The sequence below is a fragment of the Streptomyces sp. NPDC043738 genome (assembly GCF_056436545.1).
Genome location: NZ_JBWKCJ010000040.1, coordinates 1 through 54894 on the forward strand (window position 1 = coordinate 1; position 54894 = coordinate 54894).

At 72.1% G+C, this 54894-nt stretch carries 53 protein-coding genes, 2 tRNA genes and 1 riboswitch (1 of these 56 only partly in view); of the genes, 25 read left to right on the top strand and 30 right to left on the bottom strand.

Annotated elements, in window-relative coordinates; all coding sequences use genetic code 11:
* Positions 1–144 precede the first annotated feature (144 nt).
* The 3 genes from AC0680_RS34215 (at position 145) to AC0680_RS34225 (ending at position 2493) form a co-directional block, all read left to right on the top strand.
* Positions 145–218: transfer RNA gene (locus AC0680_RS34215), tRNA-Met, on the top strand.
* A 207-nt stretch (positions 219–425) separates the two neighbouring features.
* Entirely contained in the window at positions 426–2267 is a 1842-nt protein-coding gene (locus tag AC0680_RS34220; protein WP_478636730.1) for a sel1 repeat family protein, read from the top strand.
* 152 nt (positions 2268–2419) lie between these two features.
* Positions 2420–2493: transfer RNA gene (locus tag AC0680_RS34225), tRNA-Met, on the top strand.
* Positions 2494–2713: 220 nt separating this feature from the next.
* On the opposite strand, the gene AC0680_RS34230 is transcribed toward AC0680_RS34225, so the two are convergent.
* The gene (locus tag AC0680_RS34230; RefSeq protein ID WP_384442920.1) at positions 2714–3133 is read right to left on the bottom strand and encodes a Fur family transcriptional regulator; all 420 of its coding nucleotides are present in this window, start codon (positions 3131–3133) and stop codon (positions 2714–2716) included.
* Positions 3134–3292: 159 nt separating this feature from the next.
* Here AC0680_RS34230 and AC0680_RS34235 point away from each other — a divergent pair, with 159 nt between their 5' ends.
* Positions 3293–4756 carry a catalase gene (locus AC0680_RS34235; protein WP_478636733.1) on the top strand — a complete coding sequence of 488 codons (1464 nt, stop codon included), beginning with the start codon at positions 3293–3295 and terminating at the stop codon, positions 4754–4756.
* 143 nt (positions 4757–4899) lie between these two features.
* Here AC0680_RS34235 and AC0680_RS34240 read toward each other — a convergent pair whose 3' ends face one another.
* On the bottom strand, positions 4900–5301 hold the full coding sequence (locus AC0680_RS34240) for a CBS domain-containing protein (RefSeq protein WP_478636833.1): 402 nt from the start codon (positions 5299–5301) through the stop codon (positions 4900–4902).
* A 162-nt stretch (positions 5302–5463) separates the two neighbouring features.
* Positions 5464–6267 carry a histidinol-phosphatase gene (gene hisN, locus AC0680_RS34245; RefSeq protein ID WP_478636735.1) on the bottom strand — a complete coding sequence of 268 codons (804 nt, stop codon included), beginning with the start codon at positions 6265–6267 and terminating at the stop codon, positions 5464–5466.
* A 208-nt stretch (positions 6268–6475) separates the two neighbouring features.
* On the opposite strand from hisN, the gene AC0680_RS34250 reads away from it, so the two are divergent.
* Positions 6476–7195: a TetR/AcrR family transcriptional regulator gene (locus AC0680_RS34250; RefSeq protein WP_478636737.1), complete on the top strand. Its 720-nt coding sequence runs from the start codon at positions 6476–6478 to the stop codon at positions 7193–7195.
* Between the two features lie 78 nt (positions 7196–7273).
* On the opposite strand, the gene AC0680_RS34255 is transcribed toward AC0680_RS34250, so the two are convergent.
* From AC0680_RS34255 to AC0680_RS34270, 4 genes are all read right to left on the bottom strand, one after another.
* On the bottom strand, positions 7274–7597 hold the full coding sequence (locus tag AC0680_RS34255) for a DMT family transporter (protein WP_478636738.1): 324 nt from the start codon (positions 7595–7597) through the stop codon (positions 7274–7276).
* Between the two features lie 154 nt (positions 7598–7751).
* Positions 7752–8759 (bottom strand): ribosome small subunit-dependent GTPase A, encoded by a 1008-nt coding sequence (gene rsgA, locus AC0680_RS34260; RefSeq protein ID WP_478636739.1) that lies wholly within the window; start codon positions 8757–8759, stop codon positions 7752–7754.
* Between the two features lie 14 nt (positions 8760–8773).
* Complete coding sequence (gene aroA, locus AC0680_RS34265; protein WP_478636740.1) at positions 8774–10138, bottom strand: 3-phosphoshikimate 1-carboxyvinyltransferase; 1365 nt, start codon at positions 10136–10138, stop codon at positions 8774–8776.
* A gap of 155 nt (positions 10139–10293) precedes the next feature.
* Complete coding sequence (locus AC0680_RS34270) at positions 10294–11007, bottom strand: M50 family metallopeptidase (RefSeq protein WP_478636742.1); 714 nt, start codon at positions 11005–11007, stop codon at positions 10294–10296.
* A 35-nt stretch (positions 11008–11042) separates the two neighbouring features.
* Here AC0680_RS34270 and AC0680_RS34275 point away from each other — a divergent pair, with 35 nt between their 5' ends.
* Entirely contained in the window at positions 11043–11873 is an 831-nt protein-coding gene (locus AC0680_RS34275) for an SOS response-associated peptidase (protein WP_478636744.1), read from the top strand.
* Between the two features lie 85 nt (positions 11874–11958).
* Positions 11959–12591: an alpha/beta hydrolase family protein gene (locus AC0680_RS34280; protein ID WP_478636834.1), complete on the top strand. Its 633-nt coding sequence runs from the start codon at positions 11959–11961 to the stop codon at positions 12589–12591.
* 24 nt (positions 12592–12615) lie between these two features.
* Here the strand turns inward: AC0680_RS34280 and AC0680_RS34285 are convergent, their stop codons facing one another.
* The gene (locus tag AC0680_RS34285; RefSeq protein WP_478636746.1) at positions 12616–13230 is read right to left on the bottom strand and encodes a helix-turn-helix domain-containing protein; all 615 of its coding nucleotides are present in this window, start codon (positions 13228–13230) and stop codon (positions 12616–12618) included.
* A 307-nt stretch (positions 13231–13537) separates the two neighbouring features.
* On the opposite strand from AC0680_RS34285, the gene AC0680_RS34290 reads away from it, so the two are divergent.
* From AC0680_RS34290 to def, 6 genes are all read left to right on the top strand, one after another.
* Positions 13538–14242: a sigma-70 family RNA polymerase sigma factor gene (locus AC0680_RS34290; RefSeq protein WP_384442926.1), complete on the top strand. Its 705-nt coding sequence runs from the start codon at positions 13538–13540 to the stop codon at positions 14240–14242.
* Positions 14239–14649, top strand: coding sequence for a mycothiol system anti-sigma-R factor (rsrA, locus tag AC0680_RS34295; RefSeq protein ID WP_478636748.1), 411 nt, complete (start codon positions 14239–14241; stop codon positions 14647–14649). Before AC0680_RS34290 ends, rsrA begins: the two co-directional genes overlap by 4 nt.
* A gap of 201 nt (positions 14650–14850) precedes the next feature.
* Positions 14851–16341 (top strand): HD-GYP domain-containing protein, encoded by a 1491-nt coding sequence (locus tag AC0680_RS34300; RefSeq protein WP_478636750.1) that lies wholly within the window; start codon positions 14851–14853, stop codon positions 16339–16341.
* Entirely contained in the window at positions 16338–17690 is a 1353-nt protein-coding gene (locus tag AC0680_RS34305; RefSeq protein WP_478636752.1) for an HD-GYP domain-containing protein, read from the top strand. Before AC0680_RS34300 ends, AC0680_RS34305 begins: the two co-directional genes overlap by 4 nt.
* Before the next feature lie 448 nt (positions 17691–18138).
* Positions 18139–19137: a tetratricopeptide repeat protein gene (locus tag AC0680_RS34310; RefSeq protein WP_384433858.1), complete on the top strand. Its 999-nt coding sequence runs from the start codon at positions 18139–18141 to the stop codon at positions 19135–19137.
* A gap of 67 nt (positions 19138–19204) precedes the next feature.
* Entirely contained in the window at positions 19205–19849 is a 645-nt protein-coding gene (gene def / locus AC0680_RS34315) for a peptide deformylase (protein ID WP_478636754.1), read from the top strand.
* Between the two features lie 150 nt (positions 19850–19999).
* Here def and AC0680_RS34320 read toward each other — a convergent pair whose 3' ends face one another.
* From AC0680_RS34320 to AC0680_RS34335, 4 genes are all read right to left on the bottom strand, one after another.
* The gene (locus tag AC0680_RS34320) at positions 20000–21982 is read right to left on the bottom strand and encodes a transglycosylase domain-containing protein (RefSeq protein ID WP_478636756.1); all 1983 of its coding nucleotides are present in this window, start codon (positions 21980–21982) and stop codon (positions 20000–20002) included.
* Between the two features lie 109 nt (positions 21983–22091).
* Complete coding sequence (locus tag AC0680_RS34325; protein WP_478636757.1) at positions 22092–23141, bottom strand: ribonucleotide-diphosphate reductase subunit beta; 1050 nt, start codon at positions 23139–23141, stop codon at positions 22092–22094.
* Positions 23141–25597: a ribonucleoside-diphosphate reductase subunit alpha gene (locus tag AC0680_RS34330; RefSeq protein WP_478636759.1), complete on the bottom strand. Its 2457-nt coding sequence runs from the start codon at positions 25595–25597 to the stop codon at positions 23141–23143. Before AC0680_RS34330 ends, AC0680_RS34325 begins: the two co-directional genes overlap by 1 nt.
* A 162-nt stretch (positions 25598–25759) precedes the next feature.
* Positions 25760–25910, bottom strand: a riboswitch (cobalamin riboswitch).
* Positions 25911–26036: 126 nt separating this feature from the next.
* Positions 26037–26540: a GNAT family N-acetyltransferase gene (locus AC0680_RS34335; protein ID WP_478636761.1), complete on the bottom strand. Its 504-nt coding sequence runs from the start codon at positions 26538–26540 to the stop codon at positions 26037–26039.
* Between the two features lie 109 nt (positions 26541–26649).
* On the opposite strand from AC0680_RS34335, the gene AC0680_RS34340 reads away from it, so the two are divergent.
* Positions 26650–27237 (top strand): Uma2 family endonuclease, encoded by a 588-nt coding sequence (locus AC0680_RS34340; protein ID WP_478636763.1) that lies wholly within the window; start codon positions 26650–26652, stop codon positions 27235–27237.
* Between the two features lie 81 nt (positions 27238–27318).
* Here AC0680_RS34340 and mctP read toward each other — a convergent pair whose 3' ends face one another.
* The 3 genes from mctP to AC0680_RS34355 form a co-directional block, all read right to left on the bottom strand.
* A complete protein-coding gene (mctP, locus tag AC0680_RS34345; protein WP_478636837.1) occupies positions 27319–28998 on the bottom strand; it encodes a monocarboxylate uptake permease MctP in 1680 nt (559 codons plus the stop codon).
* A gap of 5 nt (positions 28999–29003) precedes the next feature.
* On the bottom strand, positions 29004–29264 hold the full coding sequence (locus AC0680_RS34350; RefSeq protein ID WP_384433880.1) for a DUF3311 domain-containing protein: 261 nt from the start codon (positions 29262–29264) through the stop codon (positions 29004–29006).
* 135 nt (positions 29265–29399) lie between these two features.
* The gene (locus AC0680_RS34355; protein ID WP_468974897.1) at positions 29400–30158 is read right to left on the bottom strand and encodes a GntR family transcriptional regulator; all 759 of its coding nucleotides are present in this window, start codon (positions 30156–30158) and stop codon (positions 29400–29402) included.
* A gap of 241 nt (positions 30159–30399) precedes the next feature.
* Here AC0680_RS34355 and AC0680_RS34360 point away from each other — a divergent pair, with 241 nt between their 5' ends.
* From AC0680_RS34360 to AC0680_RS34375, 4 genes are all read left to right on the top strand, one after another.
* Entirely contained in the window at positions 30400–31668 is a 1269-nt protein-coding gene (locus AC0680_RS34360) for an extracellular solute-binding protein (RefSeq protein WP_478636765.1), read from the top strand.
* A gap of 93 nt (positions 31669–31761) precedes the next feature.
* The gene (locus AC0680_RS34365) at positions 31762–32778 is read left to right on the top strand and encodes a carbohydrate ABC transporter permease (protein WP_478636767.1); all 1017 of its coding nucleotides are present in this window, start codon (positions 31762–31764) and stop codon (positions 32776–32778) included.
* Positions 32775–33605: a carbohydrate ABC transporter permease gene (locus tag AC0680_RS34370; RefSeq protein WP_478636769.1), complete on the top strand. Its 831-nt coding sequence runs from the start codon at positions 32775–32777 to the stop codon at positions 33603–33605. Before AC0680_RS34365 ends, AC0680_RS34370 begins: the two co-directional genes overlap by 4 nt.
* Positions 33606–33613: 8 nt before the next feature.
* Complete coding sequence (locus AC0680_RS34375) at positions 33614–35173, top strand: glycoside hydrolase family 3 protein (RefSeq protein ID WP_478636771.1); 1560 nt, start codon at positions 33614–33616, stop codon at positions 35171–35173.
* A gap of 143 nt (positions 35174–35316) precedes the next feature.
* On the opposite strand, the gene AC0680_RS34380 is transcribed toward AC0680_RS34375, so the two are convergent.
* From AC0680_RS34380 to AC0680_RS34390, 3 genes are all read right to left on the bottom strand, one after another.
* A complete protein-coding gene (locus AC0680_RS34380; RefSeq protein WP_478636773.1) occupies positions 35317–36522 on the bottom strand; it encodes a sensor histidine kinase in 1206 nt (401 codons plus the stop codon).
* 466 nt (positions 36523–36988) lie between these two features.
* The gene (nagB, locus tag AC0680_RS34385) at positions 36989–37771 is read right to left on the bottom strand and encodes a glucosamine-6-phosphate deaminase (protein WP_478636775.1); all 783 of its coding nucleotides are present in this window, start codon (positions 37769–37771) and stop codon (positions 36989–36991) included.
* A 350-nt stretch (positions 37772–38121) separates the two neighbouring features.
* Entirely contained in the window at positions 38122–38895 is a 774-nt protein-coding gene (locus AC0680_RS34390) for an SDR family oxidoreductase (protein ID WP_478636777.1), read from the bottom strand.
* Between the two features lie 146 nt (positions 38896–39041).
* On the opposite strand from AC0680_RS34390, the gene AC0680_RS34395 reads away from it, so the two are divergent.
* Both AC0680_RS34395 and AC0680_RS34400 read left to right on the top strand, forming a co-directional pair.
* Entirely contained in the window at positions 39042–39671 is a 630-nt protein-coding gene (locus AC0680_RS34395; protein WP_478636779.1) for a TetR/AcrR family transcriptional regulator, read from the top strand.
* Positions 39672–39999: 328 nt separating this feature from the next.
* Positions 40000–41472 (top strand): sensor histidine kinase, encoded by a 1473-nt coding sequence (locus AC0680_RS34400; RefSeq protein ID WP_478636839.1) that lies wholly within the window; start codon positions 40000–40002, stop codon positions 41470–41472.
* Between the two features lie 280 nt (positions 41473–41752).
* Here AC0680_RS34400 and AC0680_RS34405 read toward each other — a convergent pair whose 3' ends face one another.
* Positions 41753–42010 (bottom strand): WhiB family transcriptional regulator, encoded by a 258-nt coding sequence (locus tag AC0680_RS34405; RefSeq protein ID WP_003983230.1) that lies wholly within the window; start codon positions 42008–42010, stop codon positions 41753–41755.
* 319 nt (positions 42011–42329) lie between these two features.
* Positions 42330–43313, bottom strand: coding sequence for a diacylglycerol/lipid kinase family protein (locus AC0680_RS34410; protein WP_478636781.1), 984 nt, complete (start codon positions 43311–43313; stop codon positions 42330–42332).
* A gap of 96 nt (positions 43314–43409) precedes the next feature.
* Between AC0680_RS34410 and AC0680_RS34415 the strand changes: the two genes are divergently transcribed.
* The gene (locus AC0680_RS34415; protein ID WP_468974386.1) at positions 43410–43880 is read left to right on the top strand and encodes a hypothetical protein; all 471 of its coding nucleotides are present in this window, start codon (positions 43410–43412) and stop codon (positions 43878–43880) included.
* Positions 43881–44340: 460 nt separating this feature from the next.
* Here AC0680_RS34415 and AC0680_RS34420 read toward each other — a convergent pair whose 3' ends face one another.
* The 4 genes from AC0680_RS34420 to AC0680_RS34435 all read right to left on the bottom strand — a co-directional run bounded on the left by AC0680_RS34420 (position 44341) and on the right by AC0680_RS34435 (position 46891).
* On the bottom strand, positions 44341–45300 hold the full coding sequence (locus tag AC0680_RS34420) for an RNA polymerase sigma factor SigF (protein WP_478636841.1): 960 nt from the start codon (positions 45298–45300) through the stop codon (positions 44341–44343).
* A gap of 43 nt (positions 45301–45343) precedes the next feature.
* Positions 45344–45757 carry an ATP-binding protein gene (locus AC0680_RS34425; RefSeq protein ID WP_003985353.1) on the bottom strand — a complete coding sequence of 138 codons (414 nt, stop codon included), beginning with the start codon at positions 45755–45757 and terminating at the stop codon, positions 45344–45346.
* A 291-nt stretch (positions 45758–46048) separates the two neighbouring features.
* Positions 46049–46537, bottom strand: coding sequence for an N-acetyltransferase family protein (locus tag AC0680_RS34430; protein WP_478636785.1), 489 nt, complete (start codon positions 46535–46537; stop codon positions 46049–46051).
* A 93-nt stretch (positions 46538–46630) separates the two neighbouring features.
* Positions 46631–46891 carry a UBP-type zinc finger domain-containing protein gene (locus tag AC0680_RS34435; RefSeq protein ID WP_478636787.1) on the bottom strand — a complete coding sequence of 87 codons (261 nt, stop codon included), beginning with the start codon at positions 46889–46891 and terminating at the stop codon, positions 46631–46633.
* A 135-nt stretch (positions 46892–47026) separates the two neighbouring features.
* Here AC0680_RS34435 and AC0680_RS34440 point away from each other — a divergent pair, with 135 nt between their 5' ends.
* On the top strand, positions 47027–48628 hold the full coding sequence (locus AC0680_RS34440) for a Na+/H+ antiporter (protein ID WP_478636789.1): 1602 nt from the start codon (positions 47027–47029) through the stop codon (positions 48626–48628).
* A 62-nt stretch (positions 48629–48690) separates the two neighbouring features.
* Here the strand turns inward: AC0680_RS34440 and AC0680_RS34445 are convergent, their stop codons facing one another.
* From AC0680_RS34445 to AC0680_RS34455, 3 genes are all read right to left on the bottom strand, one after another.
* Positions 48691–49623, bottom strand: a complete 933-nt coding sequence (locus tag AC0680_RS34445; RefSeq protein ID WP_478636791.1) for a 1-aminocyclopropane-1-carboxylate deaminase/D-cysteine desulfhydrase — start codon at positions 49621–49623, stop codon at positions 48691–48693.
* A gap of 67 nt (positions 49624–49690) precedes the next feature.
* On the bottom strand, positions 49691–50281 hold the full coding sequence (locus AC0680_RS34450; RefSeq protein WP_478636793.1) for an N-acetylmuramoyl-L-alanine amidase: 591 nt from the start codon (positions 50279–50281) through the stop codon (positions 49691–49693).
* 182 nt (positions 50282–50463) lie between these two features.
* Entirely contained in the window at positions 50464–50697 is a 234-nt protein-coding gene (locus tag AC0680_RS34455) for a hypothetical protein (protein WP_478636795.1), read from the bottom strand.
* 79 nt (positions 50698–50776) lie between these two features.
* On the opposite strand from AC0680_RS34455, the gene AC0680_RS34460 reads away from it, so the two are divergent.
* The 3 genes from AC0680_RS34460 to AC0680_RS34470 all read left to right on the top strand — a co-directional run bounded on the left by AC0680_RS34460 (position 50777) and on the right by AC0680_RS34470 (position 52771).
* On the top strand, positions 50777–51520 hold the full coding sequence (locus AC0680_RS34460; protein WP_478636797.1) for a helix-turn-helix domain-containing protein: 744 nt from the start codon (positions 50777–50779) through the stop codon (positions 51518–51520).
* Between the two features lie 10 nt (positions 51521–51530).
* Positions 51531–52457, top strand: coding sequence for a glutaminase (locus AC0680_RS34465; protein ID WP_478636799.1), 927 nt, complete (start codon positions 51531–51533; stop codon positions 52455–52457).
* Positions 52458–52540: 83 nt separating this feature from the next.
* A complete protein-coding gene (locus AC0680_RS34470) occupies positions 52541–52771 on the top strand; it encodes a hypothetical protein (RefSeq protein WP_384433936.1) in 231 nt (76 codons plus the stop codon).
* Positions 52772–52812: 41 nt separating this feature from the next.
* Here AC0680_RS34470 and AC0680_RS34475 read toward each other — a convergent pair whose 3' ends face one another.
* From AC0680_RS34475 to AC0680_RS34485, 3 genes are all read right to left on the bottom strand, one after another.
* The gene (locus AC0680_RS34475; RefSeq protein WP_478636801.1) at positions 52813–53232 is read right to left on the bottom strand and encodes a VOC family protein; all 420 of its coding nucleotides are present in this window, start codon (positions 53230–53232) and stop codon (positions 52813–52815) included.
* A gap of 94 nt (positions 53233–53326) precedes the next feature.
* Positions 53327–54265, bottom strand: coding sequence for a beta-ketoacyl-ACP synthase III (locus AC0680_RS34480; protein ID WP_478636803.1), 939 nt, complete (start codon positions 54263–54265; stop codon positions 53327–53329).
* Positions 54266–54403: 138 nt separating this feature from the next.
* A protein-coding gene (locus AC0680_RS34485) for a heavy metal translocating P-type ATPase (protein WP_478636805.1) crosses the window boundary here: on the bottom strand, positions 54404–54894 show its 3' portion. Its footprint extends 1798 nt past the window's final position; the window shows 491 of its 2289 coding nt (coding positions 1799–2289); its start codon lies beyond the right edge, outside the window — the gene reads right to left on this strand; its stop codon occupies positions 54404–54406.

The following is a 54894-nucleotide window of genomic DNA, read 5'->3' on the forward strand; positions in this document are numbered from 1 at the left end:
CCCCCCCCCCCCCCCCCCCCCCCCCCCCCCCCCCCCCCCCCCCCCCCCCCCCCCCCCCCCCCCCCCCCCCCCCCCCCCCCCCCCCCCCCCCCCGCGCCACTGCCAGGGCCGGCCCTCTGCCGTGATAGATTGATGGCACAACGACGCGGGGTGGAGCAGCTCGGTAGCTCGCTGGGCTCATAACCCAGAGGTCGCAGGTTCAAATCCTGTCCCCGCTACGGAAAGCCGAAGGCCTGGATCCGAACGGATCCGGGCCTTCGTCATGCGTTCGGGTCGATCCTGAGGAAGGCCGGGTCGCGCGGCCTATGTAGGGAACCTGTGTGCTTGAGTTTGACAAGTCGCCGTGTCGGGAAGTCGACAAACCGCTGAAGTGACCTCACTGGCTGCGGTATACCAGGTGTACGCGGGTTACAGGTGATGCGACGATGGGTCTTATGGGGGACAAGGCAAGGTTGTTGGAGACGGACCGGTTTGTGCATGCGCCCGACGACGGGCGCGAATCCGAGCTGCAGATGGACGCGATGGAGGCCGCCGAAGCGTCGGATGCCGTGACCGAGACCGGCCACCGGCGGGCGGCCGAGGCGGGCGACACCGCCGCGATGAGCGCCCTCGGCGCGATGCTGCTGCGCCGCGGTGACCTCGACGGCGCCGAGCCGCATCTGCGCTCCGCGGCCGCCGCCGGGGACCGCGCCGCGGCCAACAACCTCGGCGTTCTGCTGCACCAGCGCGGCTACGGGGACGAGGCGGCCGGCTGGTGGCGGATCGCCGCCGTCGCCGGATCCGCCGCCGCCGCGCACGCCCTGGGCCGGCACTACCGCGAGCGTGGCGACGAGCCGGCCGCCGAGTACTGGCTGCGCCAGTCCGCCGAGTCGGGCCACTGCCTGGGTGCGTACGCCCTCGCCGACCTGCTGGAGCACCGCGGCGACATCGGCGCCGAGCGCTGGTTCCGGGCCGCCGCCGAGCGGGGCCACCGCGAGGCCGCCTACCGCCTCGCCCGGCTGATCGAGGACGGCCGCGACGCGGACCGCCGGGCGGCCACCGCGTACGGCGAGCTGAACCAGCAGGAGGAGGCCGAGCAGTGGTACCGCCAAGCCGCCGCGCGCGGCCACCGCAGGGCGGCGCTGCAACTGGGCGCGCTCCTGGAGGACCGCGGCGACGTCCAGGAGGCGGGCCGCTGGTATTTGTCCGCCGCCAAGGACGGTGAGGCGCGCGCGGCCTGCGCGCTGGGCTACCTGCTGCGCGACGCCGGCGACGAGGAGAGCGCCGCGGAGTGGTGGCGGCGCGCCGCCCAGGACGGCGACGGCAACGCCGCCAACGCGCTGGGCGCACTGCACGCCGAACGCGGCGAGCTGCAGAGCGCCGAGCGCTGGTACCGCGTCGCGCTGGACGCCGGGGACGTCAACGGGGCCTACAACATCGGGCTGCTGTGCGCCCGGCAGGGCCGGGCCGGGCGCGGCGAGCAGTGGTACCGCCGCGCCGCCTACGCCGGGCACCGCGAGGCGGCCAACGCGCTGGCCATCCTGCTGCTGCAGCGCGGCGACGCCTCGGGGGCCGAGCCGTGGTTCTCCAAGGCGGCCGAGGCGGGCAGCGTGGATGCCGCGTTCAACCTCGGCATTCTCTTCGCCGGGCGCGGCGAGGAGCGGATGGCGCACACCTGGTACGAGCGGGCGGCCGCGGCCGGGCACACCGAGGCGGCGCTGCAGGTCGCCATCGTGCAGCTGCGGGACGGCGAGCTCCAGCGCGCGGAGCGCAATCTGCGCTGTGCGGCCGGCGGCGGCAGCGCCGAGGCCGCCTTCCGGCTCGCGGACCTGCTGGACCGCAGGGCCGCGGCGGCGGGGGAGGGGCTGGCCGACAGCGAGCGGGCGGCGGACGACGAGAGCATGCAGTGGTACGAGCGGGCCGCCCGGCAGGGCCATCGCCGCGCCCAGGTTCGGGTTGGCATGTTCGCGGCGGCTCGGGGTGAGCTCGCCGAGGCCGCGGACTGGTACCGCACGGCGGCCGAGTCCGGCAGCCGCAACGGCGCCTTCAACCTGGGGCTGCTGCTGGCCCGTGAGGGCAGCCTCCCCGAGGCGGCCCTGTGGTGGCAGCGGGCCGCCGAGGCCGGGCACGGCCGGGCGGCCCTGCGGCTGGCGCTGATCGCCGCCCGGCGCGGCGCGCTGGCGGAGGCGCAGGCCTGGTGTGCGCGCGCCGTCGAGCTGGGGCCGCCGGAGGTGGCGGAGCGCGCGGCGCGGCTGCGTGCCGCGCTCCAGGACGAGCTCAGCGCGTAGCGCGGGCCTTCCGGGTCGGGGTCCCGATCCGGAAGGCCCGCCCGCCGGCCGTGGGGGCCTGAAAGCCCCCGGGGGCTTCGGGCCGGTTCCCGGGCGGTGGGAAAGGGATTTGCGCTGGTCGTCGGGCCGGGGTTAGAGTAAACCCACAACGACGCGGGGTGGAGCAGCTCGGTAGCTCGCTGGGCTCATAACCCAGAGGTCGCAGGTTCAAATCCTGTCCCCGCTACTCACAGGCCAAGGCCCGGATTCCATGGGATCCGGGCCTTCGTCGTGTCTGCGGGCCGCTACGGCCGCCTCCGCCGCTTCCTGCGGGCCCGCGGTCGACGGGCTCGCAGGCGGGCGCAGGCGGCGCGGGGTGCACGCAAGAGCCCGCGGCCGGACGGGCGCGGGCTCTCGGGTCGAAGTGCGGCGTGGCCCGCCGGAACGGGGGCGGGCTCGCCGGTGCGTCAGTGCGTGCCGCTGCAGTGCGGGCAGATGCCCCGGTAGGTCACCGTGACCTCGGAGACCTGGAAGCCGTAGCGCTCCGGCTCGGGCAGGGCGGACAGCGGGTCGCCCTGGACGTGCACGTCGCGGATCGTGCCGCACTGCGAGCAGACGAGGTGCTGGTGGTCGTGATGGGCGTTGGGGTCGTAGCGCTTGGCGCGGCCGTCCGTGCTCACCTCGATCACCTCGCCGAGCGAGACCAGCTCGCCCAGGGTGTTGTAGACGGTGGCGCGGGAGATCTCCGGGAGTCGTTCGGATGCCAGCGCGTGCACTTCGTCGGCGGTGTAGTGGACGTGGTCCCCGTCGAGGACCTCGGCGACGACGCGTCGCTGCGCGGTCAGCCGCCAGCCGCGTCCCCGGAGCCGTTCCAGCAGGTCACTCATGCCAATCACCTATCAGTCAGATAGAGCCAGGGTAGCAGTGGCCGGTCCATCACCGGATTGAGTACGGCTTTCGTGCACTTCTTGACTTAGACATTGTCCAATGTAGGATCGGGTTCGGCGCAAGCCAAGGGCAGGTGTAGAAGACTTCAGGAGGCGCACGTGTCGGTAGAGAGCAGCACCGGACCGCTGACCACGGAGACCGGGGCTCCGGTCGCGGACAACCAGAACAGCGAGACGGCCGGCATCGGCGGACCCGGCCTCATTCAGGACCAGCTCCTGATCGAGAAGCTGGCGCACTTCAACCGCGAGCGCATCCCGGAGCGCATCGTGCACGCCCGCGGCGCCGGTGCGTACGGCACGTTCACGGTGACCGCGGACGTGACCAAGTACACCCGCGCCAAGTTCCTCTCCGAGGTCGGCAAGCAGACCGAGACCTTCCTGCGGTTCTCCACGGTCGCGGGCAACCTCGGTGCCGCCGACGCCGTGCGTGACCCGCGCGGCTTCGCGCTGAAGTTCTACACCGAGGAGGGCAACTACGACCTCGTCGGCAACAACACCCCGGTGTTCTTCATCAAGGACGCCATCAAGTTCCCGGACTTCATCCACACCCAGAAGCGCGACCCGTACACCGGCTCGCAGGAGGCGGACAACGTCTGGGACTTCTGGGGTCTGTCGCCCGAGTCCACCCACCAGGTGACCTGGCTGTTCGGTGACCGCGGCATCCCGGCCTCGTACCGCCACCTCAACGGCTACGGCTCGCACACCTTCCAGTGGAACAACGAGGCGGGCGAGGTCTTCTGGGTCAAGTACCACTTCAAGACCGACCAGGGCATCAAGAACCTCACCCAGGACGAGGCCAACAAGCTCGCCGGTGAGGACCCGGACAGCCACCAGCGTGACCTGCGCACGGCCATCGAGCAGGGCGACTTCCCGACCTGGACCGTGCAGGTGCAGATCATGCCCGCGGCCGACGCGGCGAACTACCGCTTCAACCCGTTCGACCTGACCAAGGTCTGGCCGCACGAGGACTACCCGCCGATCGAGATCGGCAAGCTGGAGCTCAACCGCAACCCGCAGAACATCTTCGCCGAGGTCGAGCAGTCGATCTTCTCTCCGCACCACTTCGTGCCGGGCATCGGCCCGTCCCCCGACAAGATGCTGCAGGGCCGCCTCTTCGCGTACGGCGACGCGCACCGCTACCGCGTCGGCATCAACGCCGACCACCTGCCGGTCAACCGCCCGCACGCCACCGAGGCGCGCACCCACGGCCGGGACGGGGTGCTCTACGACGGCCGCCACGCCGGCCAGAAGAACTACGAGCCCAACAGCTTCGGCGGCCCGGTCGAGACCGGCCGGCCGCTGTGGCAGCCGGCGCCCGTCACCGGCGCCACGGGTGAGCAGGCCGCGCCCTCGCACGCGGAGGACAACGACTTCGTCCAGGCCGGCAACCTCTACCGCCTGATGTCGGAGGACGAGAAGGAGCGCCTGATCGACAACCTGGCGGGCTTCATCGCCAAGGTCTCCCGCGACGACATCGCCCAGCGGGCGATCGAGAACTTCCGCAAGGCGGACGCGGACTACGGCAAGCGGCTGGACGCCGCGGTCCAGGCCCTGCGCGGCTGACATGGGCCCTGTGCGGCCGGGCTGCCACCGCTCTCGCGGATGCGGTGGCTCGCCGTGGGGGTTGCCCGGGAGCCGCTTGCCGTAACAACCGAAGAGGCCGGATGCCGATGGGCTCCGGCCTCTTCGCGTATCCGGCCCTGGTGTCAGGCCGGTACGGCACCCGCTCGTGCGGCCACGGGTGACCAGCAGCGGATGATGTCGCGCACGGACACGATGCCGACCGGCTCATGGCCGTCCAGCACGATCAGATGGCGGAAGCCACCGCGCACCATGGCGTCCGCGGCGTCGTCCAGGGTCCAGTCCGGGGCGGCGAAGACCACATCGGGGGTGGTGTGGGTCTGGGCGGTCTCCCGGTCGGGGTTCTCGCCCGCGCCCAGCGAGTTGAGGATGTCGCGCTCGGTGAGGATGCCGATGCCGCTGTTGTCGTTGTCGAGGACCACGGCCGAGCCGATGCGGCGGGCCGCCATCAGCTGTGCCGCCTGGCGGAGGGTGTGAGCGGGCCCGATGGTGAGGACCACCGTGCTCATGGCGTCTTTGACGTACATGGGCATGGAGCGGAGCCACCTCCTTGGTGAATGTGCTTGCGAAGGAATTCACAAGTTCACAAAGTGGGGGATTCTCATGTTCACATGCCGTCGTCGATGCAACAAGGGGCGGATGCTGGACGCCAGTCCGATTACCCGCCCCCTCAGCCGCGTTGGCGCAGGTCAGCGCTTGTCGTCGCCGAGGTAGCTCAGCAGATCCTCGTGCAGCAGGCCGTTGGAGGCCGCCGCGTTGCCGCTGTGCGGACCGGGCTTGCCGTCCAGGCCGGAGAACTGACCCCCCGCCTCCTTCACCACCACCGCGCAGGCCGCCATGTCCCACAGCGACAGCTCCGGCTCCGCGCAGATGTCCACCGAGCCCTCGGCGACCATCATGTACGGCCAGAAGTCGCCGTAGGCCCGGGTGCGCCAGCAGTCCCGGCTCAGGTCGAGGAAGCCCGCGAGGTTGCCGCGCTCCTCCCAGCCGGTCAGCGAGGAGTACGCGAACGACGCGTCCTGGATGCGGCCGACCCTGGACACATGCAGCCGGGTCGCGGAGGTCAGGCTGCGGCCGGTGAAGGCCCCCAGGCCCTCCGCGGCCCACCAGCGGCGGTTGAGCGCCGGCGCGGAGACGATGCCGACCACCGGGCGGTCGCCGCCCTCGCCGCGCTCCATCAGCGCGATCAGCGTCGCCCAGACCGGCACACCGCGGACGTAGTTCTTCGTGCCGTCGATCGGGTCGATGATCCAGCGGCGCGGCCCCGCGCCCTCGCTGCCGAACTCCTCGCCGAGCACCGCGTCCCGTGGCCGGGCCCGCTGGAGCTGGCTGCGGATCAGCTCCTCGGCGCCCTTGTCCGCCTCGCTCACCGGCGTCATGTCCGGTTTGGTCTCGACCTTGAGGTCGAGCGCCTTGAAGCGCTCCATGGTGGCGGCGTCCGCGGCGTCGGCGAGTACATGGCCGAGGCGAAGATCATCGTGATAGTCGGGCATGTGCGAACAGTATCCATTGGTATACGCCGGAGCCACACGGCCACGGTCCGCCGGGCGTGTGGCGTGCTCCGGCCGGGGGGCGGCGCCGGAGCGCGGCATGCGCGGGGGCGCGGGGCGATGGGGCTGTCACGCCCCTTGACAGCCCCTGATGCCACGTCAATTCTGTGCGAAAACCGGCCACCTGGGCCGGCGTCCGGGGAGGCGATGGATGTCCGCAGCGCGTGAATCCCTGCTGGATGCCGCCTATACGGCATTGCTGGCCCGGGCCTGGACGGCCGTACGGATGGTCGATGTCGCCGCCGCGGCCGGGGTCTCCCGGCAGACGCTCTACAACGAGTTCGGCAGCAAGGAGGGCCTCGCCCGCGCCCTGGTGCGCCGGGAGACCGACGGCTACCTCGCCGGGGTCGCCAGGGCGCTGGCCCGCGGCGGCGCCCCGGACGCCGGGACGCGGGCCGACGCGGCGGCCCGGATGGCGGCCGTGGCCACCTGGACGCTGCGCACCGCGCGCGTCAACCCCCTGGTCAGGGCCGCGCTGACCGGCTGTTGGGGAGACCGGCTGCCGGCTCCGGCGGCGGACCCGGCGCCGGCCGGGAGTGCCCGGCCGGGCGTCCCCGCGCAGCGCAGGGCGCCGTCCGCCGAAGGGCCGCTGCCCGAGCCCGCCGAGCTCGTCGGCCGGCTCCGCGATCAGGCCGTCGCGGTCCTGGAGCCGGGCTGGCCCGAGGAGGAGCGGGCCGCCCTCGGCGCCGCCTGCGAGACCGCGGCGCGGCTGACGCTGTCCTGTGTGGTCGCCCCGGCGGCGGGGCCGGCGCCGGGGCGCCTGCCGGCGCGGCGGACGCGGCGGGAGGCGGAGACGGAGGCGGTGTCGCGGCTCGTACGGGGGGCCTTCGCGCGGCTGCCGGACGGCTCGGAGCCGGGCGCCCGGCACTGACGGGGCGTCACCGCGGCGCCGGCGCACGGCGGCCGGCGGGCTCACGCCCGGTGCGCCGGTGGCAGCGCCCCCCGGACCTCAGTGCGCGGACCCCGACAACTGCAGCCCGACCACGCCCACGATGACCATCGTGATGGAGACGATCTTCAGCGTGGAGACCAGGTCGCCGAGGAAGACCATGCCGTAGATCGCGGTGCCCGCCGCGCCGATGCCGGTCCACACCGCGTACGCCGGGCCGACGTCCAGCTTGCGCAGCGCCAGCGTCAGCAGGCCGAAGCTGCCCAGCGCGAAGACGGCGAAGGCGATGGTCGGGTACAGACGGGTGAAGCCGTGCGAGAGCTTCAGACAGACCGCGAAGCCGGTCTCCAGGAGCCCCGCCACCACCACCAGCAGCCACGCCATGACCCATTGCCTCCGTCAGCTGGATGAGTGGCGGCAGGACGTCCCCCGCACTCATCTGGAGCCCCGTCCGGGTGGCCAGGACCCCGATACCAGTTCGCCGGCCTTGTGTGATTATGCCCTCACTCGGCGCAGGCGGCAGGAGAGGAGCCGGCGGTCAGTCGCCCTCGCGTCGCTCGCGGGTGGCCAGCAGGCGGCGCAGCGAATAGAGGCGGGCCGGTTCGGCGTGACCGTCGCCGACCCAGGCGTCCAGCGCGCAGTCCTGCTCGTCATGGCTGCAGGCGCGCGGGCAGTCGGCGGTGCCCGGCTCCAGGTCGGGGAAGGCATGGATGACCCGGGACGGGTCGATGTGCGCCAGCCCGAAGGAGCGCACTCCCGGGGTGTCGATGACCCAGCCCGAGTCGCCGGGCAGCGGCAGCGCCAGCGCGGAGGTGGTGGTGTGCCGGCCGCGGCCGGTGACCGCGTTGACATGCCCGGTGGCCCGACGGCGCTCCGGGACCAGGGCGTTGACCAGGGTCGTCTTGCCGACACCGGAGTGCCCGACGAACGCGGTCATACGGCCTGTCAGCGCGGCCCTGACCCGCTCGGCGGCGCTGCCGTCGGCCAGCTCGTCGCGGTTGGTGACGATGTAGGGGACACCGAGCGCGCCGTAGGACTCCAACAGGGCGTCCGCGGAGGCCAGATCGGACTTGGTCAGCACCAGCAGCGGGTCCAGGCCCGCGTCGTAGGCGGCGACCAGGCAGCGGTCGATGAGCCGGGGGCGCGGCTCGGGGTCGGCGAGCGCGGTGACGATCGCGAGCTGGTCGGCGTTGGCGACCACGACCCGCTCGTAGGGGTCGTCGTCATCGGCCGTACGGCGCAGCGTCGAGGTGCGCGGCTCGACCCGGACGATCCGGGCGAGGGTGTCCTTGGCGCCGCTCAGATCGCCGACGACGGCGACCCGGTCACCGACCACCGCGCTCTTGCGGCCCAGTTCGCGGGCCTTCATCGCGGTGACCGTACGGCCCTCGATGAGGCAGGTCAGCCGGCCGCGGTCGACGGTCAGGACCAGGCCCGCGCCGGCGTCCTCGTGCTTGGGGCGGATGTTGGTGCGGGGGCGGTTGCCCTTGGGGTTGGGGCGGACGCGGATGTCGTCCTCGTCGGGGTTCTTGCCGTAGCGGCGCATGGCGGCGGTACCCCTCAGGCTCTCCGGGCGGGGACGGCCGCCGGGTCGAGCATGTCCCGCCACAGCGCGGGGAAGTCCGGCAGGGTCTTGGCGGTGGTGGCGACGTTCTCCACCTCCACCCCCTCGACCGCGAGTCCGATCACCGCGGCGGCGGTGGCCAGGCGGTGGTCCTCGTAGGTGTGGAAGATCCCGCCGTGCAGCGGGCGCGGCCGGATGTGCAGCCCGTCCGCGGTCTCGGTGACGTCGCCGCCGAGTTCGTTGAGCTCCTTGGTGAGCGCGGCCAGCCGGTCGGTCTCGTGCAGCCGGAGGTGCGCCACCCCGCGCAGCGTGGACGGGGAGTCGGCCAGCGCGGCGACCGCGGCGATGCCCGGGGTCAGCTCGCCGACCTCGCTCAGGTCGACGTCGATACCGTGGATCCGGCCGCTGCCGGTGAAGGTCAGGCCGTGCTCGGTCAGCTCGCAGGAGCCGCCCATGGTGGTGAAGATCTCGCGCAGCGCGTCACCGGGCTGGGTGGTGTGCTCGGGCCAGTCCGGAATGGTGACCCGGCCGCCGGTGACCAGCGCCGCGGCCAGGAACGGCTGGGCGTTGGACAGGTCCGGCTCGACGACCAGATCGCGGCCGAGCAGCGCGCCCGGCGTCACCCGCCAGACGTTCGGCTCGCCGCCGGCCTCGGGGGTGTCCACCTGCGCGCCGACGCTGCGCAGCATGTCGACGGTCATCCGGATGTGCGGCATCGACGGCAGCGCCGCGCCGACGTGCCGGACCTCGACGCCCTGGTTGAAGCGCGGCGCGGACAGCAGCAGGGCGCTGACGAACTGGGAGGAGGAGGAGGCGTCGATCTCGACCGGGCCGCCGTCCAGGGCGCCGCCGCCGAAGACGGTCATCGGGAGCGCGCCGCGGTGGTCGTCGTCGATCCGGGCGCCCAGGGCGCGCAGTGCGTCGATGACGCCGCCGAGCGGGCGCTCGTAGGAGCGCGGGTCGCCGTCGAAGCGGATCGGGCCGTCGGCGAGGGCGGCGACCGGCGGCAGGAAGCGCATGACCGTGCCGGCGTTGCCGACGTCGATGGTGGCCGGGCCGTGCAGCCCTGCCGGGATGATCCGCCAGGCCTCACCGCCGCCGGGCCGCCCCGCCTCGCCGGCGGAGCTGGAGGACGCGGTCTCCTCGATGCCGACGCCCATCGTGCGCAGGGCCTCGGCCATCAGCAGCGTGTCGCGGGAGCGCAGCGGGCGGCGCAGCCAGCCGGGCTCGGAGGAGAGGGCGGCCAGCACCAGGCCGCGGTTGGTGACCGATTTGGAGCCGGGCACGGTGACGGTTGCATCGACGGCCCCCGTGGCGAGGGGGGCGGGCCACAGGGCGGGGTGTGCGGGGCTCTCGGTCATGCCCTTACTTTAATGGCTGGGCAAGGGTGCCGATCTTGATCAAAAGTGGCGCAACCTCACCGAAACACGGCACTGGTAGTGAGCACGCGTGCCGTGCGCGCACAACCGGCGGCCACACCGGGCGCGGTGGTACGGGAGGGCGGCCGCCGGCGGCGTCAGAGGCCGAGCAGCCAGCGCCCGCCGCCGATCAGGGAGCACAGCGTCACCACGTGGAACAGGCCGAGCCAGAGGGCCGCCGGGACGTTCGTCAGCCGCGCCAGCTGGTCCGGATCGGAGTCCGCGGCTCCGCCCCGGCGCCGCTTGCCCTGCAGCTCGAAGGGCGGCCGCACCCCGCCCAGCAGCAGGAACCACACCACCGCGTACGCGAACGCCGCCTGCACGTCGGCCGTCGTCAGCCAGGACACCAGCACGAACGCGGCGCCGGCCAGTACGACCGTGAGCACGCCGTAGGCATTGCGGATCATGACCAGCATCGCCAGCAGCAGGAGGGTCGCGCCCCACAGCAGCGCCGTGATGTGCCCCGCGGCGAGCAGTGCGGCACCCGCCAGGCCCAGCAGGGACGGCGCGACATACCCGGCCGCCGCGGTCAGCACCATGCCGAGGCCGGTCGGCTTGCCGCGCGAGACGGTCAGGCCCGAGGTGTCCGAGTGCAGCCGGATGCCGTCCAGGCGGCGGCCGGTGACCAGCGCGATCAGCCCGTGCCCGCCCTCGTGGGCGATGGTGACGGCGTTGCGCGACAGCCGCCAGGCGGTCCTCGGGACGACGGCGCCCAGCGCGAGCACCGCGGTGATGATCACCAGCCAGAGCGAAGGAGCGGGCTGGGTCCCGAAGACGCGGCTCCATATGTCGGTGAGGTGGTCGGTGTCCATGTCTCCCCTTCGTGTGGCATGGCAGTGTGGCATGCATGTGCGGTAGGTATGCGGCGAGCCGACGGGCCGAGGACGTGGCGGGGCTCTTCGGCGTGCGGCAGTGGGAGCCGAAGGAGACCCTGGCGCCCAGTTGGAACGTGGCTCCGACGGATCCGGTGCACGTGGTGCTGGAGCGTCCCCTCAAGGGCGAGGCGGCCGCCGCGTTCCCGCCGGGCCCGGTGCGCCAGCTGCGGACGCTGAAGTGGGGCCTGGTCCCGTCGTGGTCGAAGTCACCCGAGGGCGCCGCGCGGATGATCAACGCACGGTCCGAGACGGTGCACGAGAAGCCGTCCTTCCGGCAGGCGTTCGCCACCCGCCGCTGCCTGCTCCCCGGCGACGGCTACTTCGAGTGGGTCACCGACGCCGCCGAGCGGCAGCTGGAGGAGCAGGGCAGGAAGAAGCGGCCCCGTAAGCAGCCGTACTTCGTCACGCCCGCGGACGGCTCGGTGATGGCGATGGCCGGGCTGTACGAGTTCTGGCGGGACCGGACGCTGCCCGGCGACCACCCGCTGGCCTGGTGGGTGACCTGCACCGTCGTCACCACCGAGGCCGAGTCCACCCCGCTGGCCGGGGCGGGCGGCGGCGAGGGGCCGCAGTCGCTGGCCGAGATCCACCCCCGGATGCCGCTGGTGCTGACCCCGGACCGCTGGGACGCCTGGCTCGACCCGGCCCGTACGGACCCCGACGAGCTGCGCGGGCTGCTCGCGCCTCCGCCGCCCGGCCTGATGCGCGCCTACCCCGTCCCCACCGAGGTCAGCAACGTCCGCAACAACGGGCCCGAGCTGCTGACCGAGCTCGACGGGCCGGAGGTCGGCACCCTTTTCTGACGGCGGCCCGCCGCGGGCGCCGGCGTGCTGGGGTGTCCCTTCCCGCGCCGGCGCGGGCAGGATGGGGCGTATGAGTACAGGGGCGATGGAGACCGAGACGGTCGCGACACCGGCGGGCGACGCCCGGATCACCTGGCACCGCGACGCGACGCCGGCCCGGGCCGTGGTGGCCCTGAGCCACGGCGCCGGCGGCGGTATCGAGGCACGCGATCTGCGGGCCCTGGCGGCCGCGCTGCCGGCCCGCGGCTACACCGTGGCGCTGGTCGAGCAGCCGTGGCGGGTGGCCGGCAAGAAGGTGGCGCCCGCGCCGAAGACCCTGGACGCCGGGTGGACCGCGCTGTGGCCGGCGCTGGAGAAGCCGGGCCTGCCGGTGGTCGCCGGCGGCCGGAGCGCGGGTGCCCGGGTGGCCTGCCGTACGGCGCGCGAGCTGGGCGCCGAGGCGGTACTGGCGCTCAGCTTCCCGCTGCACCCTCCGGGGCGGCCGGAGAAGTCCCGGGCGGACGAGCTGACCGGCGCCGGGGTGCCGACCCTGGTCGTCCAGGGCGGCCGCGACCCGTTCGGCCGGCCGGCCGAGTTCCCGCCGGGGACGCGGATCACCGAGGTCGCGCACGGCGACCACGGCTTCGCGGTGCCGAAGAAGGCGGGCGTCGGCGAGGCGGAGTCGATGGCGGTGATCACGGCGGCCGTGGCGGCCTGGCTCGACGGGACGTTCGGCTGACCCCGCCGCCGGCCCGGCCGCCGCTCACCCCTGCCCGCGCGGCCGGGCCCGTACGTGCATCCGCTCGCCCTGCCTGCCGAAGAGGCTCAGCAGCTCCACCGGCTCGTCGCCCGCGGGGCCGAACCAGTGCGGCAGCCGGGTGTCGAACTCGGCGGCCTCGCCGGCCCGCAGCTCCACGTCGCGGTCGGCGAGCAGCAGCCGCAGCCGCCCGGACAGGACGTAGAACCACTCGTACCCCTCGTGCGTACGCTGCTCGGGTGGTCCGCCGCCCGGGTCGATGACCAGCTTGAACGCCTGCAGGGCGCCCGGCTGGCGGGTCAGCGGCACCACCGTGCGGTCCCCGCGCCGCACCGGTACCGCGCGTACCCGCGGATCGCCCACCTCCGGCGCCCCCACCAGCTCGTCCAGCGGTACCTGGTGCGCGTGCGCGAGCGGCAGCAGCAGTTCGAGGGTGGCCCGGCGGCCGCCGGACTCCAGGCGCGAGAGGGTGCTCACCGAGATGCCGGTCACCTCGGACAGCGCGGCGAGCGTCACCCCGCGCTCCTGGCGCAGCCGCCGCAACCGCGGGCCCACCTCGCTGAGCACCCGTTCATAGGCGCTGCCCGTGCCGTCCGTGTCGTCCGGTGCTGTGTCGTCCACCCCTCCATTGCCGAAGGGGCAACGCGGTTTGTCAACTCCTGGCGAAGATCGGTGTCCGGAGCGGGAATGACCCGGCGTATGCGGCTGTTGTGGGTGTCGTAGGTAGTCGAGTACGTCCGGCGAAGCATGAGGAATGGGAGTCCGCCGCATGGGAATCGCTTGCCCGGCCCGCCCGGCCGCAGACCTGCCGTGGTCGCAGATGCAGGTGACGCAGCCCGCCCTGGCTGGAGCGGCGGCGGCACCGGATCGTCGTCTATTCTCCGATTCGAGTGGGTCCGCTTCCGGATCCGTGACGGTGTTGGAGGAGGTGGGTCCGGTCACCGGTACCGACGCAGGGACCGACGGCACGGCCGAGGAGCAGTCCGCGCGCCGACAGGAGAGTGCGGCCGAGCGCAACGCGCGCTTCGAGCGGGACGCGCTCACCTTCCTGGACCAGATGTACTCCGCCGCGCTGCGCATGACGCGTAATCCGGCCGATGCCGAGGACCTGGTGCAGGAGACCTACGCCAAGGCGTACGCGTCCTTCCACCAGTTCCGGGAGGGCACCAACCTCAAGGCCTGGCTGTACCGCATCCTCACGAACACCTTCATCAACTCCTACCGCAAGAAGCAGCGCGAGCCCCAGCGCAGCGCCGCCGACGAGATCGAGGACTGGCAGCTGGCGCGCGCCGAGTCGCACATGTCGACGGGTCTGCGCTCGGCCGAGTCCCAGGCGCTCGACCACCTGCCGGACTCGGACGTGAAGGCCGCGCTCCAGGCGATCCCCGAGGAGTTCCGCATCGCGGTATACCTCGCGGATGTCGAGGGGTTTGCGTACAAGGAGATCGCGGACATCATGGGGACACCCATCGGCACGGTGATGTCCCGGCTGCACCGCGGTCGGCGCCAGCTGCGCGGCATGCTGGAGGATTACGCCCGTGAGCGCGGGCTGGTCCCGGCGGGGGCGGCGGCTGCGGACCCGCAGGCCGCGCGGACGTCGGAGTCGCACGACCGGAAAGGCTCGGGATCATGAGCTGCGGAGAGCCGCACGAGAAGGACTGCTCAGAGGTCCTCGACCATCTCTACGAGTATCTCGACCGCGAGATGCCCGCCGGGGAGTGCGCGGAGTTCCAGGTGCATCTCGACGAATGCTCGCCGTGCCTGGAGAAGTACGGCCTGGAGCAGGCCGTCAAGAAGCTCGTCAAGCGCTGCTGCGGCCATGACGACGTCCCCAGCGATCTGCGCTCCAAGGTCATGGGGCGGATCGACCTGATCCGGGCCGGCGAGGCCGTGCCCGAGGTGAGCGTGCTCGACCAGGCCCGGCACGAGCAGGCGCAGCGGGAGCAGGCGGACGCGGCGGCCGGCGCGGGCGAGGCCGCCGGTACGGCCGACGCGGCCGGCTCCGCCGATGCACGGACGAAGGCCACGCGCGCCGAATAAGGCGCCGCATCACCCGAAGGGGTGAGGGCAGGCCGGTCAGAGCCGCCCGATCCGCCGATGCGCCTTCCCCGGCGCCCCGGCCCCTCTATTCTCACCGAACCCCGGCGCACCGCGGAGGCGACGCGAGCGCACCGCGGCCGCGAGGGTTTCCCCGCTCCCCGAGAGCCGGGGGAGAGCGGTGGGCATGCTGAGGAGGGCGCGATGCGGGGACTGCCGGCGGCCGCGCGAGGGTACATCGGCTGCGTCGCGCTGGCCGCGACCCTGTGCACCGCCCCCGCGTTACGGCTCGGTGCCGGCGCCCCCTGGACCGGCGCCCTGGCCCTGGCCACCCTCTACGCACTGTGCGAACAGGTCCGCCGGCGGCCGCTGTCCGGCGGCCGGGCGCCGTACGGGACGCCGTCGTACGCGGGCCCCGGCTGGGCCGCTCCCGTCCTGCTCGCCGCGGCCTTCCTGCTGCCGCCGCCGCTGGCCGCGCTGACCGCCGTCCCCGGAGCGCTGCTCGCACCGGCCGACGCCCGTTCGGCCGCCGCCCGCCGGGTCTGGCACGCCGCCGTGCCGGCCCTGGCCTGCTGCGCGGCCGCCGAGGTCTTCCGGGCGATCGGTCACCACCCGCTGTCCGCGCCGCGGTTCCCCGACCTGCTGCTGCCCGCCGCGGCCGCCGCGGTGGCCTTCTGCGCGGTGCCGGCCGCGCTGGAGGGCGGGGTGCTGGTCACCGCCGAACGCCACCCCGTACGCACCGCCTGGCGCGGGCTGCTGGCCCGCTCGCTGGGTCCGCACCTGGTGCACGGCCTGGCGGGGCTGATGATGGCCGTGCTGTGGTGCAGCTCCTACGGGCCGCCGGCGGCGCTGCTGGTGCTGCTGCCGATGCACCTGTCCTGCTGGGTCTTCGACCGCTACCACCGCGAGCGCGCCGCCCATCAGGCCACCATCCGCGCCCTGGTCCAGGCCGTGGACATCAAGGACCGCTACACCCGCGGGCACAGCGAGCGGGTCGGCCGCGCCTCGGTGATGATCGCCCGGGAGCTGGGCATGGCGGAGGACCGGATGGAGGTGCTCCGGTTCGCCGGAATCCTGCACGACGTCGGCAAACTCGGCGTCCCGACCCGGTTGTTGCGCAAGGACGGGCCGCTGACCCCGGAGGAGCGCCGGGTCATCGAGCTGCATCCGGAGTACGGGCACGAGATCGTGCGGGGCATCGGATTCCTGGGGGAGGCGCGGTCGGCCATCCTGCACCACCACGAGCGGCTGGACGGCCGGGGCTATCCCTACGGCCTGAAAGGGCATCAGATCCCCGAGTTCGCCCGGGTGGTGGCGGTCGCCGACGCCTTCGACGCGATGACCTCGACCCGCTCCTACAGCCGGGCCCGCCCGGTGCCGGTGGCGGTCGCGGAGCTGCGCAAGTGCGCCGGCACGCAGTTCGACCCGCGGATGGTCCGGGCGCTGGCCGCGTCGCTCGACCGCTACGGCTGGCACCCGGACCTGGTGACGGCGGCGGACGGGGAGCCGCCTTCGGCGCGGGGCGGTAGAGGAAACGTCACGCCTGAGGCGGCGGACGGGCCGGACGGCCGCACCGTGCCCGCTACGGTGGCGCCCGGGCCGGCGCCGGAACGGGCCGGGGGGCCGGGCGGCGGGGTCGCGGCGACCGCACGGACGGAGCGGGCCGCAGAGCCCCGGCGGGGCGGTGTGCGATGACCGCCCCCGAGGAGCCCGCCGGCACCTGGCGCCCCGGCGTCCTGGGCGGTCGCCGCGACCGCACCGCCCGCCCCCGCCGGCCGGCCGTCCCCGGCGGCGCCGTCGTCGCCGCCGTCCACGCCCCGGCCGCGGCCCTGGCCTGCTGGTCGCTCGGCCGGACGCTGTGGGACGGGCTGGACCGGCCGGGGGTCGCGCTGGCCTTCGGCGTGCTGATCGCGGTCGGTGAGCTGGTCGGGTGGGGGCCGGCGCCGGCGGGCGGGCACCGGCCGGAGCCGGGGGAGCGGGAGGCCGCACCGCTCGGCGCGGCCGGCGCGCTCGCGTATGCGCTGCTCGGCGAGGCCGGCGGAGCGCCCACCGCCCACGGCGTCCCGCAGACCGTGGCCGTCGTCCTGGCGGCCGGTCTGGTGGGGCTCGTCCCGCGGCTCGCGCGCGGCCGGGGGCCGGCGCTCGACCCGCTCGCGCGCCGGGTGCTGACCGTCGGCTTCGCCGCCACCTGCTTCCACCCCCTGCACACCACCGGGGCGTTGGGCGGCTGGGCGGCGTCCGGGCCCCTGCGCCCGCTCCTGCTGGTCGGGCTGCTGGCGCTGACCGCGCTGTGTGACGCGGTACTGGCGGCGGCGCTCGCCCGGGCCCGTACGGGCTGGCCGTACGGGCCGCTGCTGCGCGACGAGTTGCGGGCGCTGCTCGGCACCGGCACCGCGATCTGCGCCACCGGGGTGGTGATCTCGCTGGCCACGGCGGTCGCTGGGCTGTGGGCGCTGCCGGTGTTCTGTCTGCCGCTGCTGCTGACCCAGTTCGCCCTCCGCCGGTTCGCGGCCGTCCGCGCCACCTACCGCCAGACCATCGCCTCGCTGGCCCGGTCCACCGAGATCGCCGGCTACACCCCGCACGGCCACGCCCGCCGGGTCGCCGCGCTCAGTCGTGCGGTGGGGCGCGAACTGGGCTTGAGCGAACCGGACTTGGACGTACTGGAACACGCCGCCCTGATGCACGACATCGGCCAGCTGTCGCTTCTGGACCCGGTGCCGGACGGGGCCACGGCGCCGCTGCCGCCCGCCGAGCAGCGCCGGATCGCCCTGCTGGGCGGAGCCGTTGTCCGGCAGACCGGCGTCCCCGCGGAGGTGGCGGTGATCGTCGAGCGGCAGGCCGATCCGTACCGGGACCAGCCGGTCACGGCCCGTATCGTCCGCACCGTCAACGCCTACGACGACCTGTCGGGCGGTGCCGCGGGCACCGGAGGCGCGCTGCGCGCCTTGGAGCGGCTGCGGCTGGCCACCGCGCGGGAGCACGAACCTCTGGTCGTCGAGGCGCTGGCCCGGGTACTGGGGCGCGGCGGCGGGCTGGTGTGACATGAGTGACCTTGTGGGGCGTGGGTCACGGGCCTGCCCGTCCGATCCGTCCTGCGGAACCCCTTCACGGACGGCTATCCGCCGGTAAGGTCGGAAATGGCCCCGGAAGGGCCGTGAGCGGCTCTCCCACGGGCCCGCGGGTCCGTCATGGTCCCGCGGGCTCCGAACGCCCCGAAACCCCGTGGTTGAGCCGTCGCCGGGCGCCCGGCGGGAGGGAACCCATGGGTAATGAGCGCCCTTCGAGATGGGCATGGTTGGATGCGAAGGAAGCCCCCCACAGGGGGATTCAGGGGGGCGGGCGAAGGCAAGGAGCCGCAGGGGGCACAGCAAACCAGGCTGAGCCCGACGGCAATCTGTGGCAGGTTGTCGAGTAGGTCCCCAGCAGGGCCCCGGGCGCCGTCCGGGACACCTCCGGAGCGGCATCGAGAGCAACCAGCAGGCGGGAATCGTGAGGATCTTCGGCAAGGTACGGCACCGGCCCTCCGCCTCGTGGCGGCAGGCGACCGACCGCGCTTTCACGCTGATCGGCGACGGCCGTTACGACGACGCGGGCGCGCTGCTGACGCGCGCCGCGGACATGGAACCGTGGCTGTCGGAGTCCTGGTTCAACCTCGCCCTGCTGCACAAGTTCCGGCACGACTGGGAGCAGGCCCGGGCCGCCGGGCTGCGCGCGGTCGCCCTGCTGGACCGCGAGACCGGGGCGCCCGACTGGTGGAACGTCGGCATCGCCGCCACCGCCCTGCAGGACTGGCCGCTGGCCCGCCGCGCCTGGCAGGCGTACGGCCTCAAGGTGCCCGGCGAGGGCTCGCCGTCCGGCGAACCGCACGGTATGGCCCTGGGCAGCGCCGCCGTCCGGCTCTCCCCGGAGGGCGAGGCCGAGGTGGTCTGGGGCCGCCGACTGGACCCGGCCCGCATCGAGGTGCTGTCGATCCCGCTGCCGTCCTCCGGGCGGCGCTGGGGCGAGGTGGTGCTGCACGACGGCGTCCCGCACGGCGAGCGGACCACCGTCGACGCCGACGGGGCCACCAGGGCGTTTCCGGTCTTCGACGAGATCGAGCTGTGGGCGCCCTCCCCGGTGCCCACCTGGGTCGTGCTCCTGGAGGCCGCCACGGAGGCCGACCGGGACGCCCTGGAGCAGCTGGCGGCCGACGCCGGCTTCGCCGCCGAGGACTGGTCCTCCTCCGTCCGGCTGCTGTGCCGTACGTGCTCGGAGAGCCGGATGCCCAGCGACGAGGGCGACGGCGAGCACCTGGACCCGCACGACCACAGCGAGCCGGGCCACCCGGGCCCGCTCGGGCACCGCACCGCCGGCTCGGGTTCACTGTGGGTACCCGAGCGCGAGTGCGGTATCGCCGCCCCGTCGGCCCTGGTCCGCGGGCTGCTGGACGGCTGGGTCGCGGACAGCCCGGACACCCGGGAATGGCGCGACCTCGAAGAGGTCTGCTGAGCGTCCGCCCGCGCCGCCGTAGGCTGTAGGACGACTAACAGGGTTTTGAGGAAGGCGTACGGCGGAGATGGCCCAGCAGCCTGTGTTTGACCAAGACGGTGACGAGCGGGTGGACGACGAGTTCGTCGACGACGTCACGGATGCCGAGGAGCGGGAGGCCGCCCATCGTGGGCGGGGTACCTCGCGGCCGATCACGGTCGTCGGCAATCCGGTGCTCCACAAGGAGTGCAAGGACGTCACGGACTTCGGCGACGAGCTCGCCGGGCTGATCGACGACATGTTCGCCAGCCAGCGCACCGCCGAGGGCGTGGGCCTGGCCGCCAACCAGATCGGTGTGGATCTGAAGGTCTTCGTCTACGACTGCATGGACGACGAGGGCGTCCGGCACGTCGGCGCGATCTGCAACCCGGTGCTGGACGAGCTGCCGGCCGAGCGCCGGGTGCTGGACGACTCCAACGAGGGCTGCCTGTCCGTGCCGGGCGCGTACGCCGAGCTGGCCCGTCCCGACTACGCCGTGTGCCGCGGCCAGAACGCCGAGGGCGAGCCGATCGCGGTCCGGGGCACCGGCTACTTCGCGCGCTGCCTGCAGCACGAGACCGACCACCTCAACGGCTACCTCTACATCGACCGGCTCAGCAAGCGGGACCGCAAGGCCGCGCTGAAGCAGATGGCCGAGCTGGAGCCGCGCTACCCCGTCGTCCCCAACGACTGAGGCGGGCGGGGGCCCGGTCCCGGGGGGGGGGGGGGGGGGGGGGCGGGGGGGGGGGGGGGGGGGGGGGGCAGCCCGCCCCCCCCCCCCCCCCCCCCCCCCCCCTCGCCCCCCCCCCCCCCCCCCCCCCCCCCCCCCCCCCCCCCGGCCCCGTCAGGACGCCTTCTGGTAGGCGCTCCAGACCTTCGGGGGGAGGGTGGTGCCCAGCCCCGTGTCGTCGCCGCCGACGCCCTGCATCGGCAGCAGCTCGGGCGCGCCCGGCTTGTTGCGGAACATGGTGACGGCCGTGGTCGGCTCGGCGTCGGCGTCGGCCCCGGCCGCGCGGTCGGGGCGGATGCCGCCCCAGTCCTCCTTGCCCGTCCCGGGGCCGGGGCCGAATTCCGTCCCGGTGGACGACGGGCTGCCGATGAACCACGCCGACTTCATCCGGTCGCCCGGCTCGGTGCGGCCGGCCGCGACCGGCCGCTTGGCCGCCGCCTCGTCCGGCGCCCCCAGGGTGCGCCAGCCCAGCCCCTCCAGAGTCGCGGAGACCTGCTGGGCGACCCCGGCGTCGAGGACCTGCTGGGGCTCGGCGCGGTCGAAGCCGCGGATCTTCCTGCCGTCGTAGGTCATCGACGTCACCGCGTAGGGGTCGGCGTGCAGTCCGCCGTTGGCGAAGGTGGTGTAGGCGCTCGCCATCCGGATCGCGCTGGGCGCCGAGGTACCCAGGGGGAAGGTCTGCTCCAGGGGCGCCATGCTCTCCTCGCGCAGCCCCGCCTCCACCGCCAGAGCCCGTATCCGGTCCAGGCCGAGGCGCTGCCCGGCCTGCACGAACGGCGGGCTCTGGGCCTTCATCAGCGCCCCGCGCAGATCCCCGACCTCGCTCTCCCAGTCCACCGGACTCATCTCGTCGGTGTCCTCGGGCTGCTCGGTGTCCTCGTCGGGCCCGTCGACCTGCTGCTGGAGCGCGGTCGCCAGCACGAACGGCTTGAAGGCGGAGCCGGCCGGGACGGCCGAGGTGTCGGCGTTGTTGCTGAAGTGCCGGGTGGCGTCCGTGCCGCCGTACAGGGCGAGGATCGCCCCGTCCTTGGGGCGTACGGAGGCCGCGCCGAACTCGACGTAGCTGTCGGCCGCGCGCTCCTTCGGGTCGAGGTTCTCGCGGCGGACGTCGCTCACGGCCTTCTCCAGGCGGCGGGTGAGCTGCTTGTCGAAGGTGGTGTGTATGCGGTAGCCGCCGCGCGCCAGGTCCTTGTCGGTCAGGCCGGTGCCGGCCTGCACGAACTTGTTGGCGACGTCGATGAGATAGCCGATCTGGCCGGCCTGGCTGGTGGGCTTCGACAGTGTGCGCGGCTCGGGGAACGTGCGGTACTTGGCCCGTTCCTGCCTGCTCATCTTGCCGGTGGCGACCTGCCGGTCGAGTATCCACTTCCAGCGTTCCACGGCCCGCTGGTGATTGGCCTTGCTCAGCCCCGGGTCGTACTGCTCGGACCCCTTCAGCAGGGCGGCCAGCAGCGCGCCCTGGCTGGGGTTGAGCTTCTTGGCGTCGATGCCGTAGTACGCGTGGGCGGCCGCCTGGATTCCGTAGGAACCGCGGCCGAACCAGCTGGTGTTGAGGTAGCCGCGCAGGATCTCCGGCTTGGACTTCTGGTTGCTCACCTTCAGCGAGAGGATGAACTCCCTCGCCTTGCGGGTGATCGTCTGATCCTGCGAGAGATAGGTGTTCTTCACATACTGCTGGGTGATGGTGGAGCCGCCCTGGGTCTCCTCGCCGGAGACCATGTTGACCACGGCGCGGGCGATGCCCTGCAGGGAGACGCCGGGGTCGCTGTAGAAGGTGGCGTTCTCCGCGGCGATCACGGAGTTCTCGACCGAGTCGGGCACCTTGTCGAGGGTGACGTTCTGCCGGTTGACGGCGCCCACGCTCACCATCTGGCTGCCGTCCGCCCAGTAGTAGACGGTGGCTTCCTGCCCGGCGAGCTCGTTCTCGTTCGGAATGTCGATCGTCGCGTACACGACAGTGAACAGCCCCGCCAGGCAGAGGATGCCGAACGAGAGGGTGCCGAGCCACAGCCGCCATGACGGCAGCCAGCGGCGCGGACCCTCTCGTCCCTGGCGCGGATAGTCGATGAACCGACGACGCCCCTTCGTGGCCTTCATGTCCACAGAGATGTGGTGGCCGCGGCTCCGGTTGCCGAGGTAACAGAACGCTCACATTGGCGCATGACCAGGGCTGACGGGGCGTCGCAGGTCCTCCGGTTCCCCCGGTCTAGAAGTCGTCGTCGAAGGAGACCGAGCCCTCGACGGCGACCTGGTAGGCGGAGGCCCGGCGCTCGAAGAAGTTGGTCAGCTCCTGGACGTTCTGCAGCTCCATGAAGGAGAACGGGTTCTCCGAGCCGTACACGGGAGCAAATCCCAGGCGCTGCAGCCGCTGGTCGGCGACACACTGGAGGTACTCGCGCATCGACTCGGTGTTCATGCCCGGCAGGCCGTCACCGCACAGGTCGCGGCCGAACTGCAGCTCGGCCTCGACGGCCTCCCTGAGCATCTCGGTGACCTGCTGCTCCAGCTTGTCGTCGAAGAGGTCGGGCTCCTCCTCGCGGACCGTGTCCACCACCGAGAAGGCGAAGTCCATGTGCATGGACTCGTCGCGGAAGACCCAGTTGGTGCCGGTGGCCAGCCCGTGCAGCAGACCGCGCGAGCGGAACCAGTAGACGTAGGCGAAGGCGCCGTAGAAGAACAGCCCCTCGATGCAGGCCGCGAAGCAGATCAGGTTCAGCAGGAAGCGGCGCCGGTCGGCCTTGGACTCCAGCCGGTCGATGCTCTCGACCGAGTCCATCCACTTGAAGCAGAACTCGGCCTTCTCCCGGATGGAGGGGATGTTCTCCACGGCCGCGAAGGCGGCGGCACGGTCGTCCGGGTCGGGGAGGTAGGTGTCCAGCAGCGTCAGATAGAACTGGACGTGCACCGCCTCCTCGAAGAGCTGACGGCTCAGGTACAGCCGCGCCTCGGGGGAGTTGATGTGCTTGTAGAGCGTCAGCACGAGGTTGTTGGCGACGATCGAGTCACCGGTCGCGAAGAACGCGACCAGCCGGCCGATCATGTGCTGCTCGCCCGGCGAGAGCTTGGCGAGGTCGGCGACGTCGGAGTGGAGGTCGACCTCCTCCACGGTCCAGGTGTTCTTGATCGCGTCGCGGTAGCGGTCGTAGAACTCCGGGTACCGCATGGGCCGCAGGGTCAGCTCGAAGCCCGGGTCCAGAAGGTTCTTCTCACCGGTGGTGGCGGTGTGCGTCGCCGAAGCGCTGGTTTCGGTGGTCATTACTGGCAGGCCTCGCAGGACTCGGGGTTTTCCAGGGAGCAGGCGACCGCCTCGGGGTCGGTGGCCTGCTGCGGGACGGGTACGGGGACGGTGCCGCCGGCGGCCGCGGTGCCGCGGGCCGACTGGGCGATCCGGGTCGCCGGCCGCGAACGCAGGTAGTACGTCGTCTTGATGCCGCGCTTCCAGGCGTAGGCGTACATCGAGCTGAGCTTGCCGATGGTCGGCGACGCCATGAAGAGGTTCAGCGACTGGCTCTGGTCGATGAAGGGCGTACGGGCCGCGGCCATGTCGATCAGGGCGCGCTGCGGGATCTCCCAGGCGGTGCGGTACAGCGCCCGGACCTCCTCGGGGATCCAGTCGACGTCCTGCACCGAGCCGTTCGCCTCGCGCAGCGCGTCACGGGTCCGCGCGTCCCACAGCCCCAGGGCCTTGAGCTCCTCGATCAGATACGCGTTGACCTGGAGGAACTCACCCGACAGCGTCTCGCGCTTGAAGAGGTTGGAGACCTGCGGCTCGATGCACTCGTACACGCCCGCGATCGAGGCGATGGTCGCGGTCGGCGCGATCGCCAGCAGCAGCGAGTTGCGCATCCCGGTCGTGGCGATCCTGGTGCGCAGCGCCGCCCAGCGGTCCGCCCAGCGGGGCTCGGCGTTGGGGTAGTGGTCGGGGTGCAGCACACCGCGGGCGGTGCGGGTCGCCGACCAGGCCGGGTGCGGGCCGTGCCGCTCGGCGAGAGCGGCGGACGCCTCGTACGCGGCGAGCATGATCCGCTCGGAGATCCGGGTCGACAGCTCCCGCGCCTCGGCCGAGTCGAAGGGCAGCCGCAGCCGGAAGAAGACGTCCTGCAGGCCCATCAGGCCCAGACCCACCGGGCGCCAGCGGGAGTTGGAGGCCCCGGCCTGCTCGGTCGGGTAGAAGTTGATGTCCACGACCCGGTCGAGGAAGGTGACGGCGGTACGGACCGTGGCGTCCAGCTTCTCCCAGTCCATCGCCTCCTCCCAGCCGGCGGCCTCGTTGCCCAGGTGGGCGGCGAGGTTGACCGACCCCAGGTTGCAGACCGCGGTCTCCCCGTCGTCGGTCACCTCCAGGATCTCCGTGCACAGGTTGGAGGAGTGCACGACCTGGCCGGGCTCGGCGGTCTGGTTGGCGGTGCGGTTGGCGGCGTCCTTGAACGTCATCCAGCCGTTGCCGGTCTGCGCCAGGGTGCGCATCATGCGGGAGTACAGCACCCGGGCCGGGATCTGCTTGAGCGCCCGGCCCTCGGCCTCGGCCCTGCGGTAGGCGGCGTCGAACTCCTCGCCCCACAGGTCCACCAGCTCCGGGGCGTCCGAGGGGGAGAACAGCGACCAGTCGGCGTCCGCCTCCACCCGGCGCATGAACTCGTCCGGGATCCAGTGCGCGATGTTCAGGTTGTGGGTGCGGCGGGCCTCCTCACCGGTGTTGTCGCGCAGCTCCAGGAACTCCTCGATGTCGGCGTGCCAGGTCTCCAGGTAGACGCAGGCGGCGCCCTTGCGCCGGCCGCCCTGGTTCACGGCCGCGACCGAGGCGTCCAGGGTGCGCAGGAAGGGCACGATGCCGTTGGAGTGCCCGTTGGTGCCGCGGATCAGCGAACCGCGGGCGCGGATACGGGAGTAGGACAGGCCGATGCCACCGGCGTGCTTGGACAGCCGCGCCACCTGGTGGTAGCGGTCGTAGATCGAGTCCAGCTCGTCCAGCGGCGAGTCCAGCAGGTAGCAGGACGACATCTGCGGGTGGCGGGTGCCGGAGTTGAACAGCGTGGGGGAGGAGGGCAGGTACGACAGCGAGCTGGTGAGGCCGTACAGCTCGGCGACGTCGTCCAGGGCGCGCTCGCTGCCGTCCTCGGCGAGGCCGCAGGCCACCCGCAGCAGGAAGTGCTGGGGCGTCTCGACGACCTGGCGGGTGGTGGGGTGGCGCAGCAGGTAGCGCGAGTGCAGCGTGCGCAGCCCGAAGTACCCGAACCGGTCGTCGGCCCCGTCGGCGAGCGCCTGGTCGACCAGGGCGTCCAGCCGGGCGGCGTGGGTCCGTACGAACTCCGCGGTCTCGTCGGCGATCAGCCCCTCGCGGTGGCCGACTTCGACGGAGGCGGAGAAGGCGACCGCCCCCTGTTCGGCCGCCTCCTCCGAGATCGAGAGGGTGAGCAGCCGCGCGGCGAGCTTGGAGTACTGCGGCTCGTCACCGATCAGCCCGGCCGCGGCCTCGATGGCCAGCGACCGCAGTTCGGACTCGCCCGCGCCCTCGTACCGGCCGCGCAGGGCGGCGGCGGCCACCTTGCCGGGGTCGGTCGCGGTCAGGTCCTCGGTCAGCTTCGTCAGGGTGCGCAGCAGCGCGACGCCCGGACCGTCCTGCCCGGCCTCGCCCGGACCGCCGGCGGGCGTGGTCACCGCAGGCTGCACGACCTCGGCGTCTGACGCGGGTTCCGTTGGCGCGATGGTCACGTGATGCTCTCCCTCACTCGGCGGGGGCCAGGAGGGGCGGGGCGCGACGGCCGCACGCGCGCGTGCGGCACCCCGTGACGGCCAGGGGTGCGCGGGCACACCGCGCGGCGTCCACCGGCCCAACCCTCGGGGCCCGGACGTATCGACGTCCGCACCGATGGCGGTGCGGGCGTACCGTCGGCAGGTCCTCGGACTTCACGGGCGCGCGGCAGGGCCCTCATCGGGCCACTGGGCGCGCTCTTACACCGTTGCGGGACAGTTCCGGATTCCCACCGGATTCCCCTGCGGCGACAGCGAGGACGAGCATACATCTTGTGCTGCTCCCCGCGTGCACCCCCACATCTTGTGTCGCCACCTCATACCACTCCGACAGGTGTGCGAAGTGCCAGGGGGCGGGGGAGCGCCCGGAACGGCCCTCAGGCCGGGCCTGGAGCGCCTTTCAGGCCACGTCCCGCGCGAACGCCCAGAGAGTGATCCCCGGTACCGGTTCCCAGTCCCGCTCTTCCGCGCGCGCGAACCCCAGCCTGCGGTAGAGCCGGTGCGCGGGCAGTACGTGCCGCGGCGTGGACAGCACCATGCCGCTCAGCCCGAGTGCCCGCGCCCGCTCCAGACACGCCGCCACCAACGCCTCCCCGACCCCTCGTCCGCGCCCCTCGGGCCGCACCGCGAGCATCCGGAACTCGCCCTCCCCGGGCCCCGCCAGCTCCGCATACGGACTCCCGTACGCGGAGAAGGTGACCGTCCCCACCACCCGCTCGTCCGGCCCCTCCACGGCCACCAACACCTCGGCCTGCTCCGCCCGTTCCGCCACCTCCCGCAGCTTCGCCGCGTAGGCGTCGCGCTCCCCGGATACCAGCAGCCCATCGGCCAGATAGACCGCCACCAGCAACTCCCCGACCGCACCGAACTCCGCCTGGCGCACGGGCCTGATCGTGATGTCCATGGGGTCAAGTGTGGGGGGCGGGGCCGACGGCGGGGTGGGTGTCGGCGGGCTCGGCTATCGTCGGTTCCGCACCTCCCTGCTCCGCCCGTTGGAAGAAGGAGAAGGCCCGATGACCGCGCTTGCCGACCGGCCACACGTCATGGAGACGGAGCACTTCGAAGAGGCCGCCCGGATACTCAGCCGCCTGGAGAAAGGCGCTCGGCTGGAATTCATCGACGGGAAGGTCAGGAGCAAGCCGATGCCGGACGGGGCCCACGGGCGCATCATTCAGTGGCTGACGCGCATCTGTTTGCAGCAGCGGCCCGAACTCTGGCTCAACCCCGACCAAGGTCTCAAGGTGCAGGAGTACCGCGCAGGCCGCGCCCGGCCGGACGGCACGCTCGCACACATGGACGCCTTCAACGTCTCGGGCGAGTGGGCAGACCCCGATGCCGTACTCATGGTCGTCGAGGTGACCTCCCACGACTCCGACACCCATCAGCGCGACAGGGTGGAGAAGCCTCGCGCCTATGCGGAGACCGGTATCCCGCTCTATCTGCTGATCGACCGGCAAGCTTGCGAGGTATTGGTCCACAGCCAGCCTGACGGGGTCCGCTACGAGACGGTCAACACCGTTCCCTACGGCAAGCCCCTGCTTCTGCCCGACCCGGTGAACATCACCCTTGAAACCGAGGCTCTGAAGGACTGGGCGGACTGACCGCCCCACCTCCGACAAGCGAACGGGCCGCCGCGCCCAGGAGGAGCGCGACGGCCCGTAGCCGCAAGCGAGCCGGTGGCGTCAGTGCCCCGCCGGTGCCCCCGCCGTAGCAGGCGGCAGCTCCGCCGAGACGCCCTCGTCGCCGGCGTCCGCGGTGTAGTCGCCGGGGCTGGTCTCGTCGACGCCCTCAGGGGCCTTCATGGCCTTCAGGGCGAACGTCAGCACGACCGTCACCACGACGTTCAGGACGAAGGCGGTCAGGCCGATGTAGCCGATCTCGCCGATGCCGGGGATCTCCTTGCTGGAGCCGCCGAAGTGGGCCTGGGTCGGGCTGGCGACGCCGTACGCCGCGAGCGTGCCGTAGAGCATGCCGGCCGCCCAGCCGGTCAGCAGCGCCCAGCGGTGGAACCAGCGGGTGAACAGGCCGCCGACCAGGGCCGGCATGGTCTGCAGGATCCAGATGCCGCCCAGCAGCTGGAAGTTGATCGCGACGGTCTTGTCCATGGTGAGGACGAAGATCAGGGCGCCGACCTTGACCAGCAGGGAGACCAGCTTGGCGACCTTGTGCTCCTGCTCGGGCGTGGCGCCGGGCTTGAGGAAGTCCTTGTAGACGTTGCGGGTGAACAGGTTGGCCGCGGCGATCGACATGATGGCCGCCGGGACCAGCGCGCCGATGCCGATCGCGGCGAACGCGACGCCGGAGAACCAGCTGGGGAACATGTCCTCGAACAGCTGCGGGATGGCCAGCTGCGGGTTGCCCTGGATGTCCGTACCGGCCTTGACGGCCATGAAGCCGAGCAGCGCCAGGAAGCCCAGCATCAGGGAGTACAGCGGCAGGATCGTGGTGTTGCGGCGGATCACGTTGCGGCTGCGCGAGGAGAGCGTGGCGGTGATCGAGTGCGGGTACATGAAGAGCGCCAGCGCCGAGCCGAGCGCCAGGGTCGCGTACGCCCACTGTGCGTTGGGCCCGCTGGTCAGCTCGCCGCGCGGCTTGCCGGGGACGGCGCCGGGCTCGGCGAACGCCTTGCCGGCCGCGTCGAAGATCCCGTCGAAACCACCCAGTTTGATCGGGATGTAGACGATCGCCACGATGATGACCAGGTAGATCAGCCCGTCCTTGACGAAGGCGATCAGGGCGGGCGCGCGCAGGCCGGAGGAGTAGGTGTACGCGGCCAGCACCGCGAAGGCGATCAGCAGCGGCAGGTCCTTGACGAACCAGTTGGTGTGCGCGCCGCCGCCGATGCCCATCACGTCCAGGACGGCCTGGATGCCGACCAGTTGGAGCGCGATGTACGGCATCGTGGCGAGGATGCCGGTGAGCGCCACGGCCAGCGACAGGCCCTTGGAGCCGAAACGGCCGCGGACGAAGTCGGAGGTGGTGACGTAGCCGTGCTTGTGCGAGACCGACCACAGGCGGGGCAGGAAGGTGAAGATGAGGGGGTAGACCAGGATGGTGTACGGGACGGCGAAGAAGCCGGCCGCGCCCGCCGCGTAGATCGCCGCCGGTACGGCCACGAAGGTGTACGCGGTGTAGAGGTCGCCGCCCAGCAGGAACCACGTCACCCAGGTGCCGAAGCTCCGGCCGCCCAGGCCCCATTCGTCGAGGTTGGCGGACTGCTCGGCCTTGCGCCAGCGGGCGGCCAGGAACCCCATGACCGTCACGGCCAGGAAGAAGAAGACGAACACGGCGAGCGCCACGCCGTTGACGCCCTGGGTCGAGGAGGCCGCGAGCGCGGTGGAGGCGCCCGGTGCGGAGATCACGTCGGTCACTGGTCCGCACCGCCCTTGCGGGCGCGCTGCTCACGCTGCACGAGCTTGTACGCCACCGTCGTCAGCGCCGTCGAGATCAGCACCCACAGCATCTGGTACCAGTAGAAGAACGGGATCCCGATGAGCGTGGGCTCGATCCGGGCGTAGGAACTCACCCACAGCGTCGCCACGAACGGAGCGAGCAGGCACAGTCCGGCCACCACACGTGTGGGTGTGACGACGGGTCTGCTGCTGGGGGATTCGGCTGGCTCTGGCATCGCGTGGCTCCGTCCGTGGCGGCGAACTCCTGTGCAATCGGCTGAAAATCTATGGCAGAGCCGTGGCACGCGTCACTAGCTGTCCGCATATCGGTACGAAGAATCCGAGGGGGAGGAGCGGTCGGCGGGCCGGGTTCACTCCGTGGGGCGCTGCAGCCTCGCCACGAACTTGTAGCGGTCGCCGCGGTAGACCGAGCGCACCCACTCCACCGGCCGGCCCTGGGCGTCGAGCGAGTGCCGCGAGAGCATCAGCATCGGCAGGCCGACGTCGGTGCCCAGCAGACCGGCCTCGCGCGGGGTGGCGAGCGAGGTCTCGATGGTCTCCTCGGCCTCCGCGAGACGGACGTCGTAGACCTCGGCCAGCGCGGTGTAGAGGGAGGTGTACTTGACCAGGTTGCGGCGCAGCGCGGGGAAGCGCTTGGCCGACAGGTGGGTGGTCTCGATGGCCATCGGCTCCCCGCTGGCCAGCCGCAGCCGCTCGATGCGCAGCACCCTGCCGCCGGGGGCGATGTCCAGCAGACCGGCCAGCCGGTCGTCGGCGGTGACGTAGCCGATGTCCAGCAGCTGGGAGGTCGGCTCCAGGCCCTGGGCCCGCATGTCCTCCGTGTAGGACGTCAGTTGCAGCGCCTGGGAGACCTTGGGCTTGGCCACGAAGGTGCCCTTGCCCTGGATGCGCTCCAGCCGGCCCTCGACGACCAGTTCCTGCAGCGCCTGGCGCACCGTCGTGCGGGAGGTGTCGAACTCCGCGGCGAGGGTGCGCTCGGGAGGTACCGGGGTGCCGGGCGGCAGGGTCTCGGTGATCTCCAGCAAGTGCCGCTTGAGGCGGTAGTACTTGGGCACCCGTGCGGTCCGCGTGCCGCCGCCGCTCTCCGCGCTGCCCCCGTCGGTCTCCATGGCCCGCCTCTCCGACGCCTGTCGTGCTGCCGTCACCGGCTCCTCCGTACGTAGCGGCTCACATCGTGGCACGCGTGGGTTCGTTGTGCTCCCTCGCAGGTCCCGGCGTGCCGGATGTCGGTCCGGTAACGGACCTGACAGCGACTCTTATACACCCTTGACACCCCAAAAGGTCTAGGCCAAGCTGCGGGCACTGGTCTAAACCATTAAAGACCACACCCGGCCTTTAGGGGAGAGCGCAATGAAGCGTGGGCTCATAGCAGCGACGGCGGTCGCGGGAATGCTGGTGAGTGTCGCTGCCTGTGGGTCCAGCGACGGCAACAAGGCGGGCGCCGATGGCTTCAAGGGCCAGAAGCTGACCGTTTGGGTGATGAGCGGTTCGAACCCGGAGCAGTGGAGCAAGCAGGTCTCCGAGCAGTTCAAGAAGAAGACCGGAGCCACCGTCGAGTTCAAGGTCCAGCAGTGGAACGGAATTCAGCAGAAGCTGAGCACCGCCCTCTCCGAGGACACCCCGCCGGACGTCGTCGAAATCGGTAACACCCAGACCGCCGCCTATGCGAAGGCCGGCGCCCTGGCCGACCTCGGCGATCTGAAGAAGGAGATCGGCGCCGACTGGAACGACGCCTTCAACAAGGCCTCGCTCGTCGACGGAAAGCAGTACGCGCTGCCGTGGTACGCCGGCAACCGCGTGGTGATGTACAACAAGAAGATCTGGGCCGAGGCGGGACTCAAGGAACTGCCCAAGACCCGCAACCAGCTGTTCAAGGCGCTGGACGCCATCAAGCGGAAGACCGACGCCGAGCCGCTGTACCTCCCCGGCCAGAACTGGTACTTCCTCGACGGGCTGACCATCGGCACCGGCGCCGACCTGGTGAAGAAGCAGGGCGGCAAGTGGGTCTCCAACCTCGGCGACCCCAAGGTCGCCAAGGCCATGGACATCTACAAGCAGTACCAGGCCTTCAGCACCGCGCCGAAGAACAAGGACGAGGCCACCCCGCAGCAGGCCGAGGTCTTCGCCAAGGGGAAGACCGGCGCCGTCATCGCCATGGGCTACGAGGCCGCCACCGCCATCAAGGCCAACCCGAAAATCAAGAACGACATCGGATTCTTCACCATTCCCGGTGAGACCGCGGCCAAGCCCGAGGGCGTATTCCTCGGCGGTTCCAACTTCGCGGTCGCCGGCATGGGCAAGAACCAGGAACTCGCCAAGGAATTCCTGAAGATCGCCCTGTCGAAGCAGAACGACGGGCAGATGGTCAAGGAGGCCGGCTGGACCCCCAAGTCCCCGGACCTGGCCGGCGCCGCAAAGGAGAACCCGGCGGCCGCTGCCGCCGCCCCCGCGGCGCAGAAGTCCGGCGGCACCACCCCGCTGATCGCGCAGTGGGCCGCGGTGGAGAACGTACCGAACCCGATCAAGAGCTATATGACGGCCGTGTTGAACGGCACGTCCCCGGCCGACGCCGCCAAGGACATCGCGTCCGAGGTCAACGCGCGGCTCGCCAAGCAGTAGGCCCCGGCAGCCTACGGGGCCGGCCGGCACCGGCCCCGTACGCCCGCCGCCGGCGCACCGAGGTTCCACGGCAACAAGGGGGAGCAGCGACCCATGGCAGTGCAGCTCGACGACGCGGCGGCGAAGGCCGAGCCGCGGACCGGAAAGGGCGGCGATCCGCCCGCCCGCCGCGGCGCGGGAGGCCGACGGGCCGCCCGCGGCGCGCCCCGTCCCCCGGCCCGCCGCACCCCGTACCTCCTGCTGCTGCCCGCCCTGGCCGCCACCGCGGTCTTCCTGGGCTGGCCCATGGTCCGCAACCTGCTGCTCTCCTTCCAGAACCTCAACATGAAGGAGCTGATCCAGCATCTGACCGACTGGCGGGGGATCGGCAACTACCAGGAGATCCTGGGCAGCGAGCAGTTCTGGCGGGTCACCGGCCGCACCATCGTCTTCACCGCGGTCAACGTCGTCCTGATCATGGTCCTGGGTGTACTGATCGGACTGCTGCTGGCCCGCCTCGGCAAGAAGATGCGGCTGGTGCTCTCCCTCGCGCTGGTGCTGGCCTGGGCCATGCCGGTGATCGCCGCCACCACCGTCTTCCAGTGGCTCTTCGACTCCCGCTACGGCGTCGTCAACTGGGTGCTGGACCGGCTCGGCTGGCATGCGATGGCCCACTACGACTGGGTCGGCACCCAGCTGTCGACCTTCTTCGTGATCACCGTGCTGATCGTCTGGCAGTCGCTGCCGTTCGTGGCGCTCAACCTCTACGCGGCCACCACGACCATCCCCAAGGAGCTCTACGAGGCGGCCCGGATGGACGGCGCCGGCACCTGGAAGGTTTTCACCTCGGTGACCTTCCCGTTCCTCAAGCCCTTCTTCCTGGCCACCACGTTCCTCGAAGTGATCTGGGTCTTCAAGGCGTTCCCGCAGATCTTCGCGATCAACGAGGGCGGCCCGGACCGGCTCACCGAAACACTGCCGATCTACGCCTTCACCGAGGGCGTCGGCAACCTCCACTTCGGTATGGGCGCCGCGATCTCGCTGCTGACGATCGTGGTGCTGCTGGCCATGACCGCGTACTACCTGCGTCTGACGCTCCAGCAGGAGCAGCAAGAGGAGAACGAGCGGTGAAGCCCTCCCTCGCCGGCCGCATCTGGCCCAACGCCACGGCGCTCGTGCTCGCCGCCGGCTTCGTCTTCCCGGTCTACTGGATGTTCAACACGGCCTTCAAGCCGACCCGGGACATCATCAGCGAAGACCCCGTGTGGTTCCCCTTCCACGGCACCCTGGAGCACTTCGCGACCGCCGTGCACGCCCCGAACTTCTGGACCCTGGCCGGGAACTCGGTCGTCGTGACCGTGCTCGCCGTCGGACTCTCGCTGGTCATCGCGCTGTGCGGGGCGTTCGCGCTCACCCGGATGCGCTTCAAGGGACGCCGCGGCATCCTGCTGACCTTCATGGTCGCCCAGATGGCCCCCTGGGAGGTCATGGTGATCTCGATCTACCTGATCGTCCGGGACGCGGACATGCTCAACAGCCTGGTACCGCTCACCTGCTTCTACCTGCTGATGGTGCTGCCCTTCACCCTGCTGACCCTGCGGGGCTATGTCGCCGCGGTGCCCAGGGAACTGGAGGAGTCCGCGATGGTCGACGGCTGCTCCCGCCGCCAGGCCTTCCTCAAGGTCGTCTTCCCGCTGCTGGCACCCGGACTGATGGCCACCTCCCTGTTCGGCTTCATCACCGCGTGGAACGAGTTCCCGCTCGTGCTGGTCCTCAACAAGGAGCCGGCCATGGGCACCCTGCCGTTGTGGCTCTCGCAGTTCCAGAGCCAGTTCGGGGACGACTGGGGCGCCACCATGGCCGCCGCCTCGATCTTCGCCGTCCCGATCCTGGTCCTCTTCCTGTTCCTGCAACGCAAGGCGGTCGGCGGTCTCACCTCCGGCGCAGTGAAGGGATAACGCAGTCCATGACTCCCGTAGGCTCCGCACGCTCGGTACGCGCCACCGACACCCTCACCCGCGACGCGCTCGCCGTCCTCCAGCCCGGTTTCACCGGCACCACCGCCCCCGACTGGCTGCTGCGCCGGCTCGACGAGGGCCTGGCCGCCGTCGGCCTCTTCGGCCGCAACATCACCGACCCCGCGCAACTGGGCGCCCTCACCGCCCAGTTGCGCGGCGCACGCGAGGACGTCCTGGTCGCCATCGACGAGGAGGGCGGCGACGTCACCCGCCTCGAAGTGCGCGGCGGCTCCTCCTTCCCCGGCAACCACGCGCTGGGCGCCGTGGACGACACCGCCCTGACCCGCGGCGTCGCCCGCGAACTCGGCCGCCGGCTGGCCGACTGTGGCGTCAACCTCAACTGGGCGCCCTCCGCCGACGTCAACTCCAACCCCGCCAATCCGGTCATCGGCGTCCGCTCCTTCGGCGCCGACCCGCAGCTGGTCGCCCGGCACACGGCCGCCTACGTCGAGGGGCTGCAGTCGGCGGGCGTCGCCGCCTGCACCAAGCACTTCCCCGGCCACGGCGACACCGCGGTCGACTCCCACCACGACCTGCCGCGCATCGCCGCCGACCTGCCCACCCTCCAGGAACGCGAACTGGTGCCGTTCCGCGCCGCCGTCGCCGCCGGCACCCGGGCCGTGATGAGCGCGCACATCGTGCTGCCCGCCCTGGACGGCGACCGCCCGGCCACGCTCAGCCCCGCCGCCCTGCACGGCCTGCTGCGCGCTCCGGCCGGCGAGGGCGGGCTGGGCTTCGACGGGCTGATCGTCACCGACGGAATGGAGATGCAGGCCATCTCCGCCACCTTCGGCATCGAGCGCGGCAGCGTGCTGGCCGTCGCGGCCGGCGCCGACGCGATCTGTGTGGGCGGCGGACTGGCCGACGAGGACACCGTGCTGCGGCTGCGGGACGCCCTGGTGAGGGCGGTGCGCGAGGGCGAGCTGTCGGAGCAGCGGCTCGCCGACGCCGCGGCACGGGTGCGTGCCCTGGCGCGCTGGACACGGAGTGCGGGCGCGGGGGAGGGGGCCGTGCCCGCACCCGGGATCGGCCTGACCGCGGCCCGGCGGGCGCTGCGCGTCACCACCGCCGGCCGCCCCTACGAGCCGCTGACCGGCCCCGCCCACGTCGCCGCCTTCACACCGCTGGCCAACATCGCCGTGGGCGACGACACCCCCTGGGGCGTCGGCGCCGAGCTGGCCCGGCTCGTGCCCGGCACCGAAACCGCCGCCTACACCGCCGAATCCGCCGCCCGCGCCGGTACCCGGGCCCTGGTCGACGGCCTGCTCACCGCCGCCGCCGGCCGACGCGTGGTCGCCGTCGTCCGCGACGTCCACCGCCACCCCTGGATGGCCGACGCCCTCGACGCCCTGCTCACCGCCCGCCCCGACACCGCCGTCGTCGAAATGGGCGTCCCCCAGGCCCCGCCCCGAGGCGCCCTGCACATCGCCACCCACGGCGCCGCCCGCGTCTGCGGCCAGGCCGCGGCCGAAACCCTCATCCGCCCCACTCCGGTACCGCGCACCTGAAGTCCGCGCGGCGACGGTCCTCCGCGCGGCGACGGTCCTCCGCGCTCGGCCGCCCGGGAAAGGTGGCCGAGCGCACTCCGCCCCCTCGGCCACCTGACGACTCGGTGCCTACTGGGCCTACTGTGCCAACTGGGCTGCCGCGTCTACTGCGGCAGGACGACGCGCATGGTCAGGCCGCCGCCCTCGCGGGGTTCGGCGGTGATGCTGCCGTCGTGGGCGCGCACCACCGAGCGGACGATGGACAGGCCCAGCCCCACGCCCTTGTCGCTGCCGGTGCGCTCGGTACGCAGCCGCCGGAAGGGCTCGAAGAGGTTCTCCACCTCATAGGCGGGGACCACCGGCCCGGTGTTGGCCACCACCAGCACCGCACACCCCGGCGCGGGCTCGGTGGTGACCTCCACCCAGCCGCCCACCCGTCGCCCGCCACCACCCTCAACCGGAAGCGCTCCGCGCCCTTGAACGGCGACGTTGTAGCGCACCGCGTTCTGCACCAGATTCAGCGCGATCCGCTCCAGCAGCACACCATTGCCCTGCACGAAGACCTGCTGCCGCACCCCGCGCAGCGCCACCCCCTTGGCCTGCGCCTCCCCCCGCATCTGGTCCACCGCCTGCGCGGCCACCTCCGACAGATCCACCGGCCGCTTGTCCACGACCTTGTTCTCACTACGGGCCAGCAACAACAGCCCCTCCACCAACTGCTCACTGCGCTCATTGGTCGCCAGCAACGTCTTGCCCAACTGCGCCAACTCCGCCGACGCCCCCGGATCGGCCAGCTGCACCTCCAACAGCGTCCGATTGATCGCGAGCGGCGTCCGCAACTCATGCGACGCATTCGCCACGAACCGCCGCTGCGACTCAAACGCCCGGTCCAACCGGTCCAACATCTCATCGAAGGTGTCCGCGAGCTCCTTGAGCTCGTCATCCGGCCCACCCAACTCGATCCTGCGATGCAGATCCGACCCCGCCACCCGCTGCGCCGTACGCGTGATCCGCCCCAACGGCGCCAGCACCCGCCCCGCCATCGCATAACCGAACGCGAACGCCACCACCGTCAGACCCACCAGAGCGATCAGCGAGCGGTGCAGGAAGGTGTTCAGCGCCAGTGCGCGCTGGTCCTGGACGCAGTCGCCGATCGCCTGGTTGATCTCGCCGGCCGTGCCGACCGCCGGCAGGTGGGGACAGTCGACATTGCCCACCCTGACGTCACTGCCGAAGACCCTGAACTCGGGGGTGCCGTCCTTGAGGGTGTCGGCCGCCAGGATGTAGATGATCGTCAGCAGCACGATCCCCGCCATCAGGAACATGCCGCCGTACAGCAGCGTCAGCCGTATCCGGATGGTCGGCCGCAACCACGGCGCCGGACGACGGCGCGGCCCAGGACCCCGGGTGGACTCAGGGCCCCGGGGCGCCTCAAGGCTCCGGGGCGCCTCAGAACTCCCCTTGGGATTCGCACTCCCCGTGGGTTTCGGACTACGGGTGGGCTTTGGAGGTACGGTCACCGGTGCGGGCTGCTGGGCCGAGGCTGCCACGGCGCTCAGCCCCGACGACCCGGTGAGGCGGGCACGGCGACCGGAACCTGGACCACGGGTGAGCACACGGCTGAACCTTCCTCAGATACCTCACAGCGCACGACAGTTGCCGCGCCTCACCCATCCTGCTCAAAGAGGCCGTAAACCGGCAGTAAGCGCGGAATCGCCGCTCCGCTGGGCACAGCGGCCGAGTCGCTCCGCCGCGAGAGGTACCGAGTCGCCCGCCCCCGGCCCCGGCCGCCCGAATACGCCGTGGCCGGGGGGACGGAGACCGGAGAGGAACTTCCTAGAGCCCCTGCCACTCCGGCTTGGTGGCGTAGGTGGCGCGGAAGTAGTCGGCGAGCTTCAGCTTGGCGGCCGCGGCCTCGTCGACGACGACCGTGGCGTGGGGGTGGAGCTGGAGCGCCGAGGCCGGGACCAGTGCGGCGACCGGGCCCTCGACGGCGTGGGCCACGGCGTCCGCCTTGCCCTCGCCCGTGGCGAGCAGTACCAGGTGGCGGGCCTCCAGGATGGTGCCGATGCCCTGGGTGATGACGTGGTGGGGCACCTCGTCGAGGCTGTCGAAGAACCGGGCGTTGTCCTCCCGGGTCTGCTGGGTCAGCGTCTTGATGCGGGTGCGGGAAGCCAGCGACGAGCAGGGCTCGTTGAACCCGATGTGCCCGTCCGTACCGATGCCGAGCAGCTGGAGGTCCACTCCGCCGGCCTCACCCAGCGCACGGTCGTACGCCTCGCAGGCGGCCTGCACGTCCTGGGCCGTGCCGTCGGGGCCCATGAAGGAGTCCTCGCCGAGACCGAGCGGCTCGACCACCTCGCGCAGCACCACCGAACGGTAGGACTCGGGGTGCCCGGCCGGCAGGCCGACGTACTCGTCGAGCTGGCAGATGCGGGCCCGCGAGGCGTCCACGGCGCCGGCCCGGACCTTCGCCGCCAGTGCCTCATAGATGGGCAGCGGGGTCGAGCCGGTGGCCACACCGAGCAGCGCGTCGGGCTTGCGGCGCACCAGAGCCGCGATGGCCTCCGCGATCAGCTCGCCGCCTGCCCTGGCGTCCGGAACGATGACAACTTCCACGTTTTGGCCTGCCGTTCTGGAGAGTGGACTCATATGGTCATGTGGTATAGACCAATCTATCAGAGGGTGGACCCCCGGTCCCGACGGCGCCTGCGAACGACGGGACACGTTTTCCCGTCGTTCGGGTGACCGGAAGGCCGCCGGACCAGGCGCCGTCAGGAGGGGGAGGCGAGCGGGGAAGCCCCAGGGCCGAGAGCCGCCCAGGCCCCGAGGTGCTCAGGCCGGGGGTGTCCATGGCTCCGGGGTGCTCAGGCCGGGAGAGGTGTCCGCGGCTCGGGTGCGCCCAGGCCGGCAGGCGCCAAGGCCCGCAGGATCGAGGCCGCGAGCCCCCCGGGGCGGACCGTGCGCCGTCAGAGCAGGGCGCCTCCCGTCGCGTCGATCCACTGCCCCGTCACCCAGCGGCTGTCGTCCGACGCCAGGAAGGCCACCACGTCGCCGATGTCGTCCGCCTGCGCTATCCGGCCCAGCGGGGACATCTCCGCCAGCCGCCGCTGCGCTTCGGTGTTGGCCTCGCCCCTGAGCCAGCCGGCGTTCATATCGGTGTTCACCGCCCCGGGAGCCACCGCGTTCACCGTGATCCCGCGCGGGCCCAGATCCTTGGCGAGCGTCGAGGTGAACACGTCGAGCGCGCCCTTGGTCATGGCGTAGGCGATCAGTTCGGGCTTGGCCGCGCCGCGGGTCAGCCCCGTCGAGGTGTTGATGATCCGCCCGCCGTCCCGCAGGCGGGACAGCCCGTGCTGGACGATGAAGAACGGCGCCTTGGTGTTGACCGCGAAGAGGTGGTCGAAGTCCTGCGCCGTCACCTCGCCGATCCGCTTGAGCGTCCCGTCCACCGCTTTGTTGATCCCGGCGTTGTTGACCAGGATGTCCAGGCCCTCGGCCTGCTCGTCGAACGCGGACCACAGCGCTTCGGCGTCTCCCGGCGCGCCCAGCTCCGCCCGGACCGCGAAGGCCTGACCCCCCGCCGCCTCGATCGCCGCGACCGTCTCCTTCGCCGCGGTCTCGTCACGGCCGTAATGCACGCCGACCCGCGCGCCGTCCCTCCCCAGCCGCTCGGAGATCGCCCGGCCGATCCCCCTGCTGCCGCCTGTCACCAGTGCCGTCCTGCCGCTGAGCGCGCCCATGGCCGTGCCCCTCCCTGTTCGTGCGTGCGCGCGTCCGTGCCAGATCGCGTGCAGCTCCCGACCGCCGAGCGATCCCCTATTTCTGTATCGCTCGCTACAGAAAACCGTAGCACGCGTTCCGTACCGACCGCTATAAAATTCCTCCCATGGCGACCAAGGAAACGAAGCAGCGTGGCCGGCCCCGGTCCTTCGACCGCGAGACGGCGCTGGAGCGGGCGGTCCGGTCCTTCTGGGAGCAGGGCTACGAGGCCACATCCATCTCCGACCTCACCCGCGCCATGGGCATCAGCGCCCCCAGCCTCTATGCCGCCTTCGGCGACAAGCGGGCGCTGTTCGACGAGGTCGTCGCCGAGTACGGGCGGCTCTACGGGGGCTTCATCTCCCGAGCCGTGGCCGAGGAGCCGACCGCCCGCCGCGGCGTCGGACGCGCACTGCGCGAGGCCGCGGTCGAATACACCCTGCCCGGCCGCCCGCGCGGCTGCCTGGTCATCAGCGCCGCGCTGAACACATCCCCCGCGTCCACCGAAGTCGCCGACTTCCTGCGGGAGATGAGGCTGTCGAACATCCGGGAGATCGCCGGCGCCATCCGGGCGGACGTCGCCACGGGGGAGCTCCCGGCGGATACGGACGCCGGTGCGCTGGCCGGCTTCGTGGGGGCCGTCATCCAGGGCATGTCCCAGCAGGCGCGGGACGGTGCGGAGCAGGCGGAGCTGGCGGCGATCGCCGAGCTGGCGATGGCGGCCTGGCCGCGGACGGCGAGCGGGGCGACGGCCTGAGGGCCCCCGAAAACACCCGCGGGCCGCGGCGCCGGGACAGGACCCTCAACCTGTCCGGCACCGCAGCCCGGAGCTGACATCGGCCGGCCCCGCCTTGCGGGCGGAGGGTGTCCCCATGTGCGGTAGGGGCGCCACCCCGTCCTGGGGCCGGTCGATCGGAGGCCTTGGCGCAGTCAGGGCAGAGAGCGCCGTCGGCCTCGTTCCGCTCTCCTGTGCGGGGAGAACGGAGGTCTTTGCTGAATTCTGGACTAGACCATTCTTACTTGTCCATGCCCGTGCAGGCACAACACATACACCGTACGCCGGTAGGCTCCAAGACGTGCCCTCCATGAACGATCTCGTCCGCCAGCACACCGCTCTGAGCGACTCCGACCTCGAGTGGCTCCATCTGCTGGTCTCGGAGTGGCAGCTGCTCTCCGACCTCTCCTTCGCCGATCTCGTGCTGTGGGTCCCCACCCTCGACGGCACCCGCTACGTCTCCGTCGCCCAGATGCGCCCCAATACCGGGCCCACCTCCTACCAGGACGACATGGTGGGCCACCTCGTTCCCCGGGGACGACGTCCGATGCTGGACTCCGCCTTGGATGAGGGCCGCATCGTACGCGAGGGCGACCCGGAGTGGCGAGAGGAAGTGCCGGTCCGGGTTGAGTCCATTCCGGTACGCCGCGAGGGCCGGGTGCTCGGCGTGATCGCCCGCAACACCAATCTGCTGACCGTGCGCACCCCCAGCCGGCTGGAGCTCACCTACCTCCAGAGCGCCTCCGACCTCGCCCAGATGATCGCTGCCGGAACGTTTCCCTTCCCGGGCCAGCAGGTCGACATGGACGCCTCGCCGCGCGCCGGCGACGGGCTGATCCGGCTCGACGCGGACGGCGTCGTCCAGTACGCCAGCCCCAACGCGCTCTCCGCCTACCACCGGCTCGGGCTCGCCGCCGACCTGGTGGGCCACCACCTGGGCCAGGCCACCGCAGAACTGGCACCCGCGCGCGGCCCGGTGGACGAGGCCCTGGTCAAGCTCGCCAGCGGCTGGGCCCCCAGGGAGTTCGAGGTCGAGGGCAACGAGGGCGTGATCCAGTTGCGCGCCATTCCGCTCAAGCCGAAGGGCACGCACATCGGTTCGCTGGTGCTGCTGCGCGACGTCACCGAACTGCGACGTCGCGAGCGGGAACTGATCACCAAGGACGCCACCATCCGGGAGATCCACCACCGGGTGAAGAACAACCTGCAGACGGTCGCCGCACTGCTGCGGCTGCAGTCCCGCCGGATGGACTCCGAACAGGGCCGCGAGGCCCTCAACGAGGCCGTACGCAGGGTCGGTTCGATCGCGATCGTGCACGAGACGCTGTCCCAGAACCTCGACGAGCGGGTCGAGTTCGACGAGATCGCGGACCGGGTGCTGGCCATGGTCGCGGAGATCTCCCCGGGCAAGGTGATCACCCGCCGCACCGGCCGCTTCGGCATCCTGGACGCGGAGGTGGCCACGCCGCTGTCGATGGTGCTCACCGAGGTGCTGCAGAACGCCCTGGAGCACGCCTTCGACCAGGCGGAACACGGCATCGTCGAGGTCGGCGCGGTGCGCGGCGGCAGCCGTACCGAGCCGCGGCTGCTGGTCACCGTCCAGGACAACGGCCGCGGGCTGCCCGAGGGCTTCGATCCGCACCGCGCCGGAAACCTGGGGCTGCAGATCGTACGGACCCTGGTGGAAGGCGAGTTGGGCGGAAAGTTCGACATGGTGCGGGCGGCCGGACGCGGCACCCAGGTCGTCCTGGACGTGCCCGTGCGCCCCGAGAAGCAGCACTGAGGCGCAAGGCGGTATATCGGGACGGGGGAGCGGTACGGCGGACCGGAACGGAAAGCGTTCCGGGGAAGCGGTACGGCGAAGCGGTTTCGAGACCGTACCGAGGCGGAACCGATATCCCCTCCGGCAAGGGGAAAGGGAGCCGGCCCGAACAGCAACAAGCCCCGGACCATACGGTCCGGGGCTCAAAGCTATTGCGATGCGATAACGACCGGGCTATTCGGCGCCGATGATGCATCGGGTGTACTGCGCGCTGCGGCTCGGGGGCCACGGGGCGGCTGGCTCAGGCGCTGGCGTTGCGCGCCCGGTTGCGAGCTGCACGGCGCTTCATCGCGCGGCGCTCGTCCTCGCTCAGACCACCCCAGACGCCGGAGTCCTGGCCGGACTCGAGCGCCCACTGCAGGCACTGCTCCATGACGGGGCAGCGGCGGCAGACGGCCTTGGCTTCCTCGATCTGCAGCAGCGCAGGACCGGTGTTGCCGATAGGGAAGAAGAGCTCGGGGTCTTCCTCGCGGCAAACGGCGCGGTGACGCCAGTCCATGGCTGCTCCATCTCCTCGTGTGACGGGATCGTTGCTTGTGAATGTGAACGCTTTCACGAATCCCTCCACAAGGGAAGGCCCGATCTCCAGCTGTGAACTGGTGCGGTCCTGTGAATGAGGAGGGGGATTCGGGCTCTCAAGGGGGCCGGTAAAGCGGCCGTCCCGATCGCCATGAAGAGACTCGCAAACCTCGGCGGCGGATACAACCCCTTCCGGAAACTTTTTTTTGATTCCTTGGTGTCGCCTCGGTCACAGCCGTCATTCCAGGGGGTGGGAACCAGCCTAAACGTTCGAGTGAAAGGACTTTAGGCCCTACTGCTCACACAATCACACGCAGTGCACGGCGAACGCCTGTGAACGTCACACTCGTACGCAGGCCCAGGTGGTCACCGTCCATCTGGAAGGGCAGCGGAACCTGCGAATGCAAGGTGAAGTTCGTGAGGTCGTGAAGTGAGAGCGCGTGCTTGCCATGGGGGCCGCGCTCGGGTGTTGACGTCAGCAGCTGAGTGACATAACGGGCCACCGCGGGGGACGAGAGCTTGCTCAGTGCGAACAGGTCCAGCCCGGTGTCGAACGACGCGTCCGGGGACGGGTAGATCGGCCGATTGCCCAGGTAGGACCACGGAGCGGTGTTGCAGATTATGGCCAGCGCCAGGTTCTCGACGAGCTCCGCGGCGCCGTCGTCACCGCCCGGACGTTCGAGGGCGATGACCCCCTGGCGGCGGTTCGCCTCGCCCAGGAACTGCCGTACGACCTGTCGCACGTACAGGGCGTGGGTCGAACGCTTGCCGCGTTCGCGCTGCTGCTCGACCCGGCCGACGACGCCGGCGTCGAAGCCGAAGCCCGCGCAGAAGGTGAACCAGCGCTCCGGTACGCCCTCGTCCTCGGTGCCCGGGGTGCCGGCGGCCAGGCCCAGGCCGATCGTGCGCTCACTGCCGTCGCGCAGCGCGTCCAGCAGGGCGCCGGTCGCCTCCACGACGTCGTTGGGCAGCCCCAGCGCGCGGGCGAAGACATTGGTGGAGCCGCCGGGGACGACGGCCAGCCGCGGGTGCGAGTCCGGGTCGGGACCGTTCGCCAGCAGACCGTTGACGACCTCGTTGACCGTGCCGTCCCCGCCGAGCGCCACCACCAGTTCGGTCTCCCCGCCCTCGGTGGCCTGCCGGGCGAGATCGCGGGCGTGCCCGCGGTAGCGGGTCTCGGCGACCTCCAGTTTGAGATCGCTGGCGAGTGCGTGGGTGAGTACCTCACGGGTGCGGGCACTGGTGGTGGTTGCAGCGGGATTGACCACGAGGAGTGCGCGCATGTGCAGCAGCGTACCTACCTGCTGGTACCCGTCTCACGCCCCGTCCGGATCCGGGGCATCCCCGGGCTGGGGCAGCGCCGGCGCTACCCTGCTGGGGTGAGCAGTCAGCAGAAACAGTCCGCGCGGCGAGCGGCCGGCGCCCCCGCCGCGGCCGCGCCGAACGAGCCGTCCGGCCCGCGCCCTGCCCGGCTGAGCGCCGCCGCGGCGCTCACCGCGGTCGAGGGGGCCGCGCTCGCGGCGCTCGGTGCGTACATGCTGATCATGGGACTGGCCGGTTCGCCGGACAGTCCGCGGCAGGCGGAGATGGGCGGGCTGACCGTGCTCGCGCTCGCCGCGCTGCCGCTGGTCGCGGCCCGGGGGCTGTGGCTGCGCCGGCGCTGGAGCCGGGGCCCCTCGCTGATCACGCAGATCGTCGCGCTGCCCGTGGCCTGGACGCTGGTCAACGGCGGCGGGGCGCTGATCGCCGCCGGTATCGCACTGGCCGTCGCCGCGCTCGTCGTGCTCGTCCTGCTGGTCAACCCGACGGCCACCGAGGCACTGGGTATCGGGCCGCGCGAGAACCCGTAGGCGAGAACCCGTAGGCGACCAGGCGACGTACGGCTCCGTAGGCCGTGACAGACGCCGTGCCCCGATACCGCACGACCCCGTAGGTGACCAGGCGACGTACGCCCTCCGGAGGCCGTGAGAGGCGTCGTGCCGCGGTACCCGTAGGGGGCGGGCGAACGGATCCCGTAGGGGGTGCGAGGGCCCCCTACGGGCCACAACGGGGCGCGGCCGGGTTGGTATTCCGCAGGGGGCCGGGACGGCGCCTAGGGGAGGGTCGGCACGGTGACCACTGGCGGGGCAGGCTCCGTGGGGCAGGGCCCGTGGGGCAGGCTCCGTGGGGCACGGCCCCTGGGGCGGGGGCAGGCCCCGTGGGGCGGGGCCGGGGCGTTGCCCGCGAAGCGGGGTCGGGGCGGTGCCCGTAGGGCGGCCGGGGTGGCATTGCCGTGATCGCCGGGTCCCGCCCCGCTCCGTGGGGCGCTTGTCACTCCTCCACGAGCAGCTTGTCGCGGAGCTGGGCGAGGGTGCGGGCCAGCAGCCGGGAGACGTGCATCTGGGAGATGCCGACCTCCTGGGCGATCTGCGACTGGGTCATGTTGCCGAAGAAGCGCAGCAGCAGGATCTTCTTCTCGCGCGGCGGGAGGTCCTCCAGCAGCGGCTTGAGGGACTCGCGGTACTCCACACCCTCCAGCGCCTCGTCCTCGGCGCCGAGGGTGTCGGCGACGGCCGGGGACTCGTCGTCCGTGTCCGGCACGTCCAGGGAGAGCGTGCTGTAGGCGTTGGCGGACTCCAGGCCCTCCAGGACCTCCTCCTCGGAGATCGCCAGATGCTCGGCCAGCTCATGGACGGTCGGCGCCCGGCCGTGCCGCTGGGAGAGCTCGGCGGTCGCCGTCGTCAGCGACAGCCGCAGCTCCTGGAGGCGACGCGGGACGCGGACCGCCCAGCCCTTGTCGCGGAAGTGCCGCTTGATCTCGCCGACGACGGTGGGGGTGGCGTACGTGGAGAACTCCACGCCGCGCTCCGGGTCGAAGCGGTCCACCGACTTGATCAGGCCGATGGTGGCGACCTGGGTCAGATCGTCCAGTGGCTCGCCGCGGTTGCGGAACCGCCGGGCCAGATGCTCGACGAGCGGGAGGTGCATGCGGACAAGGGTGTTGCGCAGCTCCGCCCGCTCCGGGGAGCCCTCGGGCAGCTTGCGCAGCTCGTAGAACATCGCCCGGGCGCCGCTGCGGTCCTGCGGCTCCTGGGAATGCTGCTGGTTGTGCAGCTTGTCTTCGGGAGCGGGCGCGTCCTGCCGCTGCACCTGCTGACCCTGCTGCTCGCTGTGGTCCATGTGGTCTGCCCGCTCCGCCTGCTCCGCCGCGTCCAAATGGCCGCCGTGGTCGTCCACTCCCACCGGATGCGGCCGGGCCTGCTGCTCGGGGATGGTCGCGCTCGACGCCATCCGCCCGCCGCGTTCGAGATCTTTCACGGGGCCCCCTGTTCGGTCATGACGGTCCGGGACCGGCGCCGCGCTCCTTGTACAGACTGATGGTGACCGTACGGTCCTCGGCGACGGTGGAATCGACCTTGCCGGCGAGTGCGGAGAGCACCGTCCAGGCGAAGGTGTCGCGCTCCGGGGCACGGCCGTCGGTCGTCGGGGCGGACACGGTCACCTGCAGTGCGTCGTCGATCAAGCGGAAGACGCAGCTCAGCACACTGCCGGGGACGGCCTGTTGCAGCAGGATCGCGCAGGCCTCGTCGACCGCGATGCGCAGATCCTCGATCTCGTCGAGGGTGAAGTCCAAGCGGGCTGCGAGCCCGGCCGTGGCCGTACGCAGCACGGACAGGTAGGCACCCGCAGCGGGCAGACGGACTTCCACGAAGTCCTGAGTCCCGGGCTCGCCTGCGATCTGGGACACCCTCACCTCCAAGGTGGCACAAGCTGGTTGAGCTGGAATGCGCGATATTCGCGTTGTTCGGGATATTTCGCTCCGGCGCTGTCTCCTGTCGGGTGAAAGGAGAACGATCCGGCGCGGCACATGGTTCGGCTGTGACGCTATCGCGATCTGCGGGCCGGTGTCGCCCGGAAGAGGCACGGCCGTCTCCGGGCGGCATCCGCCCCGAGGCCGCCGCATACCTTAGCTGTCACTGATTGTAAAACTGCGGGTACGGACAGTGGCTAGGGGTGTGCACTGCCAAATCGAGGCCGATTACGCTCCGTTGACGCGCGGGGCGGCTGCCAGGTCGTGCAGTGCCCCTCCAGTGAGCCGGAAGACGGTCCATTCGTCCATGGGCTGTGCACCGATCGACCGGTAAAAACCGATGGACGGATCATTCCAATCCAGGACTGACCACTCGAAACGCTCGTATCCGCGGTCCACGCAGATCTTCGCGAGGGCCGCGAGCAGCGCCTTGCCGTGGCCGCCGCCGCGCGCCTCGGGGCGGACGTAGAGGTCCTCCAGATAGACACCGTGCGTGCCCGTCCAGGTGGAGAAGTTCCGGAACCACAGGGCAAAGCCCACCGGGGCGCCGTCCGCCTCGGCGATCAGTGCGAAGGCGGCCGGCTGCGCGCCGAAGAGGGCCTCCTTCAGCTGCGGCTCGGTGGCCTGCGCGGCCTCGGGGGCGCGCTCGTACGCGGCCAGCTCGCCGATCATGGTGAGGATGACGGGGACGTCGTCCGGGGTCGCTTCGCGGATCATAGGTGAAGACTAAACGGACCCCGCTGAAGGTTTCACCCGCCTTTCGCGCACCGGCTCCCGTCGCACCGCCGTGCGGCCCGGACCGGCTCCCGGTCACACCAGCTGCTGGTCGACGAAGCACCAGCGCCAGGAGTCACCCGGCTCGAACGTCCGCATCACGGGGTGGCCGGTCTCCTCGAAGTGCCCCGTCGCGTGCCGGTACGGCGAGGAATCGCAGCAGCCGACATGGCCACAGGCCAGACAGAGCCGCAGCTGTACGGGGTGGCTGCCGACGGCCAGGCACTCCAGGCAGGTCGCGCTCAGCGGGGCCGGCTCGGCGCCCGGCAGGTCGGCGACGTGCGCGCACTCGTTCATGCCGAGACCTCGCTTCGCTCGGCCCCGCACTCGCCAGGCACGCACCTTTGCACGATTCGCTCGCTGCGCTCACTCATGATGGCCAGGTTAGATCGCCGGGACGGATGGCGACGGGTACGGGGACGGGACGGGCCGATGGCTGTGATGCCGCTGTTTTTGCTGGTCGCGGGGAGCGCGGCGGTGGCCGGGCTGGCGCGCCGCACGCCCGTGCCGGCGCCGCTGCTGCTGGTGGCCGCCGGGCTCGCGGCGTCCGCCATCCCCGGTGTCCCGGACTACCCCCTCGATCCGCACATCGTGCTGCCGCTGGTGCTGCCCCCTCTGCTGCACACCGCCGCCCTCGACAGCTCCTACCTGGACCTGCGGGCCAACCTGCGGCCGGTCGCGCTGCTGTCGGTGGGCTATGTGCTGTTCGCGACGCTGGTGGTCGGCTACGCCGCCTACCTCCTCGTCCCGGATCTGCCGCTGACCGCGGCCCTCGTCCTGGGCGCCGTCGTCGCACCGCCGGACGCCGTCGCGGCCACCGCCATCGCCCGCCGGCTCGGGCTGCCGCACCGGATCACGACGATCCTCCAGGGAGAGTCGCTGGTCAACGACGCCACCGCGATCACCGCCTACAAGGTGGCGGTGGCCGCGGCCGTCGGGATCGGTGCCACCTGGGGCGCCGGGATCGAGGAGTTCGCCCTGGCCTCCGTGGGCGGCATCGGCATCGGTGTCGTGCTGATGGTGCCGCTGCACTGGCTGCGCGTCCGGCTGCGCGAGTCGGCGCTGCTGGAGAACACCCTGTCGCTGCTCATCCCGTTCGTCGCCTACGCGGCGGCCGAGCAGGTCGGGGCCTCCGGGGTGCTCGCCGTCGTCGTGGTCGCCCTCTACCTGGGGCACCGCTCCTGGCAGGTCGACTTCGAGACCCGGCTCCAGGAGGAGGCCGTCTGGAAGATGATCTCCTTCCTGCTGGAGTCGGCGGTCTTCGCGCTGATCGGACTGCAGCTGCCGGTCGTGCTGCGCGGCCTGGGGGAGTTCAGCGGGGGCGAGGCCCTCTGGTACGCGGTCGTGGTGTTCCTCGTCGTGGTCGTGGCCCGCTTCGTCTGGGTCTTTCCCGCGACCTATGTGCCGCGCCTGGTCTCGGCACGGATCCGCACCCGCGAGCCCGACACGACCTGGACCGCGCCGGTCATCGTCGGCTGGGCCGGGATGCGCGGCGTGGTGTCGCTGGCCATCGCGTTCTCCATCCCGGCCACGGTGCAGGGCGGTGGCCCCTTCCCCGCGCGCAACCTCGTGCTCTTCCTGACCTTCACCACCGTCATCGCCACCCTCGTCGTCCAGGGCCTCACGCTGCCGCCGTTGATCCGTGCGCTGCGGCTGCCCGGCCGGGACGCCCAGGCCGAGACGCTCGCCGAGGCCCAGGCCCAGAGCGAGGCCTCGCGGGCCGCCGAGGAGCGCCTGGACGAACTGCTCCGGGACGAGCGCAACGCGCTGCCCGGCCCGCTCGCCGACCGGCTGCGCACCGTCATGGAGCGGCGCCGCAACTCGGTGTGGGAGCGGCTGGGCGCGGTCAACGAGGTCACCGGGGAGTCCGCCGACGAGACCTACCGCCGGCTGGCCCGGGAGATGATCGACACCGAGCGGCGGGTCTTCGTCCGGCTGCGCGACGCCCGGCGCATCGACGACGAGATGATGCGCACGCTGCTGCGCAGGCTGGACCTGGAGGAGGCGGCGGCGTACCGGGAGGGTGCCGAGTAGCCCGGCGGGCGGGCGGCCGCTGTCACCCGGGGGTTGTCACCGGGCGCCGCCCGCGCGGCGCCTCACGGCGTGCCGGTGACGACCGCGGCGACCGTGCTGCCCCGCGGGAAGGCGCCCTCCTGGGCCAGCGTGGTCAGCCCGTAGAGCAGCTTGGCGACGTAGACCCGCTCCAGGGGCAGCCCGTGCCGCGCGGCGAAGGCGTCGGCGAACGCATCGAGCCGCGGGGTGCTGCGGGCGTAGCCGCCGCAGTGGAAGCGGGTCTCCAGCCGCCAGTCGCCACGCGGTGCCCCGAATGCCGCGCGCTGCAGCTCCTCGACGGTCTGCTGGAGGAAGTGCGGGGTGCCGCCCTTGAGCACGGGGATGCCCAGGGCCCGCTGGCCGGGTGCCAGGCCGGCGGCCAGTCCGGCCAGGGTGCCGCCCGTACCGCAGGCCACCGCGACCGTGTCGGCGGCGCCGCGCAGCTCCCGGCCCAGCTCCGCACAGCCCTGTGCGGCCAGGGCGTTGCTGCCGCCCTCCGGTATGACGCGGAACGCGCCGAAGCGGTCGTGCAGCGCGTCGAGCACGTCCGCCTCGGCCTTGCGGCGGTAGGCGGCCCGGTCGATGAAGTGCAGTCGCATCCCGTCGGCGGCGCAGCGGGCCAGCGACCAGTTGAGCGGTGCGCCGGCCAGCTCGTCGCCGCGGACCACGCCGATGGTGGCGAAGCCGAGCAGCCGGCCGGCCGCCGCGGTGGCCCGCAGGTGGTTGGAGTACGCGCCGCCGAAGGTCAGCAGCGCGCGTTCGCCCGCGGCGGCCGCGGCCCGCAGATTGGGCGCCAGCTTGCGCCACTTGTTGCCGGGCAGGTCCGGATGGATCAGATCGTCCCGCTTGAGCAGCAGCCGCACGCCGCGGCGTGCGAACGGCTCGTCCTCGACCTCCTGCAGGGGCGAGGGCAGCCGGGGGCGCAGCGCGCTGAGGCCGGGCGGCGGATCGGGGACGGTGCGGGTCACGCGGCCCATTGTCGCGCGGGGGCGGCGCCGGCCCGTCGTGCGCCCGGCCGGCGGGCGTCCAGCCCCGGCCCGCCGCTCACTTCAGCAGCGCGCCGATCCGCTCGCGCAGCGCGTCCATCGTGAAGCCGCGCGGATCGACCTTGCCCGGCTGCCACTCCAGATGGCCGAGCACCGAACGCTCCCCCCAGCCGTGCGCCCGGCACACCGCCGCCGCGGCCCGCTCCAGCGCCTCCACCTGGGCCTCGGGCCAGGGGTCCTCGCCGTCGCCGAGGTTCTCGCACTCGAAGCCGTAGAAGACGCGGTTGCCGTCGGTGTCGGCCTCGTTGTCCGGCGGCAGCCGCTTCTCGGCGATCACCGCGCGCAGCACGTCACCGTCGCCGAGGCCCGCGTGATTGGCGCGGCCGCAGCCCACCAGATGGACCGTGCCGTCCTTGGTGATCACGCCGTGGCACAGCGGGCCGGGCAGATCCGGCCGGCCGTCGCGGCAGAGCCGGACGGTGCGCTCGGCGCCGGAGGTGCCGGTGTGGTGCACCATCACGCCGTGCACCGGGCCCCAGGCCCCCTTGTCGTCGCGGTTGTGCGTCCTCCAGCCGTCGGTCTCGACGACCCGCAGCCCCTCGGACCTGAGCGCGTCGAGGAACCGTTCGGCGGACAGCGGTCGGGACATGGCCCACTCCGATGCGTGCGCGGCGGCCGCCGGCCGCGCACCGCCTCCTGCCTCGCTTGTACGGGACGGTCCGGCACCGAGGGAGCGGAACGGAATTAAACGGACCGGTCGTTCGGGGCGCGTACGAGCGGTTTCGGCCGCCGCCGCGGCGCTCGGCCCCGACTGACCGGGCGGCCGGGAGCCTACCCGTGCAGGAACCCGTTCCCGTGCGCGCTGATGTGCGCCTCCAGCGCGCTGAGCGCGTCCTGGGTGGCCTGGGGCGAACCGCTGCCCCGGTGCTCGGCGTAGTACGCGGCGCCCAGCTTCTTCAGCAGCTCGTTGCCGTGCCGGTGCTGCTGCACCTCGTCGACCTTCTGCTTGCCCTGCGCCAGCCCCTTTTGGGCCTGTTCCTTGGCGCGGTCGAGAAACCCTGACATGTGCCACCTCCGTGAGGTCCGTGTCGTAAGGGATCAACGGCGCGGACGGCCGTGGGGTTCCCGTGCCAGGCTGAGGGATATGGGCCAGGAGCGCGAGACAGGTGGGCCGCCCGGCGTAACCGGCGGGTACCGGGAGCGGCCGTCCGGGCTGGCCGGCGCGGTGTTGTGGACGACGACGACGACGGCGTCGGCGCGGCCGGTACTGCCCGACGGCTGCATGGACCTGATCTGGAGCGAGGGCCGGCTGCTGGTGGCCGGCCCGGACACCGGGCCCTACCGCCCCGAGGGCGTCCCGCCCGGCACCCGCTACGTCGGGGTGCGCTTCGCGCCGGGCCAGGGCCCGACCGTCCTCGGCGTACCGGCCCGTGAACTGCGCGACCTGAGGGTGCCGTTGTCCGACCTGTGGCCCGCCGGCGCGGTGGGGGAGCTGGCCGGGCGGGCGGCGGAGGCCGGGGAGCCCGGGCCGGTCGCCCGGGTCCTGGAGGAGGCCGCCGCGGCCCGCCTGAGGGAGGCGGCCGCACCGGACGGCCGGACCGCCGCCGTCGCCGCGGCGCTGGCCCGCGCCCGCCCCGTCGCCGAGGTCGCCCGCGCCGTGGCGCTGAGCGAACGCCAGCTGCACCGCCTGAGCCTGGACGCCTTCGGCTACGGCCCCAAGACCCTCACCCGAGTGCTGCGGCTCGTCCGCGCGCTCGATCTGGCGCGCCGCGGAACGCCCTACGCCGAGGTCGCCCTGCGTGCCGGATTCGCGGACCAGGCGCACCTCGCGCGCGAGGTGAAGTCGCTGGCGGGGGCTCCCATGGGGGTGCTGCTCGCCCCGGGTTAGCGTGTCGGTCATGGACTACCAGGCCGTTCTCGAGGAGGTAGCGGCCTACGCCAGGCCGCTGGTGCGACATGGGCGGGTCGCCGACTACATACCGGCGCTGGAGCGGGTGTCGGCGGACCGTTTCGGGATAGCGGTCGCCGACATACACGGCGCGGTGTACGGGGTCGGCGACTGGGAGGTGCCGTTCTCGGTCCAGTCGATCTCCAAGACCTTCTCGCTGGCGCTGGTGATGTCGCAGAGCCACGGCGGCCACGGCGACGACGACATCTGGCGGCGGGTCGGCCGCGAGCCGTCCGGTACGCCGTTCAACTCGCTGGTCCAGCTGGAGGCGGAGAACGGCATCCCGCGCAACCCGTTCATCAACGCGGGCGCGCTGGTGGTCACCGACCGGCTGCAGACCCTCACCGGCGACGCCAGCACCTCGATGCTGCACTTCCTGCGCGAGGAGAGCGGCAACCCCGACCTCGCCTTCGACCAGGCGGTGGCCGACTCGGAGGCCGCACACGGAGACCGCAACGCCGCCCTCGCGCACTTCATGGCGTCCTTCGGCAACCTGGAGAACCCCGTCCCCAGCGTCATCGAGCACTACTTCTGGCAGTGCTCGATCGAGATGAGCTGCCGCGATCTGGCCGTGGCCGGCGGCTTCCTGGCCCGCCACGGGCTGCGCGCCGACGGCAGCCGGCTGCTGGAGGCCCGCGAGGCCAAGCGGATCAACGCGGTGATGCTGACCTGCGGGACGTACGACGCGGCCGGGGAGTTCGCCTACCGCGTGGGGCTGCCCGCCAAGAGCGGCGTCGGCGGCGGGATCATCGCCGTCATCCCCGGCCGCTGCACGCTGTGCGTGTGGAGCCCCGGTCTCGACGCCCGCGGCAACTCGGTCGCGGGCGCGGCGGCGCTCGACCACTTCACCACGCTGACCGGCTGGTCGGTCTTCTGAGCCGAGCTCCAGGTCACCGGGGCCGGGCTGGCGTTGTGGCCCCTGACCGGCGGGCGCATCGTATGGGTAGGAGGTGCACCGCCATGGAGCACGAGATTCGCGCCGAGTACGAGGAAGGCGTCCTCCCGCACGAGGACACCCCGGTCAAGCTCTGGCACATGACACGGGTGGGGACCACTACGGCCATGTGCGGGCGGGACCTCGCCCCGGCCGCCGCCACCCAGTCGGCCGATGCCTGGGGAGAAGCCGGCGCCCAGCCGTTCTGCCGACAGTGTGGCGTGCTGTACCTGGGGGAGCATCCGGCGAGCAGCTAGGGCCTGTCTCCCCGTCCCGCTCCCGGCGAGGGCATAGCTGCTCAGGGCAGCGGCGCGAACAGGTCCACCCCGTGGCCGTCCGGGTCCTGTACGACGGCGTAGCGCTGTCCCCAGAACGCGTCCCACGGCGGTTTCTCACCCGTATAGCCGGCGGCAGTGAGCTCCGCGTAGACCTTGTCGACCCCGGCGGGGCCGTCGCACTCGAAGGCCAGCCCCGTGGGCGTTCCGGCCTGCGGAGGCGTCCAGTGCGGGTCGACGGCGCGGGCGGTCTCGTAGGAGTCCCACATCAGGCGCAGGCCGCCGGGCAGCTGCGCCTCGGCGTGCGGGGCGGCCTCCGACCCGGCGGGGACGGCGAGGCCCAGGCGGCGGTAGAAGGCCAGGGACGCGGCCATGTCGGAGACGACGATGCCGATGGCGGCGAAGCGGGGGAACGGGTGCGGGGCCCGTGGGGTGGTGGTCATGGCGCGAGCGTAGGCAGCCCGCCGCGCCGCGGTCTTGAACGAATCGGACGCGCTCCGGGAGGGCCGGCCGCACGCCGGGCCGCGCCGCCGTGCCTCACGGGCAGCGGACGACCTGCCCCGCGTACGAGAGGTTGCCGCCGAAGGCGAACAGCAGGACCGGGTCGCCGGAGGCGATCTCCTGACGCTCGACCAGCTTGGACAGCGCCAGCGGCACCGAGGCGGCGGAGGTGTTCCCGGAGTCGACGACGTCCTTGGCGACCACCGCGTTGACCGCGCCGAGCCGCTCCGCGACCGGCTCGATGATCCGCAGATTGGCCTGGTGCAGCACCACGCCCGCGAGGTCCGCGGGCTGGATCCCGGAGCGCTCGCAGACCTGGCGGGCGATCGCCGGCAGCTGGGTCGTCGCCCAGCGGTAGACGGTCTGGCCCTCCTGGGCGAACCTGGCCGGCTCGCCCTCGATGCGGACCGCGCCGCCCATCTGGGGAACCGAGCCCCACAGCACCGGCCCGATCCCCGGCTCCGCCGCGGCGGTGACCACCGCGGCGCCCGCCCCGTCGCCGACCAGCACACAGGTGGTGCGGTCCGTCCAGTCGACCACGTCGGTGAACTTCTCCGAGCCGATGACCAGCGCGTTCGTCGCCGATCCGGCCCGGATGGCGTGGTCGGCGACGGCCAGCGCGTGGGTGAAGCCGGAGCAGACGACGTTGATGTCCATCGTGGCCGGCGCGGCCAGTTCGAGCTTGGCGGCGACCCGGGCGGCGGCGTTGGGACTGCGGTCGGTGGCCGTGCAGGTGGCGACCAGGACCAGGTCGATGTCCTGCGGGGCGAGGCCGCTGCCGGCCAGGGCCTTGGCCGCGGCGGCGGCCGCCATCGAGTCCACGGTCTCGTCGGGCGCCGCCACATGGCGGGTGCGGATGCCGACCCGGCTGCGGATCCAGGCGTCGTCGGTCTCGACGATCTTGGCGAGTTCGTCGTTGGTGAGCACGCCGGAGGGCTGGTAATGGCCGAGAGCCAGGATGCGTGACCCGGTCATGGTTTCCCCTGTACGTGGACGGTCGATGCCTCACCAGTCTCACCCGCCGGTGGCGGCCGGCGGGTGAGCGTTCGACCAATGTTCCGGCTCCAGAACTGGAGACAGGCGCCAGAACCGCAGCGGCCCGTCGGGCACGGGTCAGCCGTCGGCGGCCGGGCGGGTCAGCGGCCGGAAGCGGCGCAGCCGCAGGCTGTTGCCGACGACGAAGACCGAGGAGAAGGCCATCGCGGCGCCGGCGATCATGGGGTTGAGCAGTCCGGCCGCGGCCAGCGGCAGCGCGGCCACGTTGTAGCCGAACGCCCAGAACAGGTTCGTCCGGATGGTGCCGAGGGTGGCGCGGGCCAGCCGGATGGCGTCCGCCGCCGCCCGCAGATCGCCCCGTACCAGGGTGAGGTCGCCGGCCTCGATGGCGGCGTCGGTGCCGGTTCCCATCGCCAGCCCCAGGTCGGCGCGGGCCAGCGCGGCCGCGTCGTTGACGCCGTCGCCGACCATGGCGACCGAGCGCCCCTCGGACTGCAGCCGTGCCACGACCGCCACCTTGTCCTCCGGGAGCACCTCGGCGATCACCTCGTCGATACCGACCTCGGCCGCCACGGCCTCGGCCACCGCCTTGTTGTCGCCGGTCAGCA

Excerpts from the sequence above, each read along its gene's own strand:
- AC0680_RS34220 (WP_478636730.1), top strand. The coding sequence starts at position 426 with ATGGGTCTTATGGGGGACAAGGCAAGGTTGTTGGAGACGGACCGGTTT.
- AC0680_RS34230 (WP_384442920.1), bottom strand. The coding sequence starts at position 3,133 with ATGAGTGACCTGCTGGAACGGCTCCGGGGACGCGGCTGGCGGCTGACC.
- AC0680_RS34240 (WP_478636833.1), bottom strand. The coding sequence starts at position 5,301 with ATGTACGTCAAAGACGCCATGAGCACGGTGGTCCTCACCATCGGGCCC.
- hisN (WP_478636735.1), bottom strand. The coding sequence starts at position 6,267 with ATGCCCGACTATCACGATGATCTTCGCCTCGGCCATGTACTCGCCGAC.
- AC0680_RS34250 (WP_478636737.1), top strand. The coding sequence starts at position 6,476 with ATGTCCGCAGCGCGTGAATCCCTGCTGGATGCCGCCTATACGGCATTG.
- AC0680_RS34255 (WP_478636738.1), bottom strand. The coding sequence starts at position 7,597 with ATGGCGTGGCTGCTGGTGGTGGTGGCGGGGCTCCTGGAGACCGGCTTC.
- rsgA (WP_478636739.1), bottom strand. The coding sequence starts at position 8,759 with ATGCGCCGCTACGGCAAGAACCCCGACGAGGACGACATCCGCGTCCGC.
- aroA (WP_478636740.1), bottom strand. The coding sequence starts at position 10,138 with ATGACCGAGAGCCCCGCACACCCCGCCCTGTGGCCCGCCCCCCTCGCC.
- AC0680_RS34270 (WP_478636742.1), bottom strand. The coding sequence starts at position 11,007 with ATGGACACCGACCACCTCACCGACATATGGAGCCGCGTCTTCGGGACC.
- AC0680_RS34275 (WP_478636744.1), top strand. The coding sequence starts at position 11,043 with ATGTGCGGTAGGTATGCGGCGAGCCGACGGGCCGAGGACGTGGCGGGG.
- AC0680_RS34280 (WP_478636834.1), top strand. The coding sequence starts at position 11,959 with ATGGAGACCGAGACGGTCGCGACACCGGCGGGCGACGCCCGGATCACC.
- rsrA (WP_478636748.1), top strand. The coding sequence starts at position 14,239 with ATGAGCTGCGGAGAGCCGCACGAGAAGGACTGCTCAGAGGTCCTCGAC.
- AC0680_RS34300 (WP_478636750.1), top strand. The coding sequence starts at position 14,851 with ATGCGGGGACTGCCGGCGGCCGCGCGAGGGTACATCGGCTGCGTCGCG.
- AC0680_RS34305 (WP_478636752.1), top strand. The coding sequence starts at position 16,338 with ATGACCGCCCCCGAGGAGCCCGCCGGCACCTGGCGCCCCGGCGTCCTG.
- def (WP_478636754.1), top strand. The coding sequence starts at position 19,205 with ATGGCCCAGCAGCCTGTGTTTGACCAAGACGGTGACGAGCGGGTGGAC.
- AC0680_RS34320 (WP_478636756.1), bottom strand. The coding sequence starts at position 21,982 with ATGAAGGCCACGAAGGGGCGTCGTCGGTTCATCGACTATCCGCGCCAG.
- AC0680_RS34325 (WP_478636757.1), bottom strand. The coding sequence starts at position 23,141 with ATGACCACCGAAACCAGCGCTTCGGCGACGCACACCGCCACCACCGGT.
- AC0680_RS34335 (WP_478636761.1), bottom strand. The coding sequence starts at position 26,540 with ATGGACATCACGATCAGGCCCGTGCGCCAGGCGGAGTTCGGTGCGGTC.
- AC0680_RS34340 (WP_478636763.1), top strand. The coding sequence starts at position 26,650 with ATGACCGCGCTTGCCGACCGGCCACACGTCATGGAGACGGAGCACTTC.
- AC0680_RS34350 (WP_384433880.1), bottom strand. The coding sequence starts at position 29,264 with ATGCCAGAGCCAGCCGAATCCCCCAGCAGCAGACCCGTCGTCACACCC.
- AC0680_RS34355 (WP_468974897.1), bottom strand. The coding sequence starts at position 30,158 with ATGGAGACCGACGGGGGCAGCGCGGAGAGCGGCGGCGGCACGCGGACC.
- AC0680_RS34360 (WP_478636765.1), top strand. The coding sequence starts at position 30,400 with ATGAAGCGTGGGCTCATAGCAGCGACGGCGGTCGCGGGAATGCTGGTG.
- AC0680_RS34365 (WP_478636767.1), top strand. The coding sequence starts at position 31,762 with ATGGCAGTGCAGCTCGACGACGCGGCGGCGAAGGCCGAGCCGCGGACC.
- AC0680_RS34375 (WP_478636771.1), top strand. The coding sequence starts at position 33,614 with ATGACTCCCGTAGGCTCCGCACGCTCGGTACGCGCCACCGACACCCTC.
- AC0680_RS34390 (WP_478636777.1), bottom strand. The coding sequence starts at position 38,895 with ATGGGCGCGCTCAGCGGCAGGACGGCACTGGTGACAGGCGGCAGCAGG.
- AC0680_RS34395 (WP_478636779.1), top strand. The coding sequence starts at position 39,042 with ATGGCGACCAAGGAAACGAAGCAGCGTGGCCGGCCCCGGTCCTTCGAC.
- AC0680_RS34400 (WP_478636839.1), top strand. The coding sequence starts at position 40,000 with ATGAACGATCTCGTCCGCCAGCACACCGCTCTGAGCGACTCCGACCTC.
- AC0680_RS34405 (WP_003983230.1), bottom strand. The coding sequence starts at position 42,010 with ATGGACTGGCGTCACCGCGCCGTTTGCCGCGAGGAAGACCCCGAGCTC.
- AC0680_RS34410 (WP_478636781.1), bottom strand. The coding sequence starts at position 43,313 with ATGCGCGCACTCCTCGTGGTCAATCCCGCTGCAACCACCACCAGTGCC.
- AC0680_RS34420 (WP_478636841.1), bottom strand. The coding sequence starts at position 45,300 with ATGGCGTCGAGCGCGACCATCCCCGAGCAGCAGGCCCGGCCGCATCCG.
- AC0680_RS34430 (WP_478636785.1), bottom strand. The coding sequence starts at position 46,537 with ATGATCCGCGAAGCGACCCCGGACGACGTCCCCGTCATCCTCACCATG.
- AC0680_RS34435 (WP_478636787.1), bottom strand. The coding sequence starts at position 46,891 with ATGAACGAGTGCGCGCACGTCGCCGACCTGCCGGGCGCCGAGCCGGCC.
- AC0680_RS34440 (WP_478636789.1), top strand. The coding sequence starts at position 47,027 with ATGGCTGTGATGCCGCTGTTTTTGCTGGTCGCGGGGAGCGCGGCGGTG.
- AC0680_RS34445 (WP_478636791.1), bottom strand. The coding sequence starts at position 49,623 with ATGGGCCGCGTGACCCGCACCGTCCCCGATCCGCCGCCCGGCCTCAGC.
- AC0680_RS34450 (WP_478636793.1), bottom strand. The coding sequence starts at position 50,281 with ATGTCCCGACCGCTGTCCGCCGAACGGTTCCTCGACGCGCTCAGGTCC.
- AC0680_RS34455 (WP_478636795.1), bottom strand. The coding sequence starts at position 50,697 with ATGTCAGGGTTTCTCGACCGCGCCAAGGAACAGGCCCAAAAGGGGCTG.
- AC0680_RS34460 (WP_478636797.1), top strand. The coding sequence starts at position 50,777 with ATGGGCCAGGAGCGCGAGACAGGTGGGCCGCCCGGCGTAACCGGCGGG.
- AC0680_RS34465 (WP_478636799.1), top strand. The coding sequence starts at position 51,531 with ATGGACTACCAGGCCGTTCTCGAGGAGGTAGCGGCCTACGCCAGGCCG.
- AC0680_RS34470 (WP_384433936.1), top strand. The coding sequence starts at position 52,541 with ATGGAGCACGAGATTCGCGCCGAGTACGAGGAAGGCGTCCTCCCGCAC.
- AC0680_RS34475 (WP_478636801.1), bottom strand. The coding sequence starts at position 53,232 with ATGACCACCACCCCACGGGCCCCGCACCCGTTCCCCCGCTTCGCCGCC.
- AC0680_RS34480 (WP_478636803.1), bottom strand. The coding sequence starts at position 54,265 with ATGACCGGGTCACGCATCCTGGCTCTCGGCCATTACCAGCCCTCCGGC.